50 protein-coding genes (2 of these 50 running past the window's edge) are annotated in these 57671 nt (G+C 56.6%); 18 read left to right on the plus strand and 32 right to left on the minus strand.

The features are described from left to right. The 3 genes from L8I05_RS01055 to ccoG all read right to left on the minus strand — a co-directional run. Positions 1–91: the start of a heavy metal translocating P-type ATPase gene (locus L8I05_RS01055; RefSeq protein ID WP_242166906.1), read on the minus strand. 2360 nt of this gene lie to the left of the window's left edge; the window shows 91 of its 2451 coding nt (coding positions 1–91); it begins with the start codon at positions 89–91; its stop codon lies off the left edge, out of view. A 142-nt stretch (positions 92–233) separates the two neighbouring features. After that, complete coding sequence (locus L8I05_RS01060) at positions 234–773, minus strand: FixH family protein (protein WP_242166907.1); 540 nt, start codon at positions 771–773, stop codon at positions 234–236. A gap of 18 nt (positions 774–791) precedes the next feature. Then, a complete protein-coding gene (gene ccoG / locus L8I05_RS01065) occupies positions 792–2207 on the minus strand; it encodes a cytochrome c oxidase accessory protein CcoG (protein WP_242166908.1) in 1416 nt (471 codons plus the stop codon). Positions 2208–3020: 813 nt separating this feature from the next. Between ccoG and L8I05_RS01070 the strand changes: the two genes are divergently transcribed. Both L8I05_RS01070 and L8I05_RS01075 read left to right on the plus strand, forming a co-directional pair. After that, on the plus strand, positions 3021–3767 hold the full coding sequence (locus L8I05_RS01070) for a hypothetical protein (RefSeq protein WP_242166909.1): 747 nt from the start codon (positions 3021–3023) through the stop codon (positions 3765–3767). A 266-nt stretch (positions 3768–4033) separates the two neighbouring features. Beyond that, positions 4034–4453: a hypothetical protein gene (locus L8I05_RS01075; protein WP_242166911.1), complete on the plus strand. Its 420-nt coding sequence runs from the start codon at positions 4034–4036 to the stop codon at positions 4451–4453. Between the two features lie 75 nt (positions 4454–4528). On the opposite strand, the gene L8I05_RS01080 is transcribed toward L8I05_RS01075, so the two are convergent. The 10 genes from L8I05_RS01080 to ccoN (L8I05_RS01125) all read right to left on the minus strand — a co-directional run bounded on the left by L8I05_RS01080 (position 4529) and on the right by ccoN (L8I05_RS01125) (position 12138). Continuing rightward, positions 4529–4939 (minus strand): type II toxin-antitoxin system VapC family toxin, encoded by a 411-nt coding sequence (locus tag L8I05_RS01080; RefSeq protein ID WP_242166913.1) that lies wholly within the window; start codon positions 4937–4939, stop codon positions 4529–4531. Beyond that, positions 4940–5194, minus strand: a complete 255-nt coding sequence (locus L8I05_RS01085; RefSeq protein WP_101272438.1) for a type II toxin-antitoxin system Phd/YefM family antitoxin — start codon at positions 5192–5194, stop codon at positions 4940–4942. Positions 5195–5353: 159 nt separating this feature from the next. Next, entirely contained in the window at positions 5354–6331 is a 978-nt protein-coding gene (gene ccoP, locus L8I05_RS01090; protein WP_242166915.1) for a cytochrome-c oxidase, cbb3-type subunit III, read from the minus strand. Then, complete coding sequence (locus L8I05_RS01095; RefSeq protein ID WP_016775513.1) at positions 6328–6513, minus strand: CcoQ/FixQ family Cbb3-type cytochrome c oxidase assembly chaperone; 186 nt, start codon at positions 6511–6513, stop codon at positions 6328–6330. Before L8I05_RS01095 ends, ccoP (L8I05_RS01090) begins: the two co-directional genes overlap by 4 nt. Before the next feature lie 5 nt (positions 6514–6518). Next, entirely contained in the window at positions 6519–7127 is a 609-nt protein-coding gene (gene ccoO / locus L8I05_RS01100) for a cytochrome-c oxidase, cbb3-type subunit II (RefSeq protein ID WP_159958854.1), read from the minus strand. After that, positions 7127–8569 (minus strand): cytochrome-c oxidase, cbb3-type subunit I, encoded by a 1443-nt coding sequence (ccoN, locus tag L8I05_RS01105; RefSeq protein WP_159958852.1) that lies wholly within the window; start codon positions 8567–8569, stop codon positions 7127–7129. The genes ccoO (L8I05_RS01100) and ccoN (L8I05_RS01105) overlap by 1 nt, the downstream gene beginning before the upstream one ends. A 368-nt stretch (positions 8570–8937) precedes the next feature. Further along, the gene (gene ccoP, locus L8I05_RS01110) at positions 8938–9885 is read right to left on the minus strand and encodes a cytochrome-c oxidase, cbb3-type subunit III (RefSeq protein WP_242166917.1); all 948 of its coding nucleotides are present in this window, start codon (positions 9883–9885) and stop codon (positions 8938–8940) included. Then, complete coding sequence (locus L8I05_RS01115) at positions 9882–10082, minus strand: cbb3-type cytochrome c oxidase subunit 3 (protein WP_159958848.1); 201 nt, start codon at positions 10080–10082, stop codon at positions 9882–9884. The genes ccoP (L8I05_RS01110) and L8I05_RS01115 overlap by 4 nt, the downstream gene beginning before the upstream one ends. A 3-nt stretch (positions 10083–10085) precedes the next feature. Further along, positions 10086–10694, minus strand: coding sequence for a cytochrome-c oxidase, cbb3-type subunit II (gene ccoO / locus L8I05_RS01120; RefSeq protein ID WP_017134815.1), 609 nt, complete (start codon positions 10692–10694; stop codon positions 10086–10088). A 10-nt stretch (positions 10695–10704) separates the two neighbouring features. Continuing rightward, positions 10705–12138, minus strand: a complete 1434-nt coding sequence (gene ccoN / locus L8I05_RS01125) for a cytochrome-c oxidase, cbb3-type subunit I (protein ID WP_242166919.1) — start codon at positions 12136–12138, stop codon at positions 10705–10707. 79 nt (positions 12139–12217) lie between these two features. Between ccoN (L8I05_RS01125) and L8I05_RS01130 the strand changes: the two genes are divergently transcribed. Beyond that, positions 12218–12904 (plus strand): alpha/beta family hydrolase, encoded by a 687-nt coding sequence (locus L8I05_RS01130; protein WP_159958844.1) that lies wholly within the window; start codon positions 12218–12220, stop codon positions 12902–12904. Positions 12905–13019: 115 nt separating this feature from the next. Here the strand turns inward: L8I05_RS01130 and L8I05_RS01135 are convergent, their stop codons facing one another. Next, positions 13020–14585 carry a PAS domain-containing methyl-accepting chemotaxis protein gene (locus tag L8I05_RS01135; RefSeq protein ID WP_159958842.1) on the minus strand — a complete coding sequence of 522 codons (1566 nt, stop codon included), beginning with the start codon at positions 14583–14585 and terminating at the stop codon, positions 13020–13022. A 417-nt stretch (positions 14586–15002) separates the two neighbouring features. Here L8I05_RS01135 and L8I05_RS01140 point away from each other — a divergent pair, with 417 nt between their 5' ends. The 7 genes from L8I05_RS01140 (at position 15003) to L8I05_RS01170 (ending at position 24232) form a co-directional block, all read left to right on the plus strand. Then, positions 15003–16088, plus strand: coding sequence for a DegT/DnrJ/EryC1/StrS family aminotransferase (locus tag L8I05_RS01140; RefSeq protein ID WP_242166921.1), 1086 nt, complete (start codon positions 15003–15005; stop codon positions 16086–16088). Positions 16089–16190: 102 nt separating this feature from the next. Next, positions 16191–16973 carry an ABC transporter permease gene (locus tag L8I05_RS01145; protein WP_159958838.1) on the plus strand — a complete coding sequence of 261 codons (783 nt, stop codon included), beginning with the start codon at positions 16191–16193 and terminating at the stop codon, positions 16971–16973. Then, the gene (locus L8I05_RS01150) at positions 16970–17728 is read left to right on the plus strand and encodes an ABC transporter ATP-binding protein (RefSeq protein WP_242166923.1); all 759 of its coding nucleotides are present in this window, start codon (positions 16970–16972) and stop codon (positions 17726–17728) included. The genes L8I05_RS01145 and L8I05_RS01150 overlap by 4 nt, the downstream gene beginning before the upstream one ends. Next, positions 17725–20004, plus strand: a complete 2280-nt coding sequence (locus L8I05_RS01155; protein ID WP_242166924.1) for a glycosytransferase — start codon at positions 17725–17727, stop codon at positions 20002–20004. Before L8I05_RS01150 ends, L8I05_RS01155 begins: the two co-directional genes overlap by 4 nt. Beyond that, complete coding sequence (locus tag L8I05_RS01160; protein WP_242166927.1) at positions 20001–21647, plus strand: glycosyltransferase; 1647 nt, start codon at positions 20001–20003, stop codon at positions 21645–21647. The genes L8I05_RS01155 and L8I05_RS01160 overlap by 4 nt, the downstream gene beginning before the upstream one ends. Next, positions 21644–22282 carry an acetyltransferase gene (locus L8I05_RS01165; RefSeq protein WP_242166929.1) on the plus strand — a complete coding sequence of 213 codons (639 nt, stop codon included), beginning with the start codon at positions 21644–21646 and terminating at the stop codon, positions 22280–22282. The genes L8I05_RS01160 and L8I05_RS01165 overlap by 4 nt, the downstream gene beginning before the upstream one ends. Before the next feature lie 501 nt (positions 22283–22783). Next, the gene (locus L8I05_RS01170) at positions 22784–24232 is read left to right on the plus strand and encodes a mannose-1-phosphate guanylyltransferase/mannose-6-phosphate isomerase (RefSeq protein WP_242166931.1); all 1449 of its coding nucleotides are present in this window, start codon (positions 22784–22786) and stop codon (positions 24230–24232) included. A gap of 39 nt (positions 24233–24271) precedes the next feature. Here the strand turns inward: L8I05_RS01170 and L8I05_RS01175 are convergent, their stop codons facing one another. The 15 genes from L8I05_RS01175 to L8I05_RS01245 form a co-directional block, all read right to left on the minus strand. Further along, positions 24272–25390 carry a glycosyltransferase family 4 protein gene (locus L8I05_RS01175; RefSeq protein WP_242166932.1) on the minus strand — a complete coding sequence of 373 codons (1119 nt, stop codon included), beginning with the start codon at positions 25388–25390 and terminating at the stop codon, positions 24272–24274. A gap of 12 nt (positions 25391–25402) precedes the next feature. Then, positions 25403–26146, minus strand: a complete 744-nt coding sequence (locus L8I05_RS01180; protein WP_242166933.1) for a glycosyltransferase family 2 protein — start codon at positions 26144–26146, stop codon at positions 25403–25405. Further along, a complete protein-coding gene (locus L8I05_RS01185; protein WP_197627177.1) occupies positions 26147–27082 on the minus strand; it encodes a GDP-L-fucose synthase in 936 nt (311 codons plus the stop codon). A gap of 7 nt (positions 27083–27089) precedes the next feature. Beyond that, positions 27090–28175, minus strand: coding sequence for a GDP-mannose 4,6-dehydratase (gene gmd / locus L8I05_RS01190; RefSeq protein WP_016979321.1), 1086 nt, complete (start codon positions 28173–28175; stop codon positions 27090–27092). A 207-nt stretch (positions 28176–28382) separates the two neighbouring features. Continuing rightward, complete coding sequence (locus L8I05_RS01195) at positions 28383–30809, minus strand: hypothetical protein (protein WP_242166934.1); 2427 nt, start codon at positions 30807–30809, stop codon at positions 28383–28385. 237 nt (positions 30810–31046) lie between these two features. Further along, positions 31047–32015: an FkbM family methyltransferase gene (locus L8I05_RS01200; protein WP_242166935.1), complete on the minus strand. Its 969-nt coding sequence runs from the start codon at positions 32013–32015 to the stop codon at positions 31047–31049. Between the two features lie 34 nt (positions 32016–32049). Then, positions 32050–33393, minus strand: coding sequence for an ABC transporter ATP-binding protein (locus L8I05_RS01205; RefSeq protein ID WP_159961590.1), 1344 nt, complete (start codon positions 33391–33393; stop codon positions 32050–32052). Beyond that, positions 33383–34213, minus strand: coding sequence for an ABC transporter permease (locus L8I05_RS01210; protein WP_197627181.1), 831 nt, complete (start codon positions 34211–34213; stop codon positions 33383–33385). The genes L8I05_RS01205 and L8I05_RS01210 overlap by 11 nt, the downstream gene beginning before the upstream one ends. Then, on the minus strand, positions 34210–36153 hold the full coding sequence (locus tag L8I05_RS01215; RefSeq protein ID WP_242166936.1) for a glycosyltransferase: 1944 nt from the start codon (positions 36151–36153) through the stop codon (positions 34210–34212). The genes L8I05_RS01210 and L8I05_RS01215 overlap by 4 nt, the downstream gene beginning before the upstream one ends. A gap of 54 nt (positions 36154–36207) precedes the next feature. Further along, the gene (locus tag L8I05_RS01220; RefSeq protein WP_242166937.1) at positions 36208–37209 is read right to left on the minus strand and encodes a GDP-L-fucose synthase; all 1002 of its coding nucleotides are present in this window, start codon (positions 37207–37209) and stop codon (positions 36208–36210) included. A gap of 698 nt (positions 37210–37907) precedes the next feature. Further along, positions 37908–38297, minus strand: a complete 390-nt coding sequence (locus L8I05_RS01225; protein ID WP_242166938.1) for a GtrA family protein — start codon at positions 38295–38297, stop codon at positions 37908–37910. 18 nt (positions 38298–38315) lie between these two features. Next, positions 38316–39242: an aldo/keto reductase gene (locus L8I05_RS01230; RefSeq protein ID WP_242166939.1), complete on the minus strand. Its 927-nt coding sequence runs from the start codon at positions 39240–39242 to the stop codon at positions 38316–38318. After that, a complete protein-coding gene (locus L8I05_RS01235; RefSeq protein ID WP_242166940.1) occupies positions 39239–39982 on the minus strand; it encodes a glycosyltransferase in 744 nt (247 codons plus the stop codon). Before L8I05_RS01235 ends, L8I05_RS01230 begins: the two co-directional genes overlap by 4 nt. A 7-nt stretch (positions 39983–39989) precedes the next feature. Continuing rightward, positions 39990–41135, minus strand: a complete 1146-nt coding sequence (locus L8I05_RS01240) for an FAD-dependent oxidoreductase (protein WP_242166941.1) — start codon at positions 41133–41135, stop codon at positions 39990–39992. Further along, the gene (locus L8I05_RS01245; protein ID WP_242166942.1) at positions 41135–42148 is read right to left on the minus strand and encodes a glycosyltransferase; all 1014 of its coding nucleotides are present in this window, start codon (positions 42146–42148) and stop codon (positions 41135–41137) included. The genes L8I05_RS01240 and L8I05_RS01245 overlap by 1 nt, the downstream gene beginning before the upstream one ends. A 466-nt stretch (positions 42149–42614) precedes the next feature. Here L8I05_RS01245 and L8I05_RS01250 point away from each other — a divergent pair, with 466 nt between their 5' ends. Further along, positions 42615–42989 (plus strand): acyltransferase family protein, encoded by a 375-nt coding sequence (locus L8I05_RS01250; protein WP_242166943.1) that lies wholly within the window; start codon positions 42615–42617, stop codon positions 42987–42989. Between the two features lie 22 nt (positions 42990–43011). Here L8I05_RS01250 and L8I05_RS01255 read toward each other — a convergent pair whose 3' ends face one another. Next, a complete protein-coding gene (locus L8I05_RS01255; RefSeq protein WP_159958802.1) occupies positions 43012–43800 on the minus strand; it encodes a CPBP family intramembrane glutamic endopeptidase in 789 nt (262 codons plus the stop codon). 436 nt (positions 43801–44236) lie between these two features. Here L8I05_RS01255 and L8I05_RS01260 point away from each other — a divergent pair, with 436 nt between their 5' ends. The 4 genes from L8I05_RS01260 to rfbC all read left to right on the plus strand — a co-directional run bounded on the left by L8I05_RS01260 (position 44237) and on the right by rfbC (position 47966). Further along, positions 44237–45097, plus strand: coding sequence for a DMT family transporter (locus L8I05_RS01260; RefSeq protein WP_242166944.1), 861 nt, complete (start codon positions 44237–44239; stop codon positions 45095–45097). Between the two features lie 438 nt (positions 45098–45535). Continuing rightward, positions 45536–46432 (plus strand): dTDP-4-dehydrorhamnose reductase, encoded by an 897-nt coding sequence (gene rfbD, locus L8I05_RS01265; protein WP_242166945.1) that lies wholly within the window; start codon positions 45536–45538, stop codon positions 46430–46432. Positions 46433–46434: 2 nt separating this feature from the next. Next, complete coding sequence (rfbA, locus tag L8I05_RS01270; protein ID WP_197629765.1) at positions 46435–47319, plus strand: glucose-1-phosphate thymidylyltransferase RfbA; 885 nt, start codon at positions 46435–46437, stop codon at positions 47317–47319. 101 nt (positions 47320–47420) lie between these two features. Continuing rightward, a complete protein-coding gene (gene rfbC / locus L8I05_RS01275) occupies positions 47421–47966 on the plus strand; it encodes a dTDP-4-dehydrorhamnose 3,5-epimerase (RefSeq protein ID WP_242166946.1) in 546 nt (181 codons plus the stop codon). A 60-nt stretch (positions 47967–48026) separates the two neighbouring features. Here the strand turns inward: rfbC and L8I05_RS01280 are convergent, their stop codons facing one another. Both L8I05_RS01280 and L8I05_RS01285 read right to left on the minus strand, forming a co-directional pair. Further along, positions 48027–48923, minus strand: a complete 897-nt coding sequence (locus tag L8I05_RS01280; protein WP_242166947.1) for a DMT family transporter — start codon at positions 48921–48923, stop codon at positions 48027–48029. Between the two features lie 64 nt (positions 48924–48987). Next, positions 48988–50613, minus strand: coding sequence for a methyl-accepting chemotaxis protein (locus L8I05_RS01285; protein ID WP_242166948.1), 1626 nt, complete (start codon positions 50611–50613; stop codon positions 48988–48990). Positions 50614–51001: 388 nt separating this feature from the next. On the opposite strand from L8I05_RS01285, the gene aceK reads away from it, so the two are divergent. The 3 genes from aceK to L8I05_RS01300 all read left to right on the plus strand — a co-directional run. Then, positions 51002–52711, plus strand: coding sequence for a bifunctional isocitrate dehydrogenase kinase/phosphatase (gene aceK / locus L8I05_RS01290; RefSeq protein WP_159958788.1), 1710 nt, complete (start codon positions 51002–51004; stop codon positions 52709–52711). Positions 52712–52806: 95 nt separating this feature from the next. Next, positions 52807–56718, plus strand: a complete 3912-nt coding sequence (gene hrpA / locus L8I05_RS01295; protein ID WP_242166949.1) for an ATP-dependent RNA helicase HrpA — start codon at positions 52807–52809, stop codon at positions 56716–56718. Positions 56719–57046: 328 nt separating this feature from the next. Beyond that, positions 57047–57671: the 5' portion of a beta-ketoacyl-ACP synthase III gene (locus L8I05_RS01300; RefSeq protein ID WP_159958784.1), read on the plus strand. It continues 497 nt past the right edge of the window; 625 of the gene's 1122 nt are visible here — the first part of the coding sequence; the start codon lies at positions 57047–57049; its stop codon lies off the right edge, out of view.

The following is a 57671-nucleotide window of genomic DNA, read 5'->3' on the forward strand; positions in this document are numbered from 1 at the left end:
GCTCGCGGCGCTCGCCGAGGATCACGGCGGTGAACCGGTTGCCGGGCGGGACGGGCAGGGCGCAGTGGTAGCAGGGGGTTGGGGTGTTCATGGCTCAGTTCCGATGATCGTTCCCACGCTCTGCGTGGTAACGCCTCGCTGGACGCTTCGCGTCCGCTGTGGTGACGCGGAGCGTCATGGGCTGCATTCCCACGCGGAGCGTGGGAACGATCTACGATCTAGGCGCAGGTTTTTTACTTCTTCAGGTCTTCAGCACCCTGCAACGGCTCATCGCCCAGCAGCAGGTCTTTGTCATGGCTGACCTGTTCTTCTTCGAACAGGCGCCAGGTCCTGTCGCCTTCCACACCAAGCAATTCCACGAAGCGCCGGCCTTCGACCTTGTCGGTGACCTGGCCGAGGTAGCGGCCTGGTTCACTCTCGCTGCGGGCCAGGTTGATCTTGCGATCCTTCTCCGGCTGGGTCGGCGAAATCAGGTTCAGTTCCAGGGTGGTCGGGTTGCTGTTGCCGGTCAGGTGCACGTCGACTTCACCGGTCAGTTCGTCCAGGTGCACGGTGGCGCGCAGTTGCAGGGTCTGGGCCAGCAGTTCGCGGTCGAGGGAGCGGTTGATGCCTTTGCCGGCTTCGTAGTAGTTGTCGTTGACCAGGTTGTCCGGGTTCTTCACCGCAATGGTCACCATGGACAAGGTCAAGGTCACCGAGCAGGTCAGGATCCCGATGATGATCCAGGGCCAGAGGTGCTTGTACCAAGGGCTTGCGGCAGTGGCTACGGGCATTGTTTTGCTCTCTGATTATTAACGGACTTGTGGGCCGATGAATCGGCTCTTGGCTTCAATGTTGACACTGTCGTCATCGGCATCCCGGAGGATGAATTTCACTTCGTTGGTGCTCGACGGCAGTTGCTCGGGTGCGCTGGACAGCTCCACCGGCATGCTGACGATATCCCCCGCAGCGACTTTGATCTCGCGCCGGCCTTGCAGCTTGAGGTCCGGCAGGCCCGAGGCGTCGAGCACGTAGGTGTGGTCGCGCTGGTCCTTGTTCATGATCTTCAGGCTGTAGACGTTTTCGATGCGGCCTTCGGCGTTTTCGCGGAACAGCACACGGTCTTTGCTGACGTCGAAACCGACCAGCGAACGCATGAAAAATGCGCCGACCAGCAGGCTGATCATCGCCAGTAACACCAGCGCGTAACCAATCAGGCGCGGGCGCAGCTTGTGGGTCTTTTGCCCCGACAGGTTATGTTCGGTGGTGTAGCTGATCAGGCCGCGTGGGTACTCCATTTTGTCCATGATGTTGTCGCAGGCGTCGATGCACGCCGCGCAGCCGATGCACTCGATTTGCAGGCCGTCGCGGATGTCGATACCGGTGGGGCACACCTGCACGCACATCGTGCAATCGATGCAATCGCCCAGGCCCTGGGCCTTGTAGTCGACACCTTTTTTGCGCGGGCCACGCACTTCGCCACGGCGTGGGTCGTAGGAGACGATCAAGGTGTCCTTGTCGAACATCACGCTTTGGAAGCGCGCATACGGGCACATGTAGATGCACACCTGTTCACGCAGCCAGCCGGCATTGCCATAGGTGGCGAGGGTGAAGAACCCGACCCAGAAATACGACCAGCCATCGGCCTGGCCGGTGAAGAAGTCGAACACCAGTTCGCGGATCGGCGAGAAGTAGCCGACGAAGGTCATGCCGGTGACAAACCCGATCAGCAGCCACAGCGTGTGCTTGCTGAATTTGCGCAGGAATTTGTTGGCGCCCATCGGCGCTTTGTCGAGCTTGATGCGCTGGTTGCGGTCGCCTTCAGTGACCTTTTCACACCACATGAAAATCCACGTCCACACGCTTTGCGGGCAGGTATAGCCACACCACACACGCCCGGCGTACACGGTGATAAAGAACAGGCCAAAGGCCGCAACAATGAGAATGCCTGACAGCAGAATGAAATCCTGCGGCCAGAAGGTCGCGCCAAAAATGAAGAATTTACGCTCCGGCAAGTTCCACCACACCGCCTGGTGACCACCCCAGTTCAGCCACACCGTGCCGAAGTAGAGCAGGAACAGACCGGCGCCGCCGAGCATGCGCAAATTGCGGAACAGACCGGTGAAAGCGCGGGTGTAGATTTTCTCGCGCGACGCATAAAGGTCGACGGATTGACTGGCGTTTTTGGCAGGCGGGGTAACGTCATGTACCGGTATTTGGTTGCTCATCATTGCATCCCACGGCGGTGGAGATTTGCCTCGGCCAGTACGTGCCAACCGGGGTCAAAAATAGGGTCTTGCAGTGGCGTAATGATACGCCTCTGGTACGTCTGAACGGGTGCGACCTTTGGTCGCGTTGGGGGAAATCAATTGATGGTGTACGTGATCTGGATCAATTGACTTGTGAAGTATGGACGGTTTTCAGACGCAGAGGGCATTCGTCCCAGGGTCATAGTCAGCACGGGCACAGGCAGGTGGACACCACGATGCGCCCTGGTGAGCCAAGTCAGCCACGCGGTCGGTTTGTATGGAATTGATATCCACGCCGTAGGAGCCCTACGTTTCGATAGGTCGGAAATGACTTTTAACAGACTCGAATTTACACGAAGGAACTGTTCTTTTTAATTCTCCACTTAATGGGACCTTGCTTAATTCCAGGCAGAGGATATTTGAAGGAACAAATATATGGACGTAGGACGCCATTCATGTGTACCCAATTTTTCAGTGGGTCAACTTGCTAATGCGCTTAAAGCCGGCGAGCCCATTGATTACCCCCCGCCTTGTACTAACCCATTACCTGGACAGACAAATAGCCAATTTTGCTGAGGCCAGAAAAGAGGCACCGAAACAAGATGTTTTCAGCGATGCATTAGTGGCAGGTGCCACGTCGCCCAGCGGTACGAAAGAACTGAGATGGCACACTTCTGATGAAGAATCGTTATGTTGAACATGGTGATTTTGGTGGGGCCTCTTGGGAATCGGATTTTCTCTAACAACGTTAAGTCAATCATGCGGTATCTATTTTTAAACTAAAGGTGATCTATGAATGTAAACGCTCCGGTTGTAAATTCAACTAATAGCACTTTGCCTGTGGAAGCCCCCAAGCTCACACCCGCACAATTCGCTCAGTCTGCGAGTAACTTTTCGTTAGGTCTTTACTTGTTTTATAATTTCGAAACATTCGCCGACCCGAAAAGCGGGTATATCACGCCCGAGTCGCTCAGAAAAGTCGCTAATTCGGGTTCGCATGCTCCAATAGATCGCGCCTTCGCTGCAGAGATTCCGAAGCGGCACGACTTCATGTATGCGTTGGACAAAGATGGCAAGGGTCTGTTGGACAGTAAGATTGATCGGCAGAATATATTCAACGCAATCGCACCCAGCAGCGATGAAAAAAACTTCGGTGGCTGGAGTGATAAAGCCATGAGTAAGTACCTTGTCATGAACTTCAAAAAATTTACTGATCCGAATGATCCTAACTTTGTCACTCGAAGTTCTCTTGAGCGGGCGGCGCACTCAAAGGGCGAGGATGGGCTTACAGCAGAAGACTCATCGTTTGCAAGTGAACTGTTGCGCCGGCTGGACCTGTTCAAGAGGATGGATGCGGCGCCGAACGGCTCTCTTGATGACAAGATTGGTATAGATACGCTAAAAGAAATAGTCGGGTACTCAAGTGTAGAAACTTATGGTTCTCGATATCCTCAGAAGACTGAGTATGATGAAAGAGGGCAGGAGATAGCGAGTTATTACAAGGGGGATTATGCCGATTTCTGGACACGGTCGTCATGATCACCCTATAGAAGCCCGAGACTGTCTGTACAGTCTACCCTCGTAAGTAACAAAGCCCCGTCGGCGTTTGCTGCACGGGGCTTTGTGGTCTCTGAAGCCTTACTGCTCTGCGATGATTGTTCAGTGAGGTATTAACTATTAGAACGATTCCGTAAGAATACATGTGTGTGACGCTATATGTATTTCAGGAACGGCTGTTGGTTTATTCGCTACTCATGAGTACACCGTTCACTCTCAATCGGTGCAACGTAGAGGAGTACTTAAAGATGGAAATTGGAACATTCGTCACCCAGAAGCCCGCAGCTGAGCCAGCCGTGTACGAAAGGCCGACAGGTGCACGATATAGGCCGAGTGGCCAGGATGCCAAACAGGCGCAGCAGGTAGTGGAAAACTTTTCCAGGTTGGAAGACCCTCATAAAAAAGGGTATATCACCCTGGACTCGCTCAAGAAGATAGCCAATGGCAACGGTGACCCAGCCATCAAGCAGTTGGCGCTTGAGTTGCTGAATAATGAAGCGTTAAGGGACTTTGTCGGTAGCCATACGCAGAGCTATCCATTTGAACGTTTCGTCGGGGTGGTAGACCACTATCTGCCAAGTGATGTAAACGGGGCGCGTCCCTACGTTCGTGATTTCACTCCACAACCACTTGGGCCTATTCGAGTGGGCGCTCAACCTCGTCAATAGTCGCTGGTGCGTACTCATAAAACGTTTCGCCGATAGTAATCGGTGGGGCGTTTTACGCGCCCGGGAGGCGTAAGTTCATTCACTCCAGGGGTTTATCAGTGGGACACCGCTCGATTGAAAGTCGCTGACGTTGCGAGTAACCACGGTAAGCCCGTGAACCAGAGCGGTCGCGGCGATCAGTGCGTCACTTTCGTTCGCCAGGTCCGGCACATGCAAATGGGCACAACGCAGCGCAACGGCGGCATCAACCGGCAATATCCTGGCATCGAACGCTGGCATTACGTGACGTTTGAGCCACGTACGGAGCACTTTCCCCTGAGCCGGGTCTCGGCGCTCCATCCGCAGTACGCCGGTTTCCAATTCTTTCAGCGTAATGGCTGAGATATACATACGCAGCGCGATGACGCTTTTGGCCCAGGCGACGACGTTGGCGTCGGCCTGAGGTTTACGAAGTTCAGAGATTACGTTGGTATCGAGCAGGTACATTCAAGAGAGATCCACGGGGCGGTGAGTGATCACGGCACGTTCGGTTTCAAAGTCGATTTCGGCCGCTTCCGGCATCACCAACAGGTCGACGATGTCGACATTCAGACCTGTCAGTTTCTGGTAGTCCTCAATGCTTAGCAGTACATGGGCGGGCTTGCCGCGATCAGTGATAAAAACCGGCCCCTGACGGGCAGCTTTTTTGGCACCACTTGTGTCTTGATTGAATTCACGGCTGGAAATGGTGGTGATGGTCATGGGGTATCCCCCTTCGGCAGATTTAATGTAGTTACGTTACTACTTCGCCGCGGCGGTCGACAAGTTTGATGTTACGAGCGGTTGAGGGGCCAGTCGTTGAAATGGCAGGCGCCAGAAACGACAAAGCCCCGCAATCCGGGGCTTTGTCATGACTGAGGCTTACTGCTCCTCAGCCGGTTTATCCCCATGGGACAAGCTGTAAACATAGGCTGCCAGCAAGTGCACCTTGTCATTGCCTTGCAGCAACTCCTGCGCCGGCATCTGGCCCTGACGGCCATAACGAATGGTTTGCTGCAGTTGCGCGAAGCTCGACCCGTAGATGAATGCCCCCGGATGTGTCAGGTCGGGCGCGCCCATTGCTGGGGTGCCTTTACCGGCCGGGCCGTGGCAGGCCACGCAGTTGGCGGCGAAGAGTTTTGCGCCGTTGGCCACGTCGGCCTTGGCGCCTTCGGGCAGTTTGCGGCCGTCGAGGTTGGTCACCACGAAACCCGCCACGTCGGCCACACCTTGTTCGCCGATCACGTCAGCCCAGGCCGGCATCACCGCGTGGCGGCCTTTCATGATGGTTTCCTTGATGGTCGCCGGCTCGCCGCCCCAGCGCCAGTCGGCGTCGGTCAGGTTGGGGAAACCGTAGGCGCCCTTGGCATCGGAGCCGTGGCACACCGAGCAGTTGGACGCGAACAAACGGCCGCCCATCTTCAAGGCTTGCGGGTCCTTGGCGACTTCTTCAATCGGCATGGCGGCGAATTTGGCGAAGATCGGCCCGAACTTGGCCTCCGACTTGGCCATTTCCTTTTCCCATTCGTGCACGCCGGTCCAGCCGGTCTGGCCGTTGGCGAAGGGGGTTTGCTTATCGTTGTCGAGGTAGTTGTAGCCCGGCAACAGGCCTTTCCAGTTGCCCAGGCCAGGGTACAGCGCCAGGTAACCGAGGGCGAAAATGATGGTGCCGACAAACAGCATGAACCACCACTTCGGCAGCGGGTTGTCGTATTCCTCGATGCCATCGAACGAGTGGCCGACGGTCTCGTCCGTCTGCTCGGTGCGCTGGCCCTTGCGGGTCGACAGCAGCAGCCAGGTCAGGGCGAAGATGGTACCCAGACTGAGGACTGTGACGTACAGACTCCAGAACGTAGTCATTCTTTGTTACTCCTAGACGCTTGCTCGACGTGCTTGATGGCTTCGGGGTCATCCGCGAAGGGCAACATGGTTGCGTCGTCAAACTCCGACTTTCGTTTGGGGCTGAACACCCACAGTGCCAGGCCGATAAAGGCCACCATCACCACAACGGTGCCCAGGCCACGAATCATCCCGATATCCATGCAGGTCACCGTTTGCTTTTGATGAGGGTGCCAAGGCCCTGCAGGTAGGCCACCAGTGCGTCCATTTCGGTCTTGCCCTTAACGGCTGCGGCGGCACCGGCGATGTCTTCATCGGTGTAGGGCACGCCCAGGGTGCGCAAGACTTCCATCTTCTTCGCGGTGTCCTTGCCGTCGAGCTTGTTTTCCACGAGGAACGGGTACGCCGGCATTTTCGACTCAGGCACGACGTTGCGCGGGTTGTACAAGTGCGCGCGGTGCCAGTCGTCGGAGTAACGTGCGCCGACGCGGGCCAGGTCCGGGCCGGTACGCTTTGAGCCCCACAGGAACGGGTGGTCCCACACGCTTTCGCCGGCCACCGAGTAGTGGCCGTAGCGTTCGGTTTCGGCGCGGAACGGGCGGATCATCTGCGAGTGGCAGCCCACGCAACCGTTGGCGATGTAGACGTCGCGGCCTTCCAGCTCAAGCGCGGTGCGCGGCTTCATGCCTTCGACCGGCTTGTTGGTCACGTCCTGGAAAAACAGCGGAACGATCTGGGTCAGGCCGCCGATACTCACGGCGATGACCATGAAGAAGGCCAGCAGGCCGATATTCTTCTCGACTACTTCATGCTTCATCAGTGAGCTCCCACAACGGCGATCTTGGCGGCGGCTTCGGCTTCTACCGGGTCGGAGGCACTCACGGTGCGCCAGACGTTGTAGGCCATCAACAGCATGCCGCTGGCAAAGAACGCACCGCCCAGGGCGCGGACGATGTAGCCCGGATGGCTGGCTTGCAGCGCTTCGACGAAGGAGTAGGTGAGGGTGCCGTCATCGTTGATCGCACGCCACATCAGGCCTTGGGTGATGCCGTTGACCCACATCGAGGCGATATAGAGCACGGTGCCGATGGTGGCCAGCCAGAAGTGCGCATTGATCAGCCCGACGCTGTGCATCTGCGCACGGCCGAACAGTTTGGGGATCATGTGGTACAGCGCGCCGATGGAGATCATCGCCACCCAACCCAGGGCGCCGGCGTGCACGTGGCCGATGGTCCAGTCGGTGTAGTGGGACAGCGAGTTGACCGTCTTGATGGCCATCATCGGCCCTTCGAAGGTCGACATGCCGTAGAACGCCAGCGATACCACGAGGAAGCGCAGGATCGGGTCGGTGCGCAATTTATGCCAGGCGCCCGACAAGGTCATCATGCCGTTGATCATGCCGCCCCAGCTTGGTGCCAGCAGAATGATCGACATCGCCATGCCCAAAGACTGCGCCCAATCGGGCAGTGCGGTGTAGTGCAAGTGGTGTGGGCCAGCCCAGATGTACAGGGTGATCAGCGCCCAGAAGTGCACGATGGACAGGCGATAGGAGTAGATGGGGCGTTCGGCCTGTTTCGGCACGAAGTAATACATCATCCCCAGAAAGCCCGTGGTGAGGAAGAAGCCCACGGCGTTGTGGCCGTACCACCACTGGATCATCGCGTCCGTTGCCCCGGCGTAGGCCGAATAGGACTTGAACAGGCTCACCGGCAGGGACGCGTGGTTGACGATGTGCAGCATCGCCGTGACCAGGATGAAGGCACCGTAGAACCAGTTGCCCACATAGATGTGCTTGGTCTTGCGCTTGACGATAGTGCCGAAAAACACCACGGCGTAGGTCACCCAGACGATGGCCAGCAAAATGGCGATCGGCCATTCCAGCTCGGCGTATTCCTTGGTGGTGGTGTAGCCCAGCGGCAGGGTGATGATGGCGCCGAGGATCACGGCTTGCCAGCCCCAGAAGGTGAACGCGGCGAGGCCGTCGGAGATCAGTCGCGTCTGGCAGGTTCGCTGCACGACATAGTAGGAGGTGGCAAACAATGCACAGCCACCGAAGGCGAAAATCACCAGGTTGGTGTGCAGCGGGCGCAGGCGGCCAAAGGTTGTCCATGGCAAACCGAAATTCAATTCCGGCCAAACCAATTGCGAGGCGATGAACACCCCGAGCCCCATGCCAAGGATCCCCCAGACCACCGTCATGATGGCGAACTGGCGGACTACCTTATAGTTATAAGCAGTCGGACTGATTGCTGTGCTCATTCTAAGGTTCCACGGTTTAGGTTTTTTTATAGGTAAAATCGGCCGCAAGTATGTAGAAACCGAGGGGCCATTGCAACGCAATGACTGACCTGTATCAATGCGTTCCACGCCAGATTCTGCGCCCTTTCCATGTTTGGTGTAAGGACAAAATCCAAAATCGAAAGCTGATCGAGTGGACAAGAATTTTTTAGCGGGCAACAGCTGTTGCTGCGTACGCCGGAATCGGTCCACTGTGCAAGCAAGCGTAGACCCGATTAGCAGGAGGGGAAAGTTGGTCTCGGGAAGGGTGCGACACTTGGTCGCGTCATTTCAAGAACGAACACTGAACCTGTGGCGAGGGAGCAAGCTCCCTCGCCACAGGTCAGCGGTTACTCAGGTTGGCTTTCTGGCGTTGCGCCGTCAGCGGTGTGGGACAGGCTGTAAACATAGGCGGCGAGCAAGTGCACCTTGTCATTGCCTTGCAGCACTTCCTGCGCCGGCATCTGGCCTTGGCGGCCGTGGCGGATGGTCTGCTGCAACTGCGCCAGGCTGGTGCCGTAAATGAACCCGGCAGGCTCGGTCAGGTTCGGCGCGCCCATGGCTTCCACGCCGTGGCCTTGTGGGCCGTGACAGGCCACGCAGGTGGTGCTGAACGCGGCTTGCCCGGCGGCAAGGTCGGCGGTGCTGTTGGCCGGTAACGGCAGCTTGGCCAGGTCGTGACGCACATAGGCGGCGACGTTTTTCACACCGTCCTCGCCCAGCACTTCACCCCAGGCCGGCATCGCCGCGTGGCGCCCGTTGAGGATGGTGGCCTTGATCGCTTCAGCCGAACCGCCCCAGCGCCAGTTATTGTCTGCCAGGTTCGGGAAGCCATACGCGCCCTTGGCATCCGAGCCGTGGCACACCGCGCAGTTGGAGGCGAACAGGCGACCGCCCATCTTCAGCGCTTGCGGGTCCCTGGCGACTTCTTCTACCGGCATGGCTGAGAATTTGGCGAAGATCGGCCCGAATTTGGCGTCGGCCCTGGCCATTTCCTTGTCCCATTCCTTGGTCTGGGTCCAGCCGTCTTCATAGCCCGGCAACACGCCTTTCCAGTTGCCCAGGCCCGGGTAGAGAATCAGGTAGCCGACGGCAAACACCAAGGTGCCGGCGAACAGCATGAACCACCACTGGGGCAGTGGGTTGTCGTATTCCTCGATGCCGTCGAAGGCGTGGCCCATGGTCTGGTCGACGCTGCCTTTGGTCTCGCCCTTGCGGGTGCCGACCAACAGCCAGGTCAGGCCGATCAGGCTGCCGAGGGTCAATACGCAGATCCATGTACTCCAGAACGTCGTCATGGGCGTGTGCTCCTTGTTGCAGGCTCTTCTTGAGCGTCGGATGGAAGAGGTTCATCGGCGAAAGGCAGCAGGCGGGCCTGCTCGAATTCCGCATTGCGCCGGTTGTTGAACACCCACAGCGACAGGCCGATAAACGCGATGGCGACCACCAGCGTGCCAAGGCCGCGGATGGTGCCCGCATCGAATTCAAATCCCATGGCTCACCTCTTGCTCTTGATGGCAGTGCCGAGCACTTGCAGGTACGAAACCAGCGCGTCCATCTCGGTCTTGCCCTTGAGGCTGGCGACCGCGCCACTGATGTCGTCGTCGGTGTACGGCACGCCGAGGGTGCGCATCACTTTCAACTTGGTCTCGGTGTGGCTGCTGTCGACCGGGGCCGTGACCAGCCACGGGTAGGCCGGCATTTTCGACTCCGGCACCACGTTGCGCGGGTTGTACAAGTGCGCGCGGTGCCAGTCGTCCGAGTAGCGCGCGCCGACGCGGGCCAGGTCCGGGCCGGTGCGTTTGGAGCCCCACAGGAACGGGTGGTCCCACACGCTTTCGCCCGCCACCGAGTAGTGGCCGTAGCGTTCGGTCTCGGCGCGGAACGGGCGGATCATCTGCGAGTGGCACTGCACACAGCCTTCGCGGATGTAAATGTCGCGGCCTTCCAGTTGCAGCGCGGTGTAGGGCTTCATGCCCTCGACCGGCTTGTTGGTCACGTCCTGGAAGAACAGCGGGACGATCTGGGTCAGGCCGCCGATGCTCACAGCCAGCACCATCAGCAGCATCAGCAGGCCGACGTTCTTTTCAATCGTTTCGTGTTTCATCACGGACTCCTCAGGCCATCTGCGCGGCGGTGGCGGGTTCGGCGGCTTGCAGCGATGGCGCCGAGCGCACGGTGCGCCAGGTGTTGTAAGCCATCAGGAACATGCCGCTGAGGAACACCGCACCGCCCACCAGCCGCACGATGAAGCCAGGGTGGCTGGCCACCAGGGTTTCGACGAAGGAGTAGGTCAAGGTGCCGTCTTCGTTGACCGCACGCCACATCAGGCCCTGGGCGATGCCGTTGACCCACATCGAGGCGATGTAGAGCACGGTGCCGATGGTGGCCAGCCAGAAGTGCGCGTTGATCAGGCCAAGGCTGTACATCTGCTCGCGGCCGAAGATTTTCGGGATCATGTGGTACAGCGCGCCGATGGAGATCATCGCCACCCAGCCCAGCGCCCCGGCGTGCACGTGGCCGATGGTCCAGTCGGTGTAGTGGGAGAGGGCGTTGACGGTCTTGATCGCCATCATCGGGCCTTCGAAGGTCGACATGCCGTAGAACGCCAGCGACACCACCAGGAAGCGCAGGATCGGGTCACTGCGCAACTTATGCCAGGCGCCCGACAGCGTCATCATGCCGTTGATCATGCCGCCCCAGCTGGGGGCCAGCAGCACCAGTGACATCACCATGCCCAGCGACTGCGCCCAGTCCGGCAACGCGGTGTAGTGCAAGTGGTGCGGGCCGGCCCAGATGTACAGGGTGATCAACGCCCAGAAGTGCACGATGGACAGGCGATAGGAATACACCGGGCGTTCGGCTTGTTTCGGCACGAAGTAATACATCATCCCGAGGAAGCCGGCAGTGAGGAAAAAGCCTACGGCGTTATGCCCATACCACCACTGCACCATGGCATCCGTCGCACCGCCGTAGGCTGAGTAAGACTTGGTCCAGCTCACCGGCAGCGACGCGTGGTTGACGATATGCAGGATGGCCACGGTGATGATGAACGCACCGAAGAACCAGTTACCAACGTAGATGTGCTTGGTCTTGCGCTTCATGATCGTGCCAAAGAACACGACCCCGTAGGCGACCCAGACGACCGCGATCAGGATAGCAATCGGCCATTCCAGCTCGGCATATTCCTTGGACGTGGTGTAACCCAGCGGCAAGCTGATGGCAGCCAGGACGATCACCAACTGCCAGCCCCAGAAGCAGAACGCGGCGATTTTCGGCGCGAACAGCTGCGTCTGGCAGGTGCGCTGCACCGAGTAGAAGGAGCTGGCGAACAGCGCGCAGCCACCGAAGGCAAAAATCACCGCGTTGGTGTGCAGTGGGCGCAAGCGGCCAAAGCTGGTCCACGGCAAATCGAAGTTGAGTGCAGGCCAAACCAATTGGGCGGCGAGAAAAACCCCGAGCCCCATGCCGACGATGCCCCACACCACCGTCATAATGGCGAATTGGCGGACCACCTTGTAGTTATAGGCGGTACTTAAAGTAGTGTTCATGGTTCCCCATCCACGGTTCAACCCAAGCAAATGCGGCACTTGGGCTGGAGTTATAGGCAGACTAAAAAGCGAGGCAAGCATGGGCAAAGAGCACAAGGCCAGTATTGACGGGGATCAATGGGCGCAGTGTGTGCGTGAGCGCGGCTGGTTGTGGGATGCAGCGCAAGGGTCTATCGCGCGTACGCCGGTGACGTTGATCCTGGCCCACGGCGCAGGCGCGCCCATGGACTCGGGGTTTATGAACGACATGGCTGCACGCCTTGCCGGGCATGGCGTCAACGTGGTGCGCTTCGAGTTTCCCTACATGGCCCAGCGCCGTGTGGATGGCGGTAAACGCCCGCCGAACCCGGCGCCCAAACTGCTGGAAACCTGGCGTGAGGTGTACGCCGAGGTGCGACGTCATGTCGCTGGGAAACTGGCCGTTGGCGGCAAGTCCATGGGCGGGCGCATGGCAAGTATTCTGGCGGATGAGTTGGGTGCCGATGGACTGGTGTGCCTGGGCTATCCGTTTTATGCGGTGGGCAAGCCGGAAAAACCTCGCACCGAACATTTGGCCGGGTTGAAGACGCCGACGTTGATTGTGCAGGGCGAGCGCGATGCGCTGGGCAATCGGGCGGCGGTGGAAGGGTATGCGTTGTCGCCGAGCATCGAGGTGATGTGGCTGGTGGCGGGGGATCATGATTTGAAGCCGTTGAAGGCTTCGGGGTTTAGTCATGAGCAGCATTTGGAGGCTGCGGCGGTGAAAGTGGCTGGGTTTCTCCACTGATCATTCCCACGCTCCGCGTGGGAATGCAGCCCTGGACGCTCTGCGTCCGCTCTTGAAGCAGTGACGCAGAGCGTCACAGGAGGCGTTCCCACGCAGAGCGTGGGAACGATCTGTATCAGCGGTTGAAGCGCTCCACCAGCGAGTACTGGGTATTCGCGGTATGGGTAAGCTCTTCACTCAACTGCGCCGAGTTCATCGCCTGTTCCGACGTCTGATCCGCCAACAGCGCAATCGTGCTGATGTTGCGGCTGATCTCTTCGGCCACAGCGCTTTGCTCTTCGGTGGCGGCGGCGATCTGCGTAGTCATGTCGGTGATATTGGCCACCGCTTCACTGATGCCCACCAATGCCTGGTCCGCCTCCATCACCCGCGCCACGCCTTCTTCGGCCTGGCGATGCCCGGCGTCCATGGTTTGCACGGCGGCGGCAGCGGTGTGCTGCAGCTTGGCGATCAGGGCATGGATCTGCCCGGTGGACTCGGCGGTGCGCTGCGCCAGTTGACGGACCTCGTCGGCGACCACCGCAAAACCACGGCCCATCTCACCGGCGCGGGCCGCTTCGATCGCGGCGTTCAAGGCCAGCAGGTTGGTCTGGTCGGCGATGCCCTTGATCACGTCAACCACGCCGCCGATTTCATCGCTGTCCTTGGCCAACTGAGTGACGGTCACACCGGTTTCACCCACGGCGACCGACAGGCGCTGGATCGCCTCGCGAGTTTCCCCGGCGATATCGCGACCGCGACCGGTCAGGCGATTGGCTTCCTGGGTGGCGTCAGCCGTGCGCTGCACGTGGCTGGCGACTTCCTGGGTGGTCGCTGCCATTTGGTTGACTGCGGTGGCCACCTGCTCGGTTTCCACGCGCTGGCGTTCCAGGCCGCTGGAGCTGTTGTGCGCCAGGGTGTTGGACTGCGCGGCCTGGTCGTTGAGGTGCTCGGCCGTATCCTGCAAGCGCGTAAGGCAGGTCTTCAGACGCGCTTCCTGGCTGAGAATCGACATCTCCAGCCGCGCTTGTGCGCCACGGCTGTCGGTATACATCTGTGCGATCAACGGGTCGGACGTGGTCTGCTCCGCCAGGCGCAGCAAACGCTTGAGCCCGCGCTGTTGCCAGCTCAGGCCCAACAGGCCCAGCGGCACCGACAACCCCGCCGCCAGAGCAAAGCCCCAGTGGGAGTTGAGCGACGCGCCGATCATGAAACTCAACTGGCTGACCAGGATAAACGGCAGCCAGTCCTGCAACACCGGCAGCCACTTGTCCCGCTGAGGAACGGCCGACTTGCCCTGGTTGATCCGTTGATAGAGCGCTTCGGCCCGGCGGATCTGCTCGGCGGTGGGCTTGATGCGCACCGATTCGTAGCCGATCACCTGGTTGCCATCGAAGACCGGTGTCACGTAGGCGTTAACCCAATAGTGATCGCCGGTCTTGCAGCGGTTCTTAACGATGCCCATCCATGGCAAGCCTTGTTTGAGCGTGGACCACATGTGCGCGAACACGGCCGACGGCACATCCGGGTGACGCACTAAATTGTGCGGAGCGCGGATAAGTTCGTCACGGGTGAACCCACTGATCTCGACAAAGGCGTCGTTGCAGTAGGTGATCACGCCTTTGGCGTCTGTGGTGGAGATCAACCGTTGCTGAGCGGGGAAGGTACGTTCGCGCTGGGTAACGGGTTGGTTATTACGCATGGTTGTTCAATCCGCAAGGCTTTCAGGGGGTATCGGCAGGTGTGGGCAATTGTTGAGGAAATTTCTGAAGGTTATTTGCTTCAGCGATCTATCCCGCAGTGTCGGCAGTATTACTGGGCAGCTTAGATCATGAAGTCGGTATGTGTAGGAAATATCTGAAGGGTGCGAGATTAGTTGAAGTAAGAAATGGATGTATTTCGTGTGTCATGTTGTTTTTTTGAAGATGAAGAATACCTTTGAGTTGTAGGTGTGCGGCCTTTTAAAGATTGGGTGCACTTAACTAACAGTCAATAAGCGCACTTGATTAATCTTCAAAAAGCGCGTCAGAGACTTCATCTTAATGAAAGACACTACGCTTGTTTATCGTTGCCACATTTGTGCGCGTAATAATATTGTGCCCGGCGCGGAGGGGCGCGGATGATTCCGGTCTATCAGCCCTTTCTGGGCGGGCGCGAAAAGGAATACGTCAACCAGTGCCTCGACTCGACATGGATATCTTCTCGAGGAGAATTCATTCCCCGCTTTGAAAACGAGTTCGCCCGCTACATTGGCGCTGCGCACGCCACCACGGTGAGTAACGGCACGGTTGCCTTGCATCTGGCAATGGCTGCCCTGGGGCTTGGGCCTGGCGATGAAGTCATTGTTCCTACACTGACGTACGTGGCATCGGTCAACACGATCATGCAGACCGGGGCCAAGGTGGTCTACGCCGAGTCCCACGCCGATACCTGGAATATCAGTGTCGAGGACGTTCGCCGTCGAATTACGCCACACACCAAAGCCATCATGATTGTGCATTTGTATGGCCTGGCCTGTGACATGGATGGGCTGGTTGCGCTCTGTCGGGCGCATAACCTGCTGTTGATCGAAGACTGCGCCGAAGCCTTCGGCTCCTTGTATAAAGGCCGGCATATCGGCACCTTCGGTGATGTCGCCACCTTCAGCTTTTTTGGCAACAAGACCATCACCACCGGCGAAGGCGGGATGGTGGTGTGCAAAAGCCGCTTTGTGCACGAAAGGGCCTGCCACCTTAAAAGCCAGGGCGTTTCCAAGACGCGTGAGTATTGGCACGATGAGTTGGCGTTCAACTACCGAATGACCAACATTTGTGCGGCCATTGGCCTTGCTCAATTGGAACGTGCGGACGAGATTCTCGCACTTAAGCGCCAAATTGCCGGTTGGTATCATCAAACGCTTGAAGGGCTGCCGTTGCGCATGCACGCGGAGCAGCCAGGCACCCGCCACTCCTATTGGATGTGCTCAGTGCTATTGGACGATCCGAGCCGGCGTCAGGCGTTACGTGATCACCTCAAAAGCCAAGGCATAGAGACGCGCCCGCTGTTTGCGCCTGCTCACACCATGCCGCATTGCAAGACCAATGAAGACTTCCCGATCGCACAAGACCTCAGTGCGCGCGGAATGAACCTTCCCAGTTATCCGACGCTGAGCCGTGAGCAAGTCGTGCACGTGGCTGATGCGATTCGCCGTTTCTTTGCCGACTGATACGCAGGGGCAGGTTGATAAGTTGACTTGGGCCACCTTCAAACTTCAAGCAGCCAATGGCCGATGAATGTTTGGACTCACTCTATTTGCTCAGGTGACGTGATGTTTTTGTACTTTTCCCGTGTGTGGGATGCCCGTTACTTTTGGGTTCACCTTTCGCTGGCTGATCTTCGATCCCGATGGCGGCGTTCTTTTTTTGGCATTGTATGGTCAGTTATCCAGCCGTTAGGCCTGACGCTGTTACTGACGTTAGTGTTCAGCAAACTGTTTAATGCGGACATTGTCACGTACGCGCCTTATATTCTTTCCGGGATCATCGTGTGGGAGTGTATATCGGCGAACACCGTGGCGGGTTCATTGTCATTTGTTCAGGCAGACGCCTACATCAAGCAATGCAATCATCCCCTGGCGATATATACCTTGCGCACGGTGTTGAGCAGTAACATCGTTTTACTGCTGGCCAGTATCTCGCTCTATGGCTGGGTAGTCGTGGTACTTCCACAGAATATTGGCTGGAGCTGGTTGGCCTCATTGACGCTGTTTCCGGTGCTGGCGTTGATTGCGTGGCCTGTCTCTACCCTGTTGTCCTACGTGAGTACGCGTTTTAGAGATGTTCCCCACGCCCTTGGGCTGATCATGCAGTCGTTATGGTTTATTTCACCGGTGTATTTTGAAGCCAAGATGTTCAAGAACGGCGGGCTTCATGCACTGGTCGATTACAACCCTATTTACCACCTGCTGCAATTGATACGTGCGCCCTTGCTTCAGGGCGAATGGCCGACGTGGCAAAACTACGCATTCAGCATCGGGCTTGCGGTTTTTTTTGCTGTGTTGGCAATTGTCGTTGGTAGCAGGGTTGAGCGCAAAGTGATCTTTTACCTATGAAAAATAATCGGATTCTGCTTCAGGGCGTTAATCTTCATTATGCCTCGGTGGCTTATAAAGAACGTTCGTTGAAGTCCCTGATGGCCGGTGCGTTTGGTAATAATCACGCCCGCTCAAACGTGGCTGACATCCATGCGCTGAAAAATATCAGTGTCGAAATAAACAGCGGGGAACGTGTCGGTTTGCTTGGGCACAACGGGGCAGGCAAAAGTACCTTTTTGAAAACGGTCGCCGGGCTCTACCCCGTTTCAAGTGGCCTGCTGAAGGTTGAAGGGCAAGTGCGCTCCCTCTTTGATTTGAGCCTGGGTTTCGAGCCTGATGCGACCGGCCGCGAAAATGTTCTATACCGAGGACTGTTGCTGGGCCTGTCGCCTAAGTTCATGCGTGAGAAAGCCGACGAAATAGTCGAGTTTGCCGGGCTTGGGGAGTTTATCGACTACCCGATAAAGACCTATTCGGCCGGCATGCAAGTCAGGCTGGCGTTTGCCATTTCCACGACAGTGGGCGGCGATATATTGCTGCTTGACGAAGTGATCGGGGCCGGCGATGCGAACTTCATGGCCAAGGCCAGGGATCGAATTACCGGGTTAATCGAGCAAGCAGAAATTCTGGTCCTGGCCACCCATGATTTCAGTGCATTACGTTCGATATGCAATCGGGGCCTGGTCTTTCATCACGGTGAACTGGTGTTTGACGGTGGCTGTGACGAGGCAGTGGCTGAATATAAAGTTATCAATGGGCTGGCCCAATCTTGAAAACACTCAGAGTCCTTTGGCTGCTCAATCACACGACATTGCGAACCTTCGAAGTTGAACAGCTGAGCGCCTTGGGTGTGAATGAAGTGTTTATGCCCAAACGCTTTCCCTATGATGAGGGGAATTTGTCAGCCGATGTCGATTTCAGCTTTGATGCGGCGTTAACAATCCCCCAGTCAGACGTGGATATTCTTAATTCGCAGGATTGGTATGCCAACCCCAGCGAAGAAGCCTGGCGAATTGCCAATGCTTACTTTGATATTGCCGTGGTCGGCTTCTTCGTGCCGCAGATCACAAGTGCTGTTCGCCATTTTCGCGGCGCTATCGTATTGCGGGTATTTGGGTTGTCCAAGGGCTTCAGCTATTCGCAATTATTGTATGAAGCAGCGGGTGAGGCGCTCGTGCGGGATATCAAAGCCATAGGCTCACGTTTCTGGTTGGGTACTGGCTATCAGCATTTGAAGGAGGCAGAGCAGCATTTTTTGGCGAGCAGGGACTGTTTTCTACCCGTCGGTTTGAAAGGCGACGCCACGCCCGAACAATGGGAAGGGAATTTGAACAAGGTGATGTTCGTTTGCCCAAGGATTGGATCATCTGCCTATTTTGAAAATATCTATAAAAACTTTATTCACGATTTTTCTGATATCGAATACACCATTGGCGGTGCGCAGCCTATCGCGGTCCAGGATAAACATGTCATAGGCTTTGTGTCCCGTGAACAGCATGAATACAACATGCGGCAGCACAAGGTGATGTTCTATCACTCCCGTGAGCCCAATCATATTCATTATCATCCCTTTGAAGCCATTCGTGCGGGCATGCCTTTATTATTCATGGCCGGTGGAATGCTCGATAAAATGGGCGGGGCTGCATTACCAGGGCGCTGCAAAACCGTGGCAGAGGCCAAGGCTAAAGCCAAACGACTGATGCGTGATGACCAAGGTTTTATTCAGCGTATCCGCGACACCCAGAGGGTGTTGCTTGAGCCGATGAAAGCCAAGAACTGTGAGCAGGCTTGGCAGCGTGGATTCACGCAAATAATCAACAGGCTTGAGTCCTCAAGAAAGGACAGCCTGGATCTTCCTGTTCGCCGCAAGCGAATTGCGGTGATTGTGCCGGTGGAGTACAGAGGTGGCAGCCTGCGGGGCGCCAAACTTGTCGCCAACGCCTTGTACCAGGGCAGCCGTCAAGCGGGCGAACCGGCCGATATCGTCTTCCTGCATCTGGACAACTCGCAGAGCTATCCGCCTGACGCGTTCAGAGACCTTGAAAAGGGCATTACGATTCGCGCCTATCAATGGGGCGTTCTAGACGCCATGCCGGCCCGTCGGGCGATGCGCTATGCCGGGCATGAGGGCTGGGAGCCGAAAAGCCCGCGCTACCTGATTGTTGATGATGGGATAAACAATCTTCAGGAGTGTGATGCCTGGCTGGTCATATCCGATCGTTTGAGTGCACCGCTCTTACCCCTGCGGCCGTCGGTGCTGATGGTGTATGACTATCTTCAACGGTATACGCCGATACTTCCCTTTGGCGCTGATCAGCCATTTCTAGAAGCAGCAAGAGCCGCGTCACAAGTATGGGTGACCACTGAATTTACCCAACAGGATGCCTTGAACTACGCCGGTGTGCCCGCCAATAAAGTCTTCAAGTTGCCGATGCTCGCGCCCGATTTTTCCAGCACACAGGCGTGTGCCATCGACCACTCGGACTATTTTGTATGGACGACGAATTCGGCATTGCACAAGAACCATTTGAATGCAGTGGAGGCCTTAAAGATTTATTACGAAACACTGGGCGGAACACTCGAATGCAGAATGACCGGCGTAGACACGAAGGGGTTATTTAAAAGCTCATTGCCCCATCTCAAGCAGGTAGCGAACAGGCTTGTTAAGCATTCACAGGTACGCGCGCGTATCAAAATTTTGGGTGAGTTGCCGGAGCGCGATTATCAGGCTGTGCTTTCCCGTGCTGCCTTTTTGTGGCACGCCGGTTCAATAGACAATGGAACGTTCAGTGTCATCGAAGCGGCCACTCTGGGTGTGCCTTCATTAAGCAGTGATTACCCGGCGATGAGGGAGATCGATCAACAGTTTTCCCTGGCGTTGAGTTGGATGCGGTCGGACGACCCCGCGCACATGGCCAGCCAGCTTAAAGACATGGAACTTACCTATTTGGATCGTCGCAAGACGCTACCGTCGTCTGAGGTATTGCATGAGCAACGTGTAGAAAAGTCAGCAGGTGCCTATTGGCAAGTTGTCAGGGGGTGCTTATGAAACAGTTCGGGATTTACTTGGCCTACGCGCCAGGTGTGGACCTGCGACATGAAGGGTTGGGCCGCTACCTTGCCGCGTTCCTTAAAGGGGCAGCCGAGCGTGATGATGTAAAGTTTACGTTGGTCTGCCCGAGCTGGACAAAAAAAGCACTGCATGACTTGTTTCAGAGCGAAGGTGTTCAGGACGGCGTGTTCGAGATTGTATGTCCGCCGAATATTCCGTTGATCTTGCGCGGTTATGAACACTATATCGCTGGAAAGACACGGCTTAAAAAACCGTCGCTGAAGCAACGTATCGTGAAAACGCTGTCTTCCTGGAAGGCGATGTTCCTGAGTCACGTTGAAGAACGCTTGATTGCGGTTGACTCTTATCGGGGTGTGGTCCGCCTGGGCCTCGAAGCGGCGCCCTTGTGTTTACTGCTCTTGTTGATAAGCCCCTTACTGATCCTTGTTCCGCTGTATAGGCTTCAATTGAAGCTCAACGGTGTTGCGCAGAAGTGTTTTCGGCCGGTGAAACGCTTGATCAACCCCTTGCTGGTTTCTGCGAAGGCTCCAAAGGAGGATACGTTTGTCCTGCGCCTGTACCGTCGAATGGAGCAGGTTGAGTCAGACCGTATGTTACAACTGATCAACACCCTGACAGAGGTGAAGGCGTGGTACGGCCCTACGGCTTTTTGGCCGGCGTTCAATAAGATTCAAGCGCCCCGTCTGATGTGTGTGCCGGATGTTGTGCTAGCGGATTTTCCGGTTGGGTTCTCGCAGGTGGGCGGGGAACGATTTCTACAGGTTTACGAACGCGTAGAGGCTGCCATTCAGGGCGGACAACACTTCGTCACCTACAGTCAGCAGGTGAAATGGCAAACGCTTGTTGAGCGATACGCGCTGAAGTCGTCAGCTGTTTCGGTGGTTCATCATGCGCCCAATGACCTCAGCGGGCATATCGCCGTTAAAGGTTGCGTAGACGCAGAGGCGGCGTCCAAAAACTATTGTGTGATGCTCTTTAAAAGGGCACTGAGAAAAACCTCAAACCCGGCGTATTCGTCCTCGTTTGCCAACGGCGATGTAAAGTTCATTTTTTATGCGAGTCAGTTTCGCCCGAACAAGAATTTAATGTCTCTGTTGAAAGCCTATAAGCACCTCCTTCATAACCGCTTTATTCGGCACAAGTTGATACTCACCGGTAACGCTGAGTGGTTTGCGCCGGTGAAGGCCTTTATCCGCGACCATCACTTGGAAAATGACGTGCTGTGTATGCATGGGTTGTCAGTGGGCGAATTGGCTGCGTGTTACTCGTTGGCAGATTTGGCGGTGAATCCGAGCCTGAGTGAAGGCGGGTGTCCGTTTACGTTTACTGAAGCCTTATCCGTCGCAACCCCCGTGGTCATGGCGCGCATACCGGTCACGGAAGAGATCCTGGTGGATGCCGAACTGCAAAAGGTGACGTTTTTTGATCCCTATGATTGGAGGGATATCGCCTACCGCATTCAGTGGGGCGTGCAGAACCGTGATGAGTTGCTGGGTATTCAACTGCGTGCCTACGCGTCGCTCGCCAGGCGCAGTTGGGCGGATGTTGTAAACGAGCACATCGAAATATTGGAGGCTATCTCCAGAACCGACTCCGCCGCACAGGAGCACGCCCTATGAGCCCATTAGAGGGTTTGTTGATCCTTGGCTGTGGTGGTCATGCTCGCGCTGTGGCGGATGTCGCATTGGCGTTGGGCGTGAAACACCTGTGTTTCGTAGACCACCATGCGCGGCCTGATGAAACCTGTGGGGCGTTTCCGGTGCGTCGCAGTTGGGATGAGGATCTACCGCAGGGATGGTCTGTCATGCCTGCCTCGGGAGACGGCGCCCGCCGACAAGCGCAGTGCGATTGGGTGGATCAGCGTGGTTGGCCTTTAGCCACGCTCGTGTCCCCAACCGCCACAATCGGCTTCTGTTCGACATTAGGCATGGGTACGTTTGTAGGGCATCACGCGCATGTCGGCCCTCTGGCCTCCGTGGGAATGGGGTGTGTGGTCAATACCGGAGCGATCGTTGAACATGAATGCACGATCGGTGATTTCACGCATATCTCCATCAATGCTGCAGTCGCGGGAAGGTGCCATGTTGGACAGTTTTGTTTTATTGGTGCGGGGTCGACCGTTATTGACGGCGTGAAGATCGCGGATGGCGTGACGTTGGGCGCAGGGGCGTGCGCGCACCGTGATTTAGGGGAGCCTGGCGTCTATGTGGGCGTGCCGACGCGCAAGCTGATCAAGTGCACCTTGGCATGTTAATCGCGCACCTTGCGCCTCTTTCCAAGCGCCGAATTGATCGTCGTTTACTGCACCGCTCGCCTGCATCCGGATGTAAGGCCAAGTTCGGCACAACACACCCACTTGCCCATGCGTTTCGTCACCAGTACTTCACACTAAAAAGCGACAGCCCTCGGCAGGGCTCTAGACCGTGGCAGGCAGCGGTTTAGACGCCTTCTGAGCGGGTGCTCAGAGCTACCCACTGAAAAGTGACATGTTTTATCCAGAGGCCAGTTTTCCAAAGATGAAAAACAGATTTGGCGATAGGAATATTCCGTATTTTCCTAGACATAAATAGTCATTTAAATAAGAATGTTGGCGCTAGTTTGTAAGAAAACCCACTATGTTTTTCCCCCTGGACGCTTCGGCGATTTCACTTTATTTAGCTGAAAGACTCTACGTCACTTTGTTTTCGGGTCTGCCGCATCGAGGGGGCGAACGCTGCAGCCGAAATCAAGTGGCAGTACGTAAAGGAGTTACATTGTGACACTTGTTCCAGTCATTATCTGCGGCGGTGCAGGCAGTCGTCTGTGGCCTGTCTCTCGTTCAGCACATCCCAAGCCGTTTATCGAACTGCCTGGTGGCGGTAATCTGATTCGCAAAACCTATGGTCGCGCATTGGCTCTGGACGCAGTCAGCGAAGTGTTGACAATCACTAATCGTGATCTCTATTTCAAAACCTTAGATGAATACAGCGCACAAGCGCCTCAGTTCACTAACCTGAGTTTCGTGCTTGAGCCCTTTGGGCGTAATACTGCAGCAGCTGTCGCACTGGCGGCTCAAGAAGTTGCGCGCACTCATGGGCAAGATGCCATCATGCTGGTGCTCCCAGCTGATCACCTGATCGATAATCATGCGGCATTTGCCGACGCTGTTTCGGCGGCATCCGAGTTGGCCAAAGAGGGCTGGCTGGTAACTTTTGGCGTTAAGCCTGAGTATCCGGAAACCGGTTACGGCTATATCCAGAAAGACAATGAAACCCCACTCGGTAATGGCTTCAAGGTTAAGCGCTTCGTCGAGAAGCCCGACCTTGAAACCGCTCAAGGTTACTTGGCGTCAGGTGAATATTTCTGGAATTCCGGCATGTTCTGTTTCCGCGCCGGTACGTTAATTGAAGAAATGGCACTCTGCGCACCGGATGTTTCCAGTGCTGTTGACCAATGCCTGGCAGGTTCCGGCACGATGACTGGCAATAGCCATCGCAGCCTGCATCTGGAGCCGGAAAGCTTTGCCAAGGTCCCTGATATTTCCATCGACTTCGCGCTGATGGAGCGCTCAAGCAAGGTGGCAACAGTGCCTTGTGATATCGGTTGGAGTGATATCGGCTCGTGGAATGCCATGAGCGAGCTGTCGCCTTCGGACGAGCAGGGCAACCGTGTCGAAGGGGAAGCCATTTTTCATGGTGCCAACAACAACTACGTGCGCAGCCCGCGACGTCTGACAGCTTTGGTCGGGGTCGAGGATCTCATCATCGTCGATACGCCAGACGCCTTGCTGGTCGCCCACAAAGACCATGCACAAGACATTAAGGCAATCACGGCGCAGTTGAAGAAGAGTGGTCACTGTTCGCACCTTGATCACACCACGGTTCGCCGTCCTTGGGGTGCCTACACCACCCTGGAAGAAGGCCAGCGTTTCAAGATCAAGCGCATAGTGGTCAAGCCGCAGGGTTCACTCTCACTGCAAATGCACCATCACCGAAGCGAACACTGGATTGTGGTGAGCGGCATGGCGCGCGTGTTTAACAACGATCGTGAATTCCTGCTCAACACCAACGAGTCGACGTTTATTCCCGCCGGCCACACTCATCGGCTGGAAAACCCAGGGGTTATCGATCTGGTGTTGATTGAAGTGCAGAGTGGCGATTACTTGGGCGAAGACGACATCGTTCGGTTTGAGGACATTTACGGTCGCGCCGAAAACGGCAAGTAAGGTATTAATGACCTGCCCGAATGAGTATTCGGGCAGATGTCATCCTTGCTTGTTCATCAGGTCCTGATAAACCTTTATATATCCGCGCAACATTTGATCACCGGTGAATAGCTCGGTGTATCGCGTCTCTGCCTTTTCGCCCATGATTGCGGCTTCTTGCGGGTTGTCCCACAGGTAACGCATGGCTTCGCGGAAGGCCGTTGGGTCTTCTGGGGGAACCGCCAAGCCTGTTTCATTGGCAATGTTGATGTAAGTGGTGCCTGTGCCGATTTCACATGAAATCATTGGCTTGCCATACATTGCTCCTTTCAGCAATGCCACCCCAAACGCTTCGGAGCGAAGATGCGAAGGGAACACGATTGCCGTTGAAAGTTGAATCAACGCGACCTTGTCTTCGTCGCTCACTTTTCCCAAAAAGTGCACATTCTGAAGCCCAAGCTGTTCTGCCTGCGCCATGAGCTCTTGTTTCTTTGGCCCATCGCCAACAATAACCAGCGGGTAACCTGTGCCCTGGACAGCCTCGAGCAGTGTGTGCAGGCCTTTGTAGTAACGCAGCACACCGACAAACAGGAAGAACCGCTCAGGCAGTTGCGTCGCCCAGCGAGCTTTCAGCGAGGGAGAAGGAACGGGGTAGCTTTCCTTGTTTAGACCAATCGGAATGATGCTGATCTTTTCACGAAACGCGGGCAGTACCTTGCTCGACTCCAAATAGTTGGGCGAGGCAATAACAATCCGATCGACGCTGTTCAAAAATTTGTTCTGAAGTGGGCGATAGAGCTTTAACAGGTTCTTTTGATCAACGATGTCTGAGTGGTAGGAGACAACGCTGGGCTTCTTGATGCGGCTGGCGAAATGGATGACATCCATGAACGGCCACGGGAAATGATAGTGGATAATGTCAGCCTGCTGCGCGAGCTCTTTGAACTTCGAGAACGCCTGGATCGAAAACCCGGTTGAAGCGATTTTAATATTTTCTTTAACTTGGTGAGTCTTGTAACCGTCCAACTCTATCACTGTTGGGCTCGGGTGAGGGGACAGTGCAAGGACTTCGCAGGTCGCACCAAAACGATGCGACTGTTGGCATATCTGATGTATGACTTGCTCTACACCACCCATGGTGTCCGGGAACGCGGTCTTATAGAAATGCAAAATACGCATGGCGAGTTCCGGTTAGGGGAAGATGGATTTTAGCCAGACGGCGTAGGGCTGAAAAAGCCACCATTTCAAGGGAACGCTACCGTGATGTCTGCGCACTACCGCTATAGCTTCCGAGTAATGGCGACGGCGTAGGGTTTTTGTTTTGGTCTCTTCATGTTCCCGATTAACGGCCACGAACGCATCAACATAGGTGAGGGGACCTACTTCTTTAAAAAGTCGCCACCAAAGGTCATAGTCCATCGCCATGTGTAACGTGGCGTCTACGCCCTTTACGGTTTCCCAGGCGGATCGACGAATCAAGGTAGCGGGTTGTGAAATGATGCAGCGCAGAGAGAGCCGGCGTTCGCTGAAGGGCTCAACCCAGACCGGCTTACGCGTGGAAGTGTTTTGAATAAAGTTCCAGCACTTACCGTAGACCGCCGAGGCCTGCGGCGCGGCGTTAATCGCTTCGATCAAGCGTTTCAACCCATCGGGTTCGAACCAGTCGTCGCTGTTAAGCCAGCACACAAATGGGGCTGTGCCTCGAAGGATACCTTCATTGATAGCCGCTGCCTGACCCTCATCCCGGTGGCTGCGCCATCCGGCTAACTTGTGCTCCCATTTGCGGATAACGTCCACCGAGTTATCGGTGGAACCGCCGTCCAGGACGAATACCTCTACAGGAACGTCCTGTTCGAATATGGACCTCAAAGCATCGTCAAGATAACGGCCTTGGTTGAATGAAGGTACTGCGATCGTGACCAAGGGTTGAGACATTCAGAGGTGATCCGCGCGGCTGAGAAAATCTTTGTAGGTGAGAGCTATGCCTTCACGCAATTGCGTTTTGGCAGTCCATCCAAGGCCTTTCAAGCGATTGATGTCGAGCAGTTTGCGGGGGGTGCCATCGGGTTGGTTGCGGTCGTAAACGATCTGACCGTTGTACCCGACAACTTCCATAACCAACTCGGCGAGTTCGCTGATGGGCAGGTCGCTGCCCATGCCTACGTTGAAAAGCCCGCTTTCAATGTCGGACTCCATCAGGTGCACGCAAGCATCGGCCATGTCTTCAACGAAAAGAAACTCGCGTCTCGGCTTGCCCGAACCCCAGACCACCAGCTCTGAAGCGCCGCTCATTTTTGCCGCATGGGCTTTGCTGATCAGAGCAGGCAGCACGTGGCAGTTCTCAAGGTCATAGCTGTCATTAGGCCCATAGAGATTGGACGGCATGACGGCAATGAACTGGGCACCGTATTGACGATGGTAGTTTTCGCACAGTTTGACGCCAAGAATCTTGGCGACTGCATAAGGTTCGTTGGTTTGTTCCAACGGCCCTGTCAGCAGGTAATCTTCGTGAATCGGCTGAGCGCAATCTCGCGGATAAATGCAGCTTGAACCTAAAAACAGAAGGCGCTGGACCCCGTGCTTCCAGGCGCTGTGGATCACATTCGCCTCGATCATCAGGTTTTGATATATAAACTCAGCTCTGAAATTATTGTTGGCTTTGATCCCGCCAACCCTGCCCGCAGCCAGGAAAACGATCTCAGGTTTTTCTGCGGCGAAAAAAGCATCCACCGCAGCCTGTTGGGTCAGATCGAGTTCAGCGTGCGAGCGAGTAACGAAATTGCTGAATCCAGCGGCGGATAGCCGCCGCTGGATCGCAGAACCCGCCATGCCGGCGTGCCCTGCGATATATATTTTGGCGCTTTTATCCACCTAGCTATTACTCGTGGTAGTCGTAGACGGAGTAACCGTGTTTTTTCACCAACTCATCACGAGTCGCTGACTTCAAGTCTTCGGTCATCATCTCGGTGACCAGTTCCTCAAAGCTGATTTTAGGTGTCCAGCCCAGTTTCTGCTTGGCCTTGGTTGGGTCGCCCAGCAGTGTTTCCACTTCGGTAGGGCGGAAGTAGCGTGGGTCAACCGAAACGATGCACTTGCCATCGGCGTCGTAGCCTTTCTCATCAACGCCTTCACCTTTCCAGGTGATGTTGATTTCGGCGTGTTTGGCTGCGGCGTTGACGAAATCGCGCACGCTGTATTGCTTGCCGGTGGCGATAACGAAGTCTTCCGGGTGTTCCTGTTGGAGCATCAGCCACTGCATTTCGACGTAGTCTTTTGCATGACCCCAGTCGCGCAGTGCGTCAAGGTTGCCCAGGTACAGGCAATCCTGCAGACCCAGCTTGATGCGCGCGAGCGCACGGGTAATCTTGCGGGTTACAAACGTCTCACCACGCACCGGGCTTTCGTGGTTGAAGAGGATGCCGTTGCAGGCATAGATGCCATACGCTTCGCGGTAGTTAACGGTGATCCAGTAAGCGTAAAGCTTGGCCACTGCATACGGGGAGCGCGGGTAGAACGGTGTGGTTTCTTTCTGCGGGGTTTCCTGCACCAGGCCGTACAGCTCGGAGGTGGACGCTTGATAGAAACGGGTTTTCTTTTCCAGGCCCAGGATCCGGATCGCTTCAAGGATACGCAGCGCGCCCAGTGCGTCGGAGTTGGCCGTGTATTCAGGCTCCTCGAACGACACCGCAACGTGAGACTGTGCCGCCAGGTTGTAGATTTCGTCGGGCTGCACTTGCTTGATGACGCGGATCAGGCCGGTCGAATCGGTCATGTCGCCATAATGCAGGACAAGGCGACGATCGGAGTCGTGCGGGTCCTGGTACAGGTGATCGATTCGATCGGTGTTGAACGAAGAGGCTCGACGCTTGATCCCGTGTACTTCGTAGCCTTTTTCGAGAAGCAACTCGGCCAGGTAGGATCCGTCTTGACCTGTTACTCCAGTAATAAGCGCAACTTTTTTCATATGCTTCTCTTAACGTGTTTTTTAAAAAATATATTTGACGCGAAAGTGAGGAATGCAATTTCTCGCGATTGATCTACACAGCCCAGGCCATACCTGGGCCGATAATTTCCTATACTGCCTCAATGAGGCTGAATTCTCAATGTGTGCCGATTAGCCTGCGACTTCGCAAACTTATCGGCACCGAACTCGAGCATTTATCGTGCGCAATCATGGGGCAGAGGAACAGCTGGCGTTCGGGAACCAGGCATTTCCATCTTGTACCAGTTCAAATTGCAATGAATTACCCGGGTTGGCCTTGTATTGATTGGCACCAGTATAGTCTTTCAGATCGAATACCAGCCGCTTTTTCTCGCCAGGCTTCACTACCAAGTTTTCCGCAAGGCGATAGCCCGAGTCCCATAGTAGCATCGCGCCATCTGGACCTTTTAAGTGTACCCCGACGCTAATCGGAAATGCACCCTGACCCAGGCTCAGGTTAAAAGTTCCATTATTGTTTAGGTCTATCGCCACGTGCTGTTGTTTATCAAGCTGAGTGCAGGTCAGCGTGGCGTTGAGGTCTGTTGCAGGCAAAATCGCGGAATCACCGCTGCCCCTAGTTAGCACCCTTACGTCCTTGAAAATTTCTGGATGCTGGGCGCGCTCTATGCGAAGAGGGAAGGGCGCACGATTGTCGTTCAGATAAAGTTCAAGTTTGTTCGCATCAATCAGTTCGGGGTAGGCGTTCTTATCAAAGGGGGCGGCCGTGTTTATCGTGATGCTGTCGATGGCCGTATAGTCTTTGGAGTAGGACACCTTGTAATTTGGCTGTGGCAGCAGTACGTGCGCAAACCGCCCCGATGGGTCTTCAATCACAACAAGGTTCAACGCATGCAATGCCGACTTGAGTGTTGCGAACTCATCATCTTTAACCACGGTCCTGTCAATCACCAGTGCCTTGAAGCCGACCGCTTGAATTTCATTGATCAAGGCGTCGATTGGTAACTTCGAAATGCGTCGATTCCAGTTGTCCGCGGGGCTGTTTTTAGAGGCGCCATTGCTCCAGTGAATGTGGTCAGAGAACAAGTACAGGCGAATATGGTTGAACGAACCCCAGCCATAGTATTTGTTGTTTGTCAGGTACTGCGAGTAAGGGAACTGATAAACCATCGCGTCCTTCGGCAGTTCCGACTCCAGCTGTTTGACGAATGCTGTTTCTTGCGCCACGCGAGGACGAATGTCGGGTGACCTGTTCGCAACATTGGCGGGGATCTGGTCGTAGATGCCCAGGGCGGTGATGATCACAAGGGCGGCGGTTATTAGTGCAGGGCGACGCAAGGTGTTCAAGGCGCGGCTGGCGATCAGCGCGCCCAGGAGTAAAAGGGCAAACTCCATGAATATTGGAAAACGGTTGTAAGCCCTGATAGTTGGGAAAACGAAAGCGATGAGCGTACCTAATCCGCCGGAGATGCTCGCCAGGAAAACAAAAAAGATAATAGCGAGAAGACTGTCTCCCAAGCCAATAAAACGCTTGTCGTGTTCCAGGATTGTAGCGTTGTCGGTAAATACGGTACGGCGTAACTGTGGCACCATCAGCAAGATGAAACTCAGGAACAGCAGCGCGGTTCCGAACACACCCAGTGTAATGGAGGCGGGTATAGCAATTCGCCGAGCGGCATTGCTGCTCTCAACCAAGCGATCGCCCACGTGGCCCATCACGGCAAGGTGATGTTGTTGGTTGGGCGTGATCAGTAACTTAAGGCTGCTGCTGTAAACTTCGGACTCGAGGGGGTACTTTAACAGCACGGGGTCGGCAACATTGTTCTGGTAGAACTCATCGTGATGGGATTTTTTGTACTGGTACAGTGGCAACTGAATCAGCAGTGAAACGACGACCAATACGATGATGTTCAGGATGGCGGGAATAAGGATCCTCGGTGTTTTCCAGCCGCCCACAATCAGTCGAATCGCACCGGCGCAGCCGAATAACAGCAATGAGAAAAAGGCGTAATAGCCGTCGGACAGGGCGATCAGAATAATAAAGAACAGGCCGAGTAAAAACGACTTGTTGGTGAGTAACGATTTTACTGCGGCGGGCAGTTTGGCCGATGTCAGAATCGCATCGAACTTGCCTTGAAAGGTCCAAATGATCGCGACCATCGCCAGTGGGATGCAGAAATAGTTGGGCAGGAACGAATAAATAAGAATGTTAAAGCGGTAGGTGCAAAAAGCAAACAGCAGCGCCGCACTGATCGCCGGCAAGCGAGCTATTGAAAGCAGGCGACATGCCCAATAGGCGGTGATCGCGATCAGTGGGAAGTTTAAAATAAAGTACGTTTGCTGCAGGGTGATGGCGCTGTCGAAAAACGGACTCATTGCCAGCATTATAATCGAGTGCAGGGCACTGGTCTGGGCGGCAGAGTGATAATGCCAACTGGCAACTTCAGGAGCACCGAGGTACGGGTTGTAAAGAATCCAGCCAGTTTCTTTGAGTACTTTAGTTAAGGTGAATTGCCAAATGTCATCGAGGTGTTCATAGATAAACGGCGAGTCGAGACCTGACTTATCCAGCCCCATCGCATAGTAGGCAATGACTAAAGGTACAATGCTCAAACATAATGCTGTCAGCACGGTGTGCGTTGGGTTCTTAAACGTCATGCCTCGGTGATCCTTACTCATGTGTGCGCTGAAATTTTCCACGCGGCCGTTCGGCGGTGTCGTCGGCAAAGACAAAAGACTGCAGCGTTCTGGCGCAGCTTTACTGTTCTTCGCGGTTCACCGTATGTGTATGCCACCGCCCCTGTGCGAATGGCGAGCGTTCCAGTATTGCTCGGGCCAGTGCTGATTCAGAGGTGGCGCGCATCTTCGTTCACGGTGGTGTTGCTCAGTACACATTCAAAATGTTTGCCAGCTGTCGTCGGGCGTCAGCCAGAAATCATCATTGATCGCAGAAAATATCGCGTGCGAATCGAATGCTGACTTGGGTGACAAGGCCGCCAACTTGCCTTCGGCAACGTCTTCACGTACGAAAAAGGCGTTGAAGCAGCAGGTCCCGACCGCACACAGTCTGTAGCCTTTGGGCGCCAGCAGACTCGTCCATGCAGTGAGGCTGGCCGCCCCCGATTGCTGCCATTTGAGGCTGAAGTGTTCGCGGTCCCGTTGTACGACGCTGTAACGTTCGCGAAAACGCTTTTCAAATTCGACGACAATCACGCGGGGTTTGATCGCGCTCAGGTTTTCCATGACCGCGAAGTCACCGCCATCAATATCAATGATAAACAGGTCGGGTTCCGGCTCCGGATTGGCAGCCAGCAGCAGCTCGTTAATGTTGTCTGGGCTGATGGCCTGTTGAACGATGGCCGGCGAGTAATACTCGGTCAAGCCGTCGTGGGTCCAATGATAGTGACGGGTGGACGCAGTGCGCGCGAAGAAGTAGCGCATCTTGTTGCACTCGGTTTCATCGAGTTCGAAAATGGTGCCGTGCCAGCCGTGATTGACCAACAGGTTGGTCGACAGATTTTCAGGAATGCCTACGTCGGAGTCACTGCAATTGCTGCCAATTTCGACGACATAACGGTTGGTGCAGCCGATATGGGTAAACAGGCGAAGTAAAAGTCCGTCTTCATCATTTTGCGAAAAAGCGCGAAAGCCACTGTCCGTCAGGTCCGCCGGTTCCAGCACCGCTGGAGAGTGGTGCTTCCAGCTATGCATCAAGTGCTTTTGCTGTGCGGCATCACCGTTGCTAATGAAGTTTCGACGCAGTAGCGGGCTAAAACCGGCCACATCCACCGTCGACAGGCCTTTGTTCAGCAAAATAGTCTCAAAGTGCAACTGGCGCTCGGTCAGGGCCTTCAGTTCTTTCAAGGCTTCTTCTAACTGCTGGGACAGCGTTGTGAGGTCAGACATTAGACTTTTCTTCCAGTAAATCCACCGATACGACTGGGTGCATGTTGAAAATTCCACCGTAAAAAGCTGCCAGTGGTGATTCGGTGACTTGTAGCTGCTCTACGTCATGCATCAGCAAGCTGTATTCTTCAAATTCGCTTCTGGAAAACCCTTTGTTGGCCACGCCGACTGAAAAGGAATACTGACCGGCTTTCAAGTTCAAGTTGAGGTTGAACCGCACCAGAACCTGGGTGCCTCGCGCGCATGGGGCGTCGGGCATTTGCAATGCGAAGGTGCTGGTTTCAAACAAGGAGCGCCCCAGGCGATCTCTGACAATGAGCCCATACGCAGGGCGCTCGAAGTCCTTGTTCAGCTTTATGACATAGCGCACGGTCAGCTGTGTTTCGCTTTCAATGTGCGTAACGGGGCGGTTCTCCGCATCCAGCAATGAAAAGTCGATCAGCTCCGCATCACCATTGGTCGTGATGGTCGTGGCTTTTGTCCACGCCGTCGGATGCTCGATCAGTTCAAGGCTTTCAGTAGAAGGCGCGATGCTCTGGTCAACCGATACCTGGCTGCCACTCATATCGGTTTTTTTCGCCACCAGGCCTTGATACAGGTCGATCACGTCGCGGGGCGCGCCAAAGCTCAGTGTTTGCCCATGACTTAATAGCAGAGCTTTGTTGCAAATGTGTTTTACCGTGTTGGCGTCGTGGGACACGAACAACAGGGTGCCGCCGCGCTCACGAAAGCTTTCCAGGCGCTGGAAGCACTTTTGTTGGAAGTAGGCGTCGCCTACGGCCAGCGCTTCATCGATGATCAGGATATCGGGCTCGAACGCCGTAGAAACGGCGAAGGCAACGCGCATTTGCATGCCGCTCGAATAGGATGAAAGTGCCTGATCAAAATGCTCGCCAATGTCGGCGAATGCTTCAATGTCTGGGATCTTTGCATCGATTTCTTTGCGGTTGAACCCCAGCAGTGCGCCGTTCATGTAGACGTTTTCACGCCCACTGAACTCCGGGTTGAACCCCGAACCCAACTCCAGCAGGGCTGCCACACGACCATTAATGCTGACTTTGCCGGTAGTGGGGGTCAGGGTGCCGGTGATGATCTGCAGCAGGGTACTTTTGCCGCTGCCGTTGAGCCCGACAATGGCGCAAGACTCACCTTTGCGCACCTCAAGAAAAATCTCGCGAAGAGCCCAGAATTCCTTGAAGTAATTGCGCTGTTGCCTGCCTAACAAACGGCGCAGTCTTGGGTAAATAAATTGCTTGAGCTGGTCACGCGGGTGTTCGAATATTTCGAATCGCTTGGAAACGGCTTCCACACGAATCGCGAATTCATTAGAGGACATTCGCAAAGCCTTTTCTAGTCTTCTGGAACCAGCTGTATCCCGCCCATGCAACGCTTACTGCAACCGCCGCATAAATCGCCAGGCCCGTAAAGTCGGGGACTGATCCGCTGATCAGTACCCCGCGAGCTTGCTCGATAATGAAGGTCAGGGGGTTAAGCATTAACCACGGTTGAATCTCTATCGGCAGGGCCGATATGGGATAAAACACGGGCGAGGCAAACAGCAGTAAGGTCATCAGCAAGCCGATTGGGTGGGCAACGTCGCGTAAATACACCCCGAGGGAGGCAAGTATCCAGGCGAGCCCCAAAGACAGAACAATCAGCGGTGCTATGACCAAGGGTAAAAACACCACGGTCCATGGGATAGCGCCATTAACCAGCAGTTGCGCAACCAACAGCACGCCGATACTGACCAGGGCGTGAAAGAAAGAGGTGCCCATGGCGATAATCGGAAGAATCTCCAGGGGGAACACCACTTTTTTCACGTAGCTGATATTGCTCAGTATCAGCGTCGGCGCTCTTGTCAGGGTCTCGGCAAACAAACTGTGAACGATCATCCCGGTGAACAGCAGAATCGCGAACTCACTTTTGCTCCCCGGCTCGTCCGTTCCCCAACGAGCCTTGAATACGACTGAAAACACCAGCGTATAAATGACCAATAGCAGTATCGGGTTCGCAAAGGACCACAGAATGCCCATCATCGAACCTTTGTAGCGTCCGATAACATCCCGTTTGGTCATTTGCTGGATCAGATTCCAATTCGCCCAAACGCTCTTGAGCAATGAAAGCAACGAAATGGGAGCGGGTGCGTGTGGGTTCATCCTAGTTTTCGCTTCAATACGGCGAGGCGCGCGCTGAGACCTTGGGTCCTGATTGCATTGATCTGGGCCTTGACCCAGGTCTTGTTGAGAAACAGCTTGGCAATGGACCGCTTCGGCGACTCGATGAAGACAGGCGCGGGTGCATTCGAGAGGTAGAAGCCAGCTGACACTTTGAGCGCGTCAGGATTGAAATCCTTGATCAGTTCGGTTTCAGCAGCTTCGTCCCACGTTCTTTCCGGGAACGACTGGCGCAGATCCAAAGTGACCGTCGCCGGCAGAAGATGTTTGATGCTGCCGTTGACCATGGCAGCCAACGGTCTTCCATCAAGATAAGGCAGCGCAATATCCAGGTCGGCAGGAAGTGCCGCGGTACGGAAGATGAAGCGGCCGTACCCGGGCGGGCCTGCTGCGTCCACGTGACCAAAGTCGACCAGTTCATGCACGGTATGCACCGGGGAGTGCCCGTCGTCCATGATGACTGCCGTGGCTGCGCAGTTCGTCTCTGGGTTGCTCTGCAGCGCGCCGGCCAGGACGGTCAAATGGTTGGCGAGCAATTTCTCATTGGGTGCGACAAAGATGATCGCATCGGACTGCGCTGCATCGGCGACCAGTTCATTGAGGGTTTCGCCCAACCGACGTTTTGCCTTGATCTCAGGATGAATCCCGTATTTGTAGCCGTCTACTTCCTTGATGTGAATAGGCGTAGGGCTGGTACTCAGGATTCGCGAAATTTCTGATCTAAGATTGCTGGCGGCGACTGTGTCGATCACCAGTGTGGCCGTGAAGTTGGTGTAATTTTGACGGGCGACACTTTCCACGTGCTTTTTAAGCGCGGCGGTGGAGTAGTCCAGCATCAGCAAATTGAGGCTGATGTGGGTTTTCTCACCGTCTGCGCCCAGGTGGCGGGCGGTCAGTTGGCGCTTGCGCTCATTAAGGCCGGTGTACAGGTCCTTCAGGTTGCCAATCAGCGAGTAATGCTCATTGAAGATGGCCTGTGCCTTTTGGATCTTGGCCAGTGCCTCTTCGGGGTTGTCCTTGATCCAGCTCAGGTGCTTGGTAATGTCGCCGTAGATTTGCTCCATTGGCGAGCGGCTGTCGATATAGAGCAGCGAGTCGCCGAAGAACTTGCGGGCGAACGGGTTTTCGTCGCAGATGACGAGCGTACCGGCTGCGATGGTCTCGAACAGTCGGTTGGACATCATTTCGGAGTCGCGGTGGGCCTGCGAAGACAGCACCAGTGCAGCCCCGGCCTTGGCGATCTCGTCGATCATGGAGAATCCGTCGAATGGAATCTCCCGGACATAACTCTGATAACCCTCCCAGACGCGCACGCCCTGGAAAATGGTCGGGCCATAAATTTTCAACAGGCCGGTAGGGTCCAGGCGCTTGAGTACTTCTTGCTGGCGCGACTGGCGGCTACTGACGATGGCTTCCCAGTTGATCCCGGCATAAAACAGCTTGCCGTCGCCCAGGGATGGTTCATGGACGATCTTGGGCGTGGAGTGGTAAAGCTTGAAATGCGCCGGCAAGTGCGTTGTAGAGCCGCGCACCATACGCGCGACATGGTCGTCGGCGGCAATGGAGCTGCAGCTGAGGAAGTCATCGTGAGTGGTCAGGTTGCGCGAACAGCGTTGATAGCCCCATTCATGGTAGAACTTCAACGGGTTCCACAGTGCCACGAAGGAAAATGCGTCGTAGCGCTTGGGGGTGTCGTAATGCAGATGGATCACAAAATCGACGGTTGTCTTGGACACTTTTATGTCAGGTGCGGAGACGAGACCTCCATCGGCATGCACTTCTACGCATTCAACGCCGATGGCTTTGGCCGCCAGTTTCAGGCGTGCGATACATTCATCTTCTGCGGTTTTGATATCTGGCCAAAGCTTAACTACACCGAAGCGCCCAAATACGCCCTCGGGCAGAGGGAAATCATTACTCATTACACAGCATCCAACTGTAGGGTGAAAAAAGAAGACGTCTTGTCTTCGCCTTGATCAGAGATCGATGCGCGCGTCGGGTGTCGGCGACTCAAGGAGCCCCAGGAAGTCTTTGTAGGCGCTTTCCAGCCCTGCTTTTTCAGTGATGTTGGGCTTCCAGCCGAGTGCCCGGACCTTGCTGCTGTCCAGCAGTTTGCGCATCGTGCCATTAGGCTTGTCAGTGTCGTAGACAATTTTGCCTTGATAGCCGACGACTTCCGCAATCATCGCCGCCAGGTCGGCAATGGCGATGTCATGGTTGCAGCCAATGTTGTAGAGGTCGTCGGTGGTCGGGGCGAGCATGATGCACTTCATGGCATCAGCCAGGTCGTCAACATGCAGAAGTTCGCGCCGCGGAGTACCGTCACCCCATACGACAAACTCGCTCTTCTCAAGCACTTTGGCTTCATGCGTGCGACGAAGAATGCCGGCCACTACATGGCTGTGCTGGGAGTGGTAATTGTCGCCGGGGCCATACAGGTTCGGTGGGATAATTGACACGAAGTCGCAACCGTATTGTTTGCGGTACGCGCGGCACATTTCGATCCCGGCGATCTTGCTGACGGCATAGGCACGAATGCTGTCGTCCAGCGGGCCGGTGAGCAGCGCGGACTCGCGAATCGGTTGCTCTGCGTTCTTGGGATAGGTGCAGTTTGTTGCCACGAAGAGCAACTTTTTGGTACCGAACTTATGTGCCCCGGAAATGACATTTGTTTGAATCATTAAATTGTCATAAATGAATGACGCGGGCAACGTTGCATTAGCGTGAATGCCGCCGACTTTGGCGCCGACGTGGAAGATATAATCGGGGCGGTTTGTTTCCATCCAATCGTATACAGCCGCTTGGTTGGTAAGGTCCAGATCAGCCCGCGACGTCAGAAGCAGCTGGGCATCCTCATCTTGGAAGTTTCGCACTACAGCTGAACCGAGCATGCCTCTGTGGCCCGTAATCCAAACTTTTTTCCCAGCGAAGCGTGAGGTAGAGCCCTGTAGCGATGCAGTGACGTTTGTTGCAGACATTTTATCATCCTAATTGTTTAGAAAGCTTCGCAAAATCACCTTCACCTCATATCCCTTTGTCGTGCTCAACCTAACAGTGCGCAGTACCAAAACGAGCTTCCTGTTTCAGGGGGAGTGTTCGGTTACTGTAGGTCGTGCAATCAACGTGGCGCCTGTGTTGCCCAAGTACAATACACCCGCATAGGGAGATGAATTTCAGCTGAAGGTCGACCTCATGAGTCCTCGAAAGCCAACGCCTTCTTGTGGCTCGCAAGCCCTATCAAGCTTCTTTTATGGTCCGTATGGCTAAGCTCGCGTACCTGCTGAAGTATTAAGAGGTAGCGTCGGTTAAAAGGTTGCACCTTCGTTCAGAAATTTCTGACAAACAGTGCGTCATGGATTTTAACCTTGACGCTCAGGAGCGCCTTGACGACGAGCGGTCAACTGACCAGGCCCCTCTATACCGCCCTTCTTCAGGGCATGCATGCGGACGATACTACCACGTGGTAGGATTTTTTCCTCTCCGCCAATCGGAGCGTTGAATTAATTTTTGTACATAGGCGCCACGTTCACCGTGTGCGAAAAACACGTCTAAATCAAGCCTCTCAGCCGCCCGGCGCGTAAACGTTTGTTTTCGCCCGTGGCAGGGCGGCGCTCACGACTGCCCAGTGTTCGCCCCGCCACAGAGCGGCTCGCAGTTATCGAGTGCGGATGTTCTGTCAGGGGTTTCCATGAGTGGCACGCTCGTTGAAAACATAACGCTTGTTCAATATGTAGAAGAGGACCGTGTAGGTCGCCATCGCCACGATTTGAGCAATTTCAGCTCGAACCCCCAAAAACCTGTGAAGCCCGATCAGAACGACCTGGTTGATAAGGAACGCGGCCAGAAAAGCGACAATGAACCTTGGGATCATGCCGTGATGAAAGGTTGACTGGTTGAATACAAATACTTTGTTGAGCCCGAAGGCGAAGATAAGCGCAATGCCATAGCCGATGGCATTTGCGTATTCGGCCTTCAGGTTGAACTGGGTGAACAGTATCCAGAAAACACCATAGCCAACGAGTGTGTTGATGACGCCCGTGAGCGCATATTTTATAAGCTGAATCATGCTTCACCCGTGGTGAGTTTAGTCTGCAAGTGAAGTTAAAAGCGCTGCGTGATCGGCATGATTGAAAGTGCTGTTCAACGCGTCCCAGTACGTCAGCGTGTTGAGCAATTGCTCTTTGTTGCGTGGGCCGATAATCACGCCACTCAGCGCCGGGTTGGCAAAGATGAACGCCAGGGCCAGGTCATTCAAGCTGCTGGGGCGCGGCACTATGGAAGTCGTTGACGCGATGAAACCCGTCAGCTTTTCGATAAGGGTTTTAGAGTGAACTATCTTTCTCAACTCGGCGGAGCTGTTCTTTTCCACCGGGCTGGCTTTTATTCCGCCCAGGTTAATACCGTAAGCGAGGTACTTCGCATTGGGAAAGTGCGGGTGATAGCTTTCGCGCGCACTGCGCGTCGAGAAGTTTTCCTTGACCTGTATCAGCCAATGTTCAGACAAGTCGGGCCTGGCGTTGTAGTACAGCTCGGGGAACTTTATGCCCGACAAGCCAATGCCCAGGCCGGAACGATGCAGCGTCGCCATGGCTTCCAGCGTTTGTTCGATGTCGACAAAATCGTGCTGTTCAGCGCCACGGTTGTCCCAGTGCACGGACACGCAGGACAGTGCGTCTCCCAACCGATCAGCCAGTTCGCTGGCGGACGACAAAATGTTGGCGGCGGACAAGTCCGTCTCGGGAGAGCCGGTGTTATCAGTGGCGCCAATTTTGGCGATGACGGACACACCCGCATTGGGGTTGGATTTCACCCAGCGTTCAATCCAGCGTATTGCCAGGCCGAAGTCTTCTGGCCGCTTGTTTATCGGGTAGTTCGACGCGGTGTCGATCGTGCGACCGCCCTTGGCGACGAAGGTGTCAATCAGCTGGTGTGCGCTGCTTTCGTCAATGCCCCAGCCCCACAGTGCCGTGCCGAGAACCAGGGTTTTGTTGTCAGCTGACAAATTGATCATGAGTGGGGCGCGCTCTTGGCATTGTGGAGTCGTTGGCGCAGTGCAAACATTGCCTTCAGGTACTCAAGCGAAAGCTTGATGATTTTAACTTTGGAGTTGGGATCATCGGTCCAAGTGACGGGGAGGTCCAACACCCTGTAGTTCAGGTGTTCGGCGGTAACCAGGATTTCGGTGGCAAAAAACCAACCGTCACTTTGCGCGCCCTCGACCATCAGCGGGGCAAGTTTGCTACGTTGCAGGAACTTGAAACCGCACATGCCATCGCTGAAAGACGTTCTGAAGATGACCTTCACGATACGGTTAAAACACGCGCTGGTGAAATTTCGCAACGGCGTGCGCCCGATAACCTTCGCGCCTTTGGCCAGTCGCGAGCCGGTCACTACATCGGCTTGATTGGACAGCAGGCTGCTGAGTGCTGGCCGCAGGTGGCTGAGGTCCGTGGCGAGGTCAAGGTCCATGTAACCCACGATGTCGGCGGTGGACGCGGTCCATGACGATTTCAAGGCCAGGCCGACACCGCGCTTTTCAAGACGCAGGTAGTTGACGTTGGGCAGCTCTTGGGAGAGTGCTTCGCCGATGGCTTGAGTGCTGTCCGTCGAACCGTTGTCCGCGAGGGTAATGGTAATGATGCCGAGGTCTTTAAGGTTTTCCTGGATGTAGGAATGGGCTGTCTTGACCTGCTGGGCGAGGGTCGCTTCTTCGTTCAGAATCGGGATAGTGATTTCGATAGTGTTAGTCATTATGTGCTCAAGAGTCCGGTTCTGTTTCGCTGAAAACTTCGAGGTCCAGTTTTTCCAGGACGTCATAGATGTTGTCGATCTTACCGCCCAGGATGGAGTAGCAGCCAGGCAGTGAGGCGTGCTTTTCGAACAGGATGGGTCGCCCGTCGTCCCCTTCGCTTTTTGTCAGTACCGTCTTGACTTCAAATAACGAGTCGACGTGGCTGGCGTTCAAGACGGCCGGGATGTACCTGCCTACATCTCTGACCATGCGATCAACTCGGCTTGCCTTGTCGTACGTACCCAATTTTTCATAGGGGTTGACGCCTTTTTCATCGTCCCAGTGCAAGTGAGGCGTGTAGCGGACGTGGGACAAGGTATGAAGCCCGCGTGCAGGAAACGGCATCATCGAGAAAAACGGGCCGTCCATGACCGTGACGCCTAAACCCTCCAGCGAAGCGGGCATGCACATCAGCGGCATCTCAGTGATTTCGTGCTTGAGGCCGGTTTGAACGCCGGTGAAATCGCCGGTGAAATGATTGATACCGCTATAGGTGCAGTTGAAGAGGTAGTCGCAACTGATCAGTTGTTGTTGACCACCTTTTCCCTCGATGACGACCCGCACTGAAGGGTCAGAGGCTCTGTTTATTTCCACCACTCGGGTTTCATAGAGGACCTGCACACCGTGTTCTTTAAGTTCGCGTTCAGCCCAGTCGGCAAGCTTTGTTGTGTCGAAGGCGTACTCTTGAACGAGGAACACATCTTCGATCAAGCGAGGCTCAAACAACGCCTTCAGCTCGGGCGCGGCCGGTTCGATAGCTGAACCAATATCCCTGCAAAAGCGTTCGAATTGCCTGGCCGTGACCTTTGAATTGCGCCGGGCGATGGCGTAGAGCTTTGTGAAGTCCTGCTTGATCGCTTGTGGCCAGTCTTTCACAAACTTCGGCAGGTTGACCCGGCTGCGATAAGCCGTGGTGAAGCTGCGAGGGTAGTGGTAGCCGTTGTGCACGCGCGCCTGGTTATTGTAAGAGGCGCGCCTGAGCAATGCCGGCTCACGTTCAATCAAAAGAACACGCTTCAGGCCGCGTTGCTTGGCGAGATAAACGGCGATGGCGGCGCCGTAAAAACCCCCACCAATCACAACGGCAGTCTGCTGATGGTTGAGATTTTCCATCAGGAAACGAGGTCGTCAGTCTTGGCGGGGGCGGCACTGACTTCTTCGATATTGAGTTTCTCCAGGCGCGTCATCCGCGCGCTGGTGAACTCTTGGCCTACATGATAAAGCGGCCCCTCGTTCGACAGGCTGGCCATATTCAGGATGTATTCGCCAAGTACCAGCAGCACCAGTGAAATCAGGAAAAACATCCCCGATTGCTGCAGCGAAAAACTCACCCAACCGGGAGCGACGTCAGGCTTCAGGGCGGCCACGGCAAGCACATAGATGGAGTACACAACGTTCGCGAGTGCGCCGAACAAGGACAAATACGTCACCAGGCGCATCGGCGCACGCGTCGTCGATACCAGCAGCCGCATACCGCGATCGATACTCTCTCCCAGGCGCTTGGGTGGCGAGGCCTTGGGCGCTGCACTGTAAGCGAGGTAGGCACGCGCGAACCCGCCGGTTGCCGGCAGATGGCGATAAGTCAGTGCCGGTTGCGGGTGCTGGAGGATAAAGTTGATGACGCGTTTGCTGAGCATGCGATATTGCGGCGCCTCCTTGGCCAGGTTCACGCCGTTGAGTTTGTTATATAACCCGTGAAAAATGGCGTTTGCGCCGCGGTACGCCAGGCTTTGTGATGGCTTTTGCTCATTGTTGGCAAACACCACATCCGCACCGTTGGCTGCCTCTTTGAGGATGTGCGGAATAAAGCTGATGTCATCCAGCAATGGATTAATGACAGCCACGAAGTCACCGAGCGCATTTTCCAGGCCTACCCAGGACGCGGTGTCGGTATCCACTTCCTTCGTCAGTGCGTACACCTGCAGGTTGGCCAGCCCCGTTTCCGCAGTGAGGCGCTTGAGTGTCGCAATACTGTCGTCATCGGAGGCGTTATCGACAATGATTAATTCGTAATCGCTGACGATGGTAGAAATGATAGCTGCGGCGTCGGCGAGGTACCTTTCAATATTGTTTGATTGGTTGCGAACAACAAATACGACGGAAAGGAAGCAGGGAAAAAAGTCCATTTATTGGCGCTCATTCAATTCATTGAAAGGAAAATGATGAAGGGTGGAAGTTGTCGGGCAGGGCAGGCCGGCCGATACGGTAAATGCGAAGTGCCACCCTCTATCATTCAGAGGAACACTCAAGGTGGCGGGGGAGGTGGTACTCACACAGACGCTTCCTTACAAGGCAGATGCACCAACGATGTATCCAGGATGCAAGTCTCGAAAATAACCATCGACAACGTCACGTTGACCATAAATGGGGGCTGATTGTTCAGGTGCACGGGAAATTATCACAAACCCGACGTCATCGGGTAGTTGTCCCGGGTTGCCGGGGCTGGCGCTTAATGGGTTACCCGCAATAGGCGCAGGGCCGCTCCGCGAGTACGTGTGCCCACCCATTGACGCTTATGGCTTAAGGCCATCGCGGCGGTGTCCCTTCAGCCGTTTATGCGCATCTTGGCCTGCTCTGGAAAGAGGCGCGCCTGTGGCGATTCTGCAATTTTTGCATTTATGGTCGTTGGGTATCGAAGAACAGTTTTATATATTCTTCCCCCTGATTATTTTGGCCTGTTCAAAAGTTTCACGACGGTTTTTGCCTGTCTCGCTTGTTTCCATGCTGGTTATTTCGTTGTTTTTCTCGCAGCGACTACTGTCCGCCAACCCTCTTGAGTTGTTCTACCTTCTGCCCTTTCGTGCATTCGAGCTTTTGATCGGCAGTCTTATTGCGCTCCCGGCAATGCACATTAAAAAGTCCGCGCTCACGTCGCCGTGTTTATTTGTGCTGGGCCTGGCGGCCGCAATTCCTTGCTTGGGCGCCGCGTTGATCATCATGGCGGGTGAGCAGAGCGGACGTATTTGACTGTTCATAAGCGGGTGGGTGTTCAAGCCAGCATCGGATAAACAAACAAGCCGAAATGCACCAGATTCACCCCGAAATGCGTGACAACCGCCGCCCCCAGCCCACCAAACCGATACGCCAGCCCATACCCAACCCCCGCAATGCCCGCCAGCAGCGTCCACTGCCACCCCGCACCTAAATGCACCAGGCCAAACAACAGCGATGCCAACAATAACGCCAGGTTTTCTCCGTAGGGCAGATGTTTGAACCGCTGGCTCAAGCCACCCTGTATGTAGCCTCGAAACAACGCTTCTTCCACCAGCGTCACCAGCAACAAATTATTCAGCACCCAGATCCAGGCCTGTTCCGGCCATTTCGGTGCCCAACTGGTGACCCCTAACAACACCGCGCCACCCAGTGCTGCAACGGCGGTCAGGACCAAGGCCAGCGCCGCGACGCAAATCGTCAGGCGCAGTGAACGCCGCGCCACGATCCAGGGGCAGGCCAGCAACAGCCAGAAGCCTATCAACGGTTTGTCCTGGTTCAGGTACATCGAGAACGGCACGGCGTCAGGGGTAAAACGCTGCGGGTCAATGCCGCGGCCATTGTAGAAACCGGGCAGCCAGTGCATCGCCAAGCCCAGGGCCAAGACGATGAACAACCCATGGCCGAGGTAGCGCGCCCACGGTGTGCGTTGCTGGCGCACGGCGTACCCGGCAATCAGCAGCAGGGCGACCGAGACCGCCGCCAGCACGCCGAGTTGCCCGTAGGACAAGGCCAGTACATAGCCAATCGAGAGAAGTGCCAGGTACAGCCAGGGCAGAGCGAGCATATGAAATCCTTGGATAAAAACTGGTCGGCATTATAGCGACCGTGCCTGGCCCTCAAAGTGAAAACTCATCCACGCGGGTGGGACTTGGCGAGGCTCGTTGCAAAGTATGTCGACGAGTGTTTATAGTCATCGCTCGTTTACCTTTCACACAAGATCAGCCCATGCCTGCTTCCCAACGCATAGCGGTAGTCGATTCAGCGCTCAACGCTGTGGTCGTGCCGTGCGGAAATCAGCAGCCTGCGCAGATCGGTCAATACCCCCCACCTGTCAGTAGCACGCCGGTGTACGCACTCGTATCACCGCCGGGTGTTGGCATTTCGGGCTGATCAGCGAAACGCTGTTCCCCTGTGCCCGCCTGAAAAAAACCTACTGAGCTAAAACCTTCGAGCTTTAGCGTTTGCTGAATCGGCTTTTTGCCTGATGACAGGTGGTATCCATGTCTGTTTTTTCGAAACAATCCGTGGCCGCGGCGGCCTCGACGAGCCTGTTTGTCCTGTTGTGGAGCAGCGGGGCGATTTTCTCCAAGTTGGGCCTGGCCCATGCTTCGCCCTTTGCTTTTCTGTTGATCCGTTTTGCCATTGCCCTGGCGGGCCTGGTGATCCTGGTGCCGATCCTCAGACTGAAACTGCCACGTCCCGGCAAGCCCATGCTGTATGCAGCGGCGACCGGGCTGGTGTTATTGGGGGCTTACCAGATTTTCTATCTGCTGGCCCTGAACCTCAAAGTGACGCCGGGTGTGATGGCAACCATCATGGGTGTGCAGCCGATCCTCACGGTGGTGCTGATGGAGCGCCAGCGTTCCTGGGGCCGGATGTTCGGCCTGGGGCTGGGGCTGGCCGGGTTGATCATGGTGGTCTACCAAGGCATCGGCCTGTCGGGTATGTCGCTTGCGGGGATGGTGTTCGGGTTGCTGGCGCTGGTGAGCATGACCGTCGGTTCCATCATGCAGAAGCGCATCACCGACAACCCTCTGGGCACGCTGCCGGTGCAGTATTTCGCCGGGCTGCTGCTGTGCTCGGTGTTTGTGCCGTTCCAACCCTTTGCCTTTGAGCACAGTGCCGGTTTTTACCTGCCGGTGCTGTGGATGGGGCTGGTGGTGTCATTGCTGGCGACACTGTTGCTGTACCGCCTGATCGCCCGAGGCAATCTGGTGAATGTCACCAGCTTGTTCTACCTGGTGCCGGCAGTGACGGCGGTGATGGACTATCTGATCTTTGGCAATCGGCTCGCGGTATTGAGCCTGCTGGGGATGGTCTTGATCATCATCGGGTTGGTGTTTGTGTTCCGCAAACGCTAAAAGCGCGTTCGTGAGCGCCGAGGGGGAGAGGCATTGAAATTCCTCCTCGGTGTGCCTGGGGTCGTGTTGTACCTGTAGGGCAATGCTGTAATAATTCCGGTCTTTATTGTGTAAGTTATTATTTTAAAAGAAGTAATAAGCACCTTTGCAGGTGGCGGCGGGCTTAGCGAAGCCGCCGGTTTCAGTCGAGGGTTTTTCGCGAGTGGCAACGTGCTGGTGCGTGCCTGTTAATCGTGCGAGCGGTTTTATCAGACGAGTGCTAGGGTTTCGGTTGGCCGGTTTGAATCGGCGGACGTTGATGGGACACTTCTGGCTCATCCTTGCGACATTACTGAAAAGATTTAACTCAATGACTATTTTGGTAACCGGCAGTGCAGGTTTTATCGGTGCAAACGTGGCATTGGGCCGGGTAGCGAAGCTCTACGTCGAGCGCTCTGTATGAGAATCCTGCTGCTTGGTAAAAATGGCCAGGTCGGCTGGGAACTCCAGCGCAGCCTGGCGCCCTTGGGGCACGTCCTGGCGTTGGACGCCAAAAGCCGCGACTACTGCGGTGACTTGAACGACCTGCAAGGGCTGGCCGCTACCGTGCAACGGTTTGCGCCTGAGGTCATCGTCAACGCAGCGGCTTACACGGCCGTCGACAAAGCCGAAAGTGAGCCTGATCAAGCGTTGCGTATTAACGCTGAGGCCCCGGCGGTGCTGGCAACAGAAGCCCGCAAGCTGAATGCCTTGCTGGTGCACTATTCCACGGACTACGTATTCGACGGCACAGGTGATGCGCCTTGGCAGGAAAGCGACCCGGTGGGCCCGCTGAGCGTGTATGGCGCGACCAAGCTGCAAGGTGAGCAGGCGATTCAGGACGCGGGCTGCGCGCACCTGATCCTGCGCACCAGTTGGGTGTACGCGGCGCGCGGTAATAACTTCGCCAAAACCATGCTGCGCCTGGCCGCCGAACGTGACAGCCTGAATGTGATCGACGACCAGTTCGGCGCGCCCACGGGGGCGGACCTGCTGGCGGACGTCACCGCACATGCCATCCGTGCGGTGCGTTTGAACCCTCAATTGCACGGCATCTACCATCTCGCGGCAGCCGGCGAAACCACCTGGCACCGCTACGCCCGCTTCGTACTCGAGCAGGCGCAGGCGGCAGGCGTGGTGCTCAAAGTCCCTTCGGCCGCCGTCGGCGCGATAACCACGGCCGCTTATCCCACACCGGCCAAACGTCCTGGCAACTCCAGACTCAATACTCAAAAACTGCAGAATGCCTTCTCACTGCGCTTGCCTGACTGGCAAGACGGTGTGGCACGGATGCTTAAAGAAATTCTAGAGAAATGACTATGCAAAAACGCAAAGGAATTATTTTGGCCGGTGGTTCAGGCACGCGCCTGCACCCTGCAACCTTGGCTATTTCCAAACAGTTGCTGCCGGTTTACGACAAACCGATGATCTACTACCCGCTGACCACGCTGATGCTGGCGGGTATTCGCGACATTCTGATCATTTCCACGCCGCAGGACACCCCGCGCTTCGAGCAACTCCTGGGCGATGGCAGCAACTGGGGCTTGAACATTTCCTACGCGGTACAGGCGTCTCCGGATGGTCTGGCCCAGGCGTTCATCATCGGCGAGGACTTCATCGGTAATGACCTCTCTGCCCTGGTGCTGGGCGACAACATCTACCACGGCCATGATTTTAATGAGCTGCTCAAGAACGCCATGCAGCGTGAGGACGGCGCCAGTGTCTTCGCCTACCACGTGACCGATCCGGAGCGTTATGGCGTGGTGGAATTCGATGCCCAGGGCAAGGCGATCAGCCTGGAAGAGAAGCCGCTGCAACCCAAGTCGAACTACGCGGTCACCGGCCTGTATTTCTATGACCAGGACGTGGTTGAAATGGCCAAGAGCATCAAGCCTTCACCGCGTGGCGAACTGGAGATCACCGATCTCAACCGTCTGTATATGGAGCGCGGCAAGCTGTCGGTTGAAATTATGGGGCGTGGCTACGCATGGCTGGACACCGGCACCCATGACTCGCTGCTGCAGGCCAGCCACTTCATTGCAACGCTTGAGCATCGTCAGGGGCTTAAAGTGGCGTGCCCTGAAGAAATTGCGTTTCGCCAGAAGTGGATTGATGCCGAACAGTTGGAGAGGCTAGCGGTGCCGCTTTCCAAAAATGGTTATGGCCAATACCTCAAGCGTTTGCTGCATGACAAGATTTTTTGATGGCCTGGGTGGAACGCGGCGCCCCGTGTTGCTGCCTTAAGGTTCAGGCGACCCGTAGCGCCGCCAAGCTGGCCCGATAACCTGTTGGAGACACCCTAAAGATGAGAGCCACTTCCCTCGCTATCCCGGACGTTATTCTGTTTGAGCCGAAAATTTTCGGGGACGAGCGCGGGTTTTTTTTCGAAAGTTTCAATCAGCGGGTTTTCGAGGAGTCGGTTGGAAGGCCAGTCCAGTTCGTACAGGACAACCACTCCAAATCGGCCAAAGGCGTGCTGCGCGGCCTGCATTATCAGATCAAACAGCCCCAGGGAAAGCTGGTGCGCGTGATACAGGGCGAAGTCTTTGACGTGGCGGTGGACCTGCGTAAAAGCTCGCCCACCTACGGCCAGTGGGCGGGTACGTACCTCAGTGAAAGCAACCGCGCCCAGCTTTGGATACCCGAGGGGTTTGCCCACGGCTTCGTCGTGCTGTCTGACAGTGCTGAGTTCCTGTACAAAACCACCGATTACTGGGCGCCTGAGCATGAGCGCAGCCTTGCCTGGAATGACCCTGACGTGGCCGTCGAGTGGCCGATTTCCGGGCCGCCTACGCTGTCGGCCAAAGATACCAATGCCGTCCGTTTTGCCCAGGCTGAAACCTTCGACTGATTGACCTGGCTGTCAGGCATTACAGCGTGCCCACACCGGTCGGGGTGTGGGCGTTATCGCCTACAGCGCCTTGGCCAGTTTCCCCGGCCGCAACACCAGCCACAACGCCCCCGCGATCAACACCCCGCCATACACATGCGCCATCGACAACGGCTCATCCAGCAGCAACGCGCCCCACAACACGCCGAACGGCGGGATCATAAATGTCACTGTCATCGACTTGACCGGCCCGATGGACGACAGCAGCCGGAAGTACAGGATGTAGGCAAACGCCGTGCACAGCAGCCCCAGCCCGAGCAATGACGCCCACACCTGCCAGCCACCCCAGCTCGCCGGCGGATGGCTGATCGCGCTGTAGGCAAAAAACGGCAGCAGAATCAGCGTGGCGCCAAGCATGCTGCCCAGCGCAGCGAGCCGGCTGTCCAGCCCGCCGCGTTGATCCAGCCAACGCCGCGCGAGAAAACCGGCGAAGCCATAACAGGTGGTGGCCAACAGGCAGGCCAGCGCGCCCATCAGCAATTCCAGATCAAACGCCACCGGCCCGGCGCGGGTCAGTACACCCACGCCGAACAAGCCCAGGCTGACCCCGGCGATTTTCGACGGCGTCAGGCGCTCGTTGAAAAACAACCCGCCAATCAGCACGCCCATCAACGGCGTGGTGGCGTTGAAGATCGCCGAGTAGCCCGCCGGCAGCACTTGGGCCGCCACTGAATACATGGTCGCGGGAATCCCGGAGTTGATCACCCCCAGCAGCAGGACGGTCTTGAATTTGCCCTGGAAATCCCAATTCACGCGCATCAGCGTGAGGATCACCAGCAAACCGGCGGCGGCAATCGACACGCGAAAAAACGCGGTCGGCACCGTGCCGATTTCCGGCGCGATAATGCGCATGAACAGGAAGCTCGCGCCCCAGATGGCAGCCAGCCCCAACAGGTACAGGGTGTCGACAGGTCTCACAAAACACGCCTCCATCAATAAGGCGGCGAGTGTTGCCCAGGGGCCTGCTCGACACAATCGCTAATTACAGGACAAACCGCGTCACCAGGCCGTTAAGGTCCACCGCCAGGCGGGACAGCTCCTGGCTGGCCGCCGAGGTTTGCGTGGCACCGGCGGCGGTTTGGGTCGACAGGTCGCGAATGTTCACCAGGCTGCGGTCAACGTCACGGGCGACCAGCGCCTGTTGCTCGGCAGCGCTGGCGATCACCAGGTTGCGCTCGCTGATCTGCGAAATAGCCGCGGTGATTTTCTCCAGCGCGCTGCCGGCGCTGTTGGCCCGTTGCAAGGTCTGGCCGGCGTGTTCGGCGCTGCTGTTGAGGGCGTCTACGGTGTCCTGGGTGCCTTGCTGGATGCCGGTGATCATCTGCTCGATTTCTTCGGTGGAGTCCTGGGTGCGCTGCGCCAGTGAACGCACCTCATCGGCGACCACCGCAAAGCCACGCCCGGCTTCGCCTGCGCGGGCAGCTTCGATGGCCGCGTTGAGTGCCAGCAGGTTGGTTTGCCCGGCGATGCCGCGGATCACTTCCAGCACTTTGCTGATGTCCTGGGCCTGCACCGCCAGGCCTTCGGCCTTGTTCGAGGCACCGAGCACCTCGTCCACCAGGTTCTGGATGGAGCTGATGGTTTCGCTGATCTGGTAGTGGCCGTGCTTGCTGTCTTCGTCGGACGCCTTGGAGGCTTCGGCGCTGGACACCGCATTGCCCGCGACTTCATCCACCGCCGCGCTCATTTCGTTCACGGCGGTCGCGGCTTGTTCGATTTCATCGTTCTGCGCCTGCAGGCCACGGGTGCTCTGTTCCATCACCGAGCTCATCTCTTCGGCGGCGGAGGCCAGTTGCTGCGACGATTCGCTGATGCCGCGAATGGTGGTTTGCAGCTGTTCCTGCATGGCGGCCAGGGCGGTCAGCAACTGCGCCGGCTCATCATGCCCGCTGACCACAATCGGCTGGCTCAAGTCGCCAGCAGCAATGCTGCGCGCCACGGCCAACGCCTGGCCAATCGGCGTGGTGATGCTGCGGGTCAGCAACCAGGCCAGCAATAACGTGGCGATCAGTGCACTGACGATGATCAGGCCGACCACCCATTGCGCGTTGGAGTACATCTTTGCGGCCGCATCTGCCGCGTCCTGGACGCCTTTCTGGTTGAAGGTGATGATGTCTTCCAGGCTCTGATTCAGCACCGAGCCCTGGGGCGCGAGGCGGCTGGTGAGCAGGTCGATGGCGTCTTGTTGCTGGTCCTTGTCCACCAGTGCAACCATCTGGCCGACGATGGTCAGGTAGGTCGCCACGTTGCCTTTAAGTTTTTTCAACAGCTCGGCTTCGTCATCGCCACTGGTCAGGCCTTCGTGGTTTTTCAGCAGGCTTTGCAGCTCTGTGCTCTGGCGGGTGATCAGGCTTTTGCTGTTGTCGCGAATGCGTGACTCATCGGTGGTTGCCAGGCGTAACGCTTCCAAGCGAATGCTGGCGACGTAAGCGGCGGCGTCGTGGATATTCTCGATGCTCGGCATCCACGATTCTTCGATGATCAGCGCGCTTTCCCGCAGCTTGGCCATCTGGCCGAGGCCAAACATCCCGACGATCACCAGCATGCTGGCCAAAACCCCAAAACTCAGACTGGCGCGCAGACCGATTCGCATATTCCTCAATGACATCTTAATGCTCCTTAGGCGATTAGAACCTGTTCCCGGATCGGTCTTCAGACCTTGTTAGGGTGGGAGAGGGCGCGCTATATATCAAAGTGCCACTAAGGTGGTAATCGGGGTTTCCCTTACGGTGTATCAATTCGGTTACATAAGCTGTGAATTCACACGAAGCCGGGTTTTTCCTGGTGGTAGCGTCAGGCCACGACATTGCGGGCCTTCGGCGAGTGTCGGTGCGACTTCGGGGTGTGTTTACTGACCGATTGGTCGAATTGTGAAAATTGAAAGTAAATGTACGATTTGAACAAAGTTGTACAACGCAGCCCGAAAAATCGTCCTTCTCCTGCCTGCGTTCACTGGCTAAGCTCAGGGCTTCCAGCCAACCGTTCGAGGTTTCCGCATGTCGCAGTCCGCCCTTGCTATCGCTCGCATGATCCTCGACGGCTTCGACGATTACCGTGAGCATTTTCGCCAGATCACCATGGGCGCTCGCGAACGGTTTGAGCAGGCGCAGTGGCAACAGGGGCAAGCGGCATCGGCCGCGCGTATCAACTTGTATGAGGAAAAAGTCGCGCAAGTGACGGCGCGCCTGCGGGCTGGCATTGACGAGGCGGCGTTGCTGGACGTCGACGTGTGGCCCTTGGTCAAGAGCGCGTACATCGGCTTGATCGACGTGCGCCTCGATGATGAATTGTCTGAGACCTGGTACAACTCGATTTTCTGCGGCCTGTTCAGCCATGACCTGATCAGCGATGGCTGCATGTTCATCCACACCACGCGGCCGAGCCTGCGCCGCGCGCGTGCGGCGCAAACCCGTGTGTATAAGCCGGCGGGCGAGCTGGCGGCGATGCTTGCGCAGATCTTTGCCGATTACGCCTTCAGTGAGCCCTACGCGGACCTGGCGGCCGACTTGCGCCGCCTCGAAGCCCAGTTGCGCGAGAACCTGCCCGATTGGGTGTGCAAAGACCCGGACCTTAACGTCGAGCTGTTTTCCTCGGTGCTCTACCGCAATAAAGGCGCTTATCTGGTCGGGCGCATCTACACCCGCGACGAACAATGGCCCCTGGTGATCCCGCTGCTGCACCGCGAAGGGCGTGGCATTCAGATCGACGCGCTGATCACCGACGAAGCCGATGTGTCGATCATCTTCTCGTTCACCCGTTCCTACTTTATGGTCGATGTGCCGGTGCCGGCGGAGTTCATCGGCTTTCTGCGGCGCATCTTGCCCGGCAAGCACATCGCCGAGCTGTACACCTCCATCGGCTTCTACAAGCACGGCAAGTCGGAGTTCTACCGCGCGCTGATCAACCACCTGGCCACTACCGATGATCAGTTCATCATGGCGCCCGGCGTACGCGGCATGGTCATGAGCGTGTTCACGCTGCCGGGCTTCAACACCGTGTTCAAGATCATCAAGGATCGCTTTTCACCGTCGAAAAACGTCAACCGCGCCACCGTGATCGAGAAGTATCGCCTGGTCAAAAGCGTTGACCGCGTCGGGCGCATGGCCGACACCCAGGAGTTCGCTGATTTCCGCTTTCCCTTGAGCAAGTTCGAACCCGAATGCCTGGCTGAACTGTTGGAAGTCGCTGCCGGCACAGTAGAAGTGGAGGGCGACACCGTGCTGATCCGCCACTGCTGGACCGAACGGCGCATGACCCCGCTCAACCTCTACCTCGACAACGCCAACCCCGCCCAAGTGCGCGAAGCCCTGGAGGATTACGGTTTGGCGATCAAGCAACTGGCGGCGGCGAATATCTTCCCCGGCGACATGCTGCTGAAGAACTTCGGCGTCACCCGCCACGGTCGTGTGGTGTTCTATGACTACGACGAAATCTGCTTTCTCACCGAGGCCAACTTCCGCCACATCCCCGCACCGCGCACGCCCGAGGATGAAATGGCCTCGGAGCCCTGGTACTCGATCGGACCGCTGGATGTGTTCCCCGAAGAATTCCCGCCGTTCCTGTTCGCCGACGCCGGCCAGCGCAAGCTGTTCGATGAGCTGCATGGCGAGTTGTACAACGCCGACTACTGGAAGGGCCTGCAGGAGGCGATTCGCGCCGGCAAGGTCATCGACGTATTCCCTTACCGGCGCAAAGATCCGCTGTAAACGCGCTTCCACATTTATATCGCCGTCTGCCAGATAAGCTGCTTTTCTGCCACACTTGCAGGCCGTGCATAAATAGACGCCCTCGTAAGTACCTGATGACCGACCAAGCGCCCACCATCGACCAACTGCTGAAAAACCTCGATCACGCCATGCTCGCCGACCGCCACCGCTTGCGGCGCCAGTTGCTCGAGCTGCGCAAGAAACCCGACGAGGAGAAGCTGGCGCAGTGGGTCACGCGCATGCAGGCGTCCTGCGCCCAGGTCACGGCGCGGCGGGCCAGCCTGCCGGTGATTCGCTACGACGACAGCCTGCCGATTGCCGCCAAGCGCGACGAAATCAAGGACGCGCTGCTCAAGCACCAGGTGCTGATCATCGCCGGCGAAACCGGTTCGGGTAAAACCACCCAGCTGCCGAAAATCTGCCTGGAAATCGGTCGCGGCCAACACGGCCTGATCGGTCACACCCAGCCACGCCGGATCGCCGCGCGCAGCGTTGCCAGCCGTGTCGCCGAAGAACTGGCTACGCCGTTGGGAGCGCTGGTCGGCTATCAGGTGCGCTTCGAAGACCAGAGTGATTCCAATACCCTGATCAAGCTGATGACCGACGGCATCCTGCTGGCGGAAACCCAGAACGACCGTTACCTGGAACGCTACGACACGATCATCGTCGACGAAGCCCACGAACGCAGCCTGAACATCGACTTCCTGCTCGGCTACCTGAAAACCCTGCTGCCGCGTCGCCCCGACCTGAAAGTCATCATCACCTCGGCGACCATCGACCTGGAGCGTTTTTCCAAGCACTTCGACGACGCGCCGATTGTCGAGGTTTCGGGCCGCACCTTCCCGGTGGACACCTGGTATCGCCCGCTGACCCTGGAACAGGACGAAGAGGGCAACCGCGTCGAGGACGACCTGACAGTCGACCAGGCGATCCTTGCCACCCTCGATGAAATTGCCGCCTATGAGCGCAGCGAACGCCGCAGCCCCGGCGATGTGCTGGTGTTCCTGCCGGGCGAGCGCGAGATTCGCGACGCTGCTGACATGTTGCGCAAGGCCCAACTCAAGCACACCGAAATTCTGCCGCTGTACGCGCGCCTGTCACCTGCCGAACAGCAGCGTATTTTCCAGTCCCACCCAGGCCGCCGCGTGGTGCTGGCGACCAACGTCGCCGAAACCTCGCTGACCGTGCCGGGCATTCGTTATGTGATCGACAGCGGCACCGCGCGCATCAGCCGCTACAGCTACCGCGCCAAGGTGCAGCGCCTGCCGATCGAAGCGATTTCCCAGGCCAGCGCCAACCAGCGTAAAGGCCGGTGTGGGCGGGTCGAGCCGGGCATTTGCATCCGCTTGTACAGCGAAGAAGACTTTATCGGTCGCCCGGAATTTACCGACCCGGAAATCCTGCGTACCAACCTCGCCGCCGTGATCCTGCAGATGCTGCACCTGCGCCTTGGCGAAATTACCGACTTCCCGTTTATCGAACCGCCGGATGGCAAGGCCATCAGCGACGGTTTCAACCTGCTGCAAGAGCTCTCGGCGGTGGACCGCAACAGCCAGCTTACGCCGCTGGGCCGCCAGCTGGCGCGCCTGCCGGTGGACCCGCGCATGGGGCGCATGCTGCTCGAAGCCGCCAAACTCGGCAGTTTGCAGGAAGTGCTGATTGTCGCCAGCGCGATGTCGATCCAGGACCCGCGCGAACGCCCACCGGAGCGCCAGCAGGCCGCCGACCAGGCCCACGCGCAGTGGAAAGATGCCGACTCCGACTTCGCCGGGCTGGTGAATCTGTGGCGCGGGTTTGAAGAACAACGCCAGGAACTGACCGCCAGCCCGTTGCGCAACTGGTGCAGCAAGAACTTCCTGAATTACCTGCGCCTGCGTGAGTGGCGTGATTCCCATCGCCAACTCAGCCTGATCTGCCGCGACATGCAGTTGACGGTGAATAAAGAACCGGCGGATTTTGCCAAGTTGCACAAGGCGGTGTTGTCCGGCCTGTTGAGCCAGATCGGCCAGAAAACCGAAGACGGCGATTACCTCGGCGCGCGTCAGCGGCGCTTCTGGATTCACCCGTCCTCGGGCATCGGCAAAAAACGCCCGCAATGGCTGATGACCGCTGAGCTGGTGGAAACCACCAAGCTGTATGCGCGCATGGTCGCCAAGATCGATGCCGATTGGATCGAGCCGCTGGCGGGCCACCTGATCAAGAAAAACCACTTCGAACCGCACTGGGAGAAAAAGCGCGGCCAAGTGGTGGCGTTTGAGCAGATCACCCTGTTCGGGCTGATTGTGGTGGGGCGCCGCCCTGTGCATTACGGGCCGATTGACCCAGTGGTGTCGCGCGAGCTGTTTATCCGTGAAGGCCTGGTGCGTGGCGAGATTCAGTCCCGGGCCAAGTGCCTGACGGCCAACCAGCAACTGCTGGAACAACTCGATGAGCTGGAAGCCAAGGCGCGCCGGCGGGACATCCTGGCGGACGAAGAAACCCTCTACGCCTTCTACGACGCGCGCTTGCCGGCGGAGATCCACCAGACCGCCACCTTCGACAGCTGGTACAAGGTCAACAGCCAGAAAGACCCGCAACTGCTGATCATGCGCGAGGAAGACGTGCTGGCCCGCGAGGCCAGCGAAGTCACGGCCCTGCATTACCCGGACACCTTGCACCTGGGCGACCTGGAATTGGCGCTGAGCTACCACTTCGAGCCCAACCACCCGCGCGACGGTGTGACCCTGCGCGTGCCGGCGCCGCTGTTGCCGGCGTTGCCGCCGGAGCGCCTGGAGTGGCTGGTGCCGGGTGTGATCGAAGCCAAGTGCATCGCGCTGGTGCGCAACTTGCCCAAGGCGCTGCGCAAAAACTTTGTGCCGGTGCCGGATTTCGTCAAGGCGGCGCTGCAACGTATTGAGTTCGGCCAGGGTTCGTTGCCCCAGGCGCTGGGGCGCGAACTGCTGCGCATGACTGGTGCACGGGTCAGCGATGAAGCCTGGGCCGAGGCGGCGCAGCAGGTGGAAAACCACCTGAAGATGAACCTGGAAGTGGTCGACGGCCAGGGCAAGTTCCTTGGCGAAGGCCGTGACTTGGCTGAACTGACCGCACGCTTTGCCGAAGCCAGCCAGGCAGCGTTGGCCGTGCCGCAAACCGCCAAAAGTCAGCAGCCGGTGGAGGCCAAGGTGTTTGCGGCGGTGGCCGAGAAAACCCAGCAAAAGATCGCCGGCCTGTCGATGACGGTTTACCCGGCGCTGGTTGAGGAAAACGGCACGGTCAAGGAAGGGCGGTTCTCGACCGCCGCCGAGGCCGAGTTCCAGCACCGCCGCGCCTTGCAACGCCTGCTGATGCAGCAATTGGCGGAGCCGGCGAAATTCCTGCGTGGCAAATTGCCGGGGTTGACCGAGTTGGGCCTGATGTACCGCGAGTTGGGGCGCATCGACGCGCTGGTGGAAGACATTCTGCTGGCCAGCCTCGACAGCTGCGTACTGGAAGGCGAGGCCAGCCTGCCGCGCGACGGTGCTGGCTTGGCCGCATTAGCCGAACGCAAGCGTGGCAGCTGGACCGAACACGCCGAGCGCCTGGCGCGCCTGACCCTGGACGTGCTGAAGCTATGGCATGGCTTGCAGAAGCGCTTCAAGGGCAAGATCGACCTGGCCCAAGCGGTCGCCTTGAACGATATCAAGCAGCAGCTCAGCAACCTGGTGTATCCCGGTTTTGTGCGGGAAACCCCGGCGCAGTGGTTCAAGGAACTGCCGCGCTTCCTCAAGGCCATTGAGTTGCGCCTGGAAAAACTGCCAAGCCAGGTGCAGAAAGACCGCGTGTGGAGCACCGAACTGGGCGGCCTCTGGGCGCAGTACCAGAATCGCTTGAACAAACACACCCAGGAAGGCAAGCGCGACCCGCAATTGGAGCTGTATCGCTGGTGGCTGGAAGAGTATCGGGTGTCGTTGTTTGCGCAGCAGTTGGGCACCAAGGTGCCGATTTCCGACAAGCGCTTGAGCAAGCAATGGAGCCAGGTGGAGGCCTGAAGCCCTCGCGGCTACCCCGGTATGTGGGAGCTGGCTTGCCTGCGATGGCATCCCAGTGGTTTGACTGATGCAGCGCGGTATCTGCATCGCAGGCAAGCCAGCTCCCACATTCGGTATGGGGTTTATCCGGGAAGTGGCGCGAAAACTCCGAGGTTGTGGCAAACTTCGCGGTTATAAATGCCGGGATCGTCGTAATGGGCTGTTGCTCAGCCACGGCGCGATGGAATAAAGCGTTGCCAGTTTGATGACCGCTGGACGGAATCGAACGACTTAAAGTTTGGTACGACGGTACCAATATCTTCTGCCTGACAGATTTAGAGGAACGACCGTGCATAACGTCGTCATCAGCGGCACTGGCCTGTACACCCCGGCCAACAGCATCTCCAACGAAGAGCTGGTGCAGTCTTTCAATACCTATGTGCAGCAGTTCAATACGGATAACGCGGCCGCTATCGAACGTGGCGAAGTGCAGGCACTGACCGAGTCCAGTGCGGCCTTTATCGAGAAGGCGTCGGGCATCAAGAGCCGTTTTGTCATGGACAAGGACGGTATCCTCGACCCGCAGCGCATGGCCCCGCGCCTGCCTGAGCGCAGCAATGACGAGTGGTCGGTGCTCTGCCAGATGGCCGTCGGCGCTGCCGAACAGGCCCTGCAGCGCGCCGGCAAGACCGCCGCCGACATCGATGGCGTGATCGTCGCCTGCTCCAACCTGCAGCGCGCCTACCCGGCCATCGCTATCGAAGTGCAGGAAGCCCTGGGCATTGAAGGCTTCGGCTTTGACATGAACGTGGCCTGCTCGTCGGCAACCTTCGGTATTCAGAACGCTGCCAACAGCATTCAGCTGGGCCAGGCGCGGGCGATCCTGATGGTCAACCCGGAAGTCTGCACCGGGCACCTGAATTTCCGTGACCGTGACAGCCACTTCATCTTCGGTGACGCGGCCACTGCAGTGG

Origin of the sequence: Pseudomonas sp. MONT-RG-20F-20-E-7-02 (genome assembly GCF_022662395.1) — a bacterium.
Lineage (GTDB): Bacteria > Pseudomonadota > Gammaproteobacteria > Pseudomonadales > Pseudomonadaceae > Aquipseudomonas.

Bases quoted from the DNA above. Each gene is read 5' to 3' on its own strand.
- L8I05_RS01060 (WP_242166907.1), bottom strand. From the start codon at position 773: ATGCCCGTAGCCACTGCCGCAAGCCCTTGGTACAAGCACCTCTGGCCC.
- ccoG (WP_242166908.1), bottom strand. From the start codon at position 2,207: ATGAGCAACCAAATACCGGTACATGACGTTACCCCGCCTGCCAAAAAC.
- L8I05_RS01070 (WP_242166909.1), top strand. From the start codon at position 3,021: ATGAATGTAAACGCTCCGGTTGTAAATTCAACTAATAGCACTTTGCCT.
- L8I05_RS01075 (WP_242166911.1), top strand. From the start codon at position 4,034: ATGGAAATTGGAACATTCGTCACCCAGAAGCCCGCAGCTGAGCCAGCC.
- L8I05_RS01080 (WP_242166913.1), bottom strand. From the start codon at position 4,939: ATGTACCTGCTCGATACCAACGTAATCTCTGAACTTCGTAAACCTCAG.
- L8I05_RS01085 (WP_101272438.1), bottom strand. From the start codon at position 5,194: ATGACCATCACCACCATTTCCAGCCGTGAATTCAATCAAGACACAAGT.
- ccoP (WP_242166915.1), bottom strand. From the start codon at position 6,331: ATGACTACGTTCTGGAGTCTGTACGTCACAGTCCTCAGTCTGGGTACC.
- L8I05_RS01095 (WP_016775513.1), bottom strand. From the start codon at position 6,513: ATGGATATCGGGATGATTCGTGGCCTGGGCACCGTTGTGGTGATGGTG.
- ccoO (WP_159958854.1), bottom strand. From the start codon at position 7,127: ATGAAGCATGAAGTAGTCGAGAAGAATATCGGCCTGCTGGCCTTCTTC.
- ccoN (WP_159958852.1), bottom strand. From the start codon at position 8,569: ATGAGCACAGCAATCAGTCCGACTGCTTATAACTATAAGGTAGTCCGC.
- ccoP (WP_242166917.1), bottom strand. From the start codon at position 9,885: ATGACGACGTTCTGGAGTACATGGATCTGCGTATTGACCCTCGGCAGC.
- L8I05_RS01115 (WP_159958848.1), bottom strand. From the start codon at position 10,082: ATGGGATTTGAATTCGATGCGGGCACCATCCGCGGCCTTGGCACGCTG.
- ccoO (WP_017134815.1), bottom strand. From the start codon at position 10,694: ATGAAACACGAAACGATTGAAAAGAACGTCGGCCTGCTGATGCTGCTG.
- ccoN (WP_242166919.1), bottom strand. From the start codon at position 12,138: ATGAACACTACTTTAAGTACCGCCTATAACTACAAGGTGGTCCGCCAA.
- L8I05_RS01130 (WP_159958844.1), top strand. From the start codon at position 12,218: ATGGGCAAAGAGCACAAGGCCAGTATTGACGGGGATCAATGGGCGCAG.
- L8I05_RS01135 (WP_159958842.1), bottom strand. From the start codon at position 14,585: ATGCGTAATAACCAACCCGTTACCCAGCGCGAACGTACCTTCCCCGCT.
- L8I05_RS01140 (WP_242166921.1), top strand. From the start codon at position 15,003: ATGATTCCGGTCTATCAGCCCTTTCTGGGCGGGCGCGAAAAGGAATAC.
- L8I05_RS01145 (WP_159958838.1), top strand. From the start codon at position 16,191: ATGTTTTTGTACTTTTCCCGTGTGTGGGATGCCCGTTACTTTTGGGTT.
- L8I05_RS01150 (WP_242166923.1), top strand. From the start codon at position 16,970: ATGAAAAATAATCGGATTCTGCTTCAGGGCGTTAATCTTCATTATGCC.
- L8I05_RS01160 (WP_242166927.1), top strand. From the start codon at position 20,001: ATGAAACAGTTCGGGATTTACTTGGCCTACGCGCCAGGTGTGGACCTG.
- L8I05_RS01165 (WP_242166929.1), top strand. From the start codon at position 21,644: ATGAGCCCATTAGAGGGTTTGTTGATCCTTGGCTGTGGTGGTCATGCT.
- L8I05_RS01175 (WP_242166932.1), bottom strand. From the start codon at position 25,390: ATGCGTATTTTGCATTTCTATAAGACCGCGTTCCCGGACACCATGGGT.
- L8I05_RS01180 (WP_242166933.1), bottom strand. From the start codon at position 26,146: ATGTCTCAACCCTTGGTCACGATCGCAGTACCTTCATTCAACCAAGGC.
- gmd (WP_016979321.1), bottom strand. From the start codon at position 28,175: ATGAAAAAAGTTGCGCTTATTACTGGAGTAACAGGTCAAGACGGATCC.
- L8I05_RS01195 (WP_242166934.1), bottom strand. From the start codon at position 30,809: ATGACGTTTAAGAACCCAACGCACACCGTGCTGACAGCATTATGTTTG.
- L8I05_RS01205 (WP_159961590.1), bottom strand. From the start codon at position 33,393: ATGTCCTCTAATGAATTCGCGATTCGTGTGGAAGCCGTTTCCAAGCGA.
- L8I05_RS01210 (WP_197627181.1), bottom strand. From the start codon at position 34,213: ATGAACCCACACGCACCCGCTCCCATTTCGTTGCTTTCATTGCTCAAG.
- L8I05_RS01215 (WP_242166936.1), bottom strand. From the start codon at position 36,153: ATGAGTAATGATTTCCCTCTGCCCGAGGGCGTATTTGGGCGCTTCGGT.
- L8I05_RS01220 (WP_242166937.1), bottom strand. From the start codon at position 37,209: ATGTCTGCAACAAACGTCACTGCATCGCTACAGGGCTCTACCTCACGC.
- L8I05_RS01225 (WP_242166938.1), bottom strand. From the start codon at position 38,297: ATGATTCAGCTTATAAAATATGCGCTCACGGGCGTCATCAACACACTC.
- L8I05_RS01230 (WP_242166939.1), bottom strand. From the start codon at position 39,242: ATGATCAATTTGTCAGCTGACAACAAAACCCTGGTTCTCGGCACGGCA.
- L8I05_RS01235 (WP_242166940.1), bottom strand. From the start codon at position 39,982: ATGACTAACACTATCGAAATCACTATCCCGATTCTGAACGAAGAAGCG.
- L8I05_RS01240 (WP_242166941.1), bottom strand. From the start codon at position 41,135: ATGGAAAATCTCAACCATCAGCAGACTGCCGTTGTGATTGGTGGGGGT.
- L8I05_RS01245 (WP_242166942.1), bottom strand. From the start codon at position 42,148: ATGGACTTTTTTCCCTGCTTCCTTTCCGTCGTATTTGTTGTTCGCAAC.
- L8I05_RS01255 (WP_159958802.1), bottom strand. From the start codon at position 43,800: ATGCTCGCTCTGCCCTGGCTGTACCTGGCACTTCTCTCGATTGGCTAT.
- L8I05_RS01260 (WP_242166944.1), top strand. From the start codon at position 44,237: ATGTCTGTTTTTTCGAAACAATCCGTGGCCGCGGCGGCCTCGACGAGC.
- rfbD (WP_242166945.1), top strand. From the start codon at position 45,536: ATGAGAATCCTGCTGCTTGGTAAAAATGGCCAGGTCGGCTGGGAACTC.
- rfbA (WP_197629765.1), top strand. From the start codon at position 46,435: ATGCAAAAACGCAAAGGAATTATTTTGGCCGGTGGTTCAGGCACGCGC.
- rfbC (WP_242166946.1), top strand. From the start codon at position 47,421: ATGAGAGCCACTTCCCTCGCTATCCCGGACGTTATTCTGTTTGAGCCG.
- L8I05_RS01285 (WP_242166948.1), bottom strand. From the start codon at position 50,613: ATGTCATTGAGGAATATGCGAATCGGTCTGCGCGCCAGTCTGAGTTTT.
- aceK (WP_159958788.1), top strand. From the start codon at position 51,002: ATGTCGCAGTCCGCCCTTGCTATCGCTCGCATGATCCTCGACGGCTTC.
- hrpA (WP_242166949.1), top strand. From the start codon at position 52,807: ATGACCGACCAAGCGCCCACCATCGACCAACTGCTGAAAAACCTCGAT.